At 60.6% G+C, this 57,671-nt stretch carries 47 protein-coding genes and 2 pseudogenes (2 of these 49 running past the window's edge); 38 read left to right on the top strand and 11 right to left on the bottom strand.

The genetic code is table 11. The annotated features are described in order from the left end of the window. The 3 genes from EC919_RS22645 to EC919_RS22635 all read right to left on the bottom strand — a co-directional run. Positions 1–1,187 carry the 5' portion of a sensor domain-containing diguanylate cyclase gene (locus tag EC919_RS22645; protein ID WP_133776551.1) on the bottom strand. The gene continues 382 nt to the left of window position 1, outside the view, so only the first 1,187 of its 1,569 coding nucleotides appear in the window; the start codon lies at positions 1,185–1,187; its stop codon lies off the left edge, out of view. A 256-nt stretch (positions 1,188–1,443) separates the two neighbouring features. Then, positions 1,444–1,683, bottom strand: coding sequence for a hypothetical protein (locus EC919_RS22640; RefSeq protein WP_133776550.1), 240 nt, complete (start codon positions 1,681–1,683; stop codon positions 1,444–1,446). Positions 1,684–1,732: 49 nt separating this feature from the next. Next, positions 1,733–1,996 (bottom strand): hypothetical protein, encoded by a 264-nt coding sequence (locus EC919_RS22635; RefSeq protein WP_133776549.1) that lies wholly within the window; start codon positions 1,994–1,996, stop codon positions 1,733–1,735. A gap of 144 nt (positions 1,997–2,140) precedes the next feature. On the opposite strand from EC919_RS22635, the gene EC919_RS22630 reads away from it, so the two are divergent. From EC919_RS22630 to EC919_RS22560, 15 genes are all read left to right on the top strand, one after another. After that, positions 2,141–3,277 carry a serine hydrolase domain-containing protein gene (locus EC919_RS22630; RefSeq protein ID WP_133776548.1) on the top strand — a complete coding sequence of 379 codons (1,137 nt, stop codon included), beginning with the start codon at positions 2,141–2,143 and terminating at the stop codon, positions 3,275–3,277. Positions 3,278–3,448: 171 nt separating this feature from the next. Then, on the top strand, positions 3,449–4,147 hold the full coding sequence (locus EC919_RS22625) for an HAD-IA family hydrolase (RefSeq protein WP_133776547.1): 699 nt from the start codon (positions 3,449–3,451) through the stop codon (positions 4,145–4,147). Between the two features lie 45 nt (positions 4,148–4,192). Further along, complete coding sequence (locus EC919_RS22620; RefSeq protein WP_133776546.1) at positions 4,193–5,371, top strand: MFS transporter; 1,179 nt, start codon at positions 4,193–4,195, stop codon at positions 5,369–5,371. A 153-nt stretch (positions 5,372–5,524) separates the two neighbouring features. Next, on the top strand, positions 5,525–6,634 hold the full coding sequence (locus EC919_RS22615; protein ID WP_133776545.1) for a saccharopine dehydrogenase family protein: 1,110 nt from the start codon (positions 5,525–5,527) through the stop codon (positions 6,632–6,634). After that, complete coding sequence (locus EC919_RS22610; protein WP_133776544.1) at positions 6,631–7,104, top strand: hypothetical protein; 474 nt, start codon at positions 6,631–6,633, stop codon at positions 7,102–7,104. The genes EC919_RS22615 and EC919_RS22610 overlap by 4 nt, the downstream gene beginning before the upstream one ends. 135 nt (positions 7,105–7,239) lie before the next feature. After that, on the top strand, positions 7,240–7,464 hold the full coding sequence (locus EC919_RS22605) for a hypothetical protein (RefSeq protein WP_133776543.1): 225 nt from the start codon (positions 7,240–7,242) through the stop codon (positions 7,462–7,464). Positions 7,465–7,649: 185 nt separating this feature from the next. Then, positions 7,650–8,300: a LysE family translocator gene (locus EC919_RS22600; RefSeq protein WP_133776542.1), complete on the top strand. Its 651-nt coding sequence runs from the start codon at positions 7,650–7,652 to the stop codon at positions 8,298–8,300. A 499-nt stretch (positions 8,301–8,799) separates the two neighbouring features. Next, a complete protein-coding gene (locus tag EC919_RS22595) occupies positions 8,800–9,597 on the top strand; it encodes a hypothetical protein (RefSeq protein WP_133776541.1) in 798 nt (265 codons plus the stop codon). Positions 9,598–10,354: 757 nt separating this feature from the next. Then, on the top strand, positions 10,355–11,527 hold the full coding sequence (gene wecB, locus EC919_RS22590; protein ID WP_133776540.1) for a non-hydrolyzing UDP-N-acetylglucosamine 2-epimerase: 1,173 nt from the start codon (positions 10,355–10,357) through the stop codon (positions 11,525–11,527). A 39-nt stretch (positions 11,528–11,566) separates the two neighbouring features. Beyond that, complete coding sequence (locus tag EC919_RS22585; RefSeq protein ID WP_133776539.1) at positions 11,567–13,780, top strand: cellulose biosynthesis cyclic di-GMP-binding regulatory protein BcsB; 2,214 nt, start codon at positions 11,567–11,569, stop codon at positions 13,778–13,780. A gap of 12 nt (positions 13,781–13,792) precedes the next feature. Beyond that, on the top strand, positions 13,793–15,901 hold the full coding sequence (locus EC919_RS22580) for a glycosyl transferase family protein (protein ID WP_133776538.1): 2,109 nt from the start codon (positions 13,793–13,795) through the stop codon (positions 15,899–15,901). Continuing rightward, the gene (locus tag EC919_RS22575; RefSeq protein ID WP_133776537.1) at positions 15,898–18,468 is read left to right on the top strand and encodes a bacteriophage N4 adsorption protein A; all 2,571 of its coding nucleotides are present in this window, start codon (positions 15,898–15,900) and stop codon (positions 18,466–18,468) included. Before EC919_RS22580 ends, EC919_RS22575 begins: the two co-directional genes overlap by 4 nt. 8 nt (positions 18,469–18,476) lie before the next feature. Next, positions 18,477–19,142: an alginate O-acetyltransferase AlgF gene (locus EC919_RS22570; protein ID WP_133776536.1), complete on the top strand. Its 666-nt coding sequence runs from the start codon at positions 18,477–18,479 to the stop codon at positions 19,140–19,142. Next, positions 19,139–20,128, top strand: a complete 990-nt coding sequence (locus tag EC919_RS22565; RefSeq protein ID WP_133776535.1) for an alginate O-acetyltransferase AlgX-related protein — start codon at positions 19,139–19,141, stop codon at positions 20,126–20,128. The genes EC919_RS22570 and EC919_RS22565 overlap by 4 nt, the downstream gene beginning before the upstream one ends. 77 nt (positions 20,129–20,205) lie before the next feature. Further along, positions 20,206–20,988, top strand: coding sequence for a hypothetical protein (locus EC919_RS22560; RefSeq protein WP_243842317.1), 783 nt, complete (start codon positions 20,206–20,208; stop codon positions 20,986–20,988). A gap of 32 nt (positions 20,989–21,020) precedes the next feature. On the opposite strand, the gene EC919_RS22555 is transcribed toward EC919_RS22560, so the two are convergent. Next, the gene (locus EC919_RS22555) at positions 21,021–21,791 is read right to left on the bottom strand and encodes an SDR family NAD(P)-dependent oxidoreductase (RefSeq protein ID WP_133776533.1); all 771 of its coding nucleotides are present in this window, start codon (positions 21,789–21,791) and stop codon (positions 21,021–21,023) included. A gap of 177 nt (positions 21,792–21,968) precedes the next feature. Here EC919_RS22555 and EC919_RS22550 point away from each other — a divergent pair, with 177 nt between their 5' ends. After that, positions 21,969–22,790 (top strand): SDR family oxidoreductase, encoded by an 822-nt coding sequence (locus EC919_RS22550; RefSeq protein WP_133776532.1) that lies wholly within the window; start codon positions 21,969–21,971, stop codon positions 22,788–22,790. Between the two features lie 175 nt (positions 22,791–22,965). On the opposite strand, the gene EC919_RS22545 is transcribed toward EC919_RS22550, so the two are convergent. The 4 genes from EC919_RS22545 to EC919_RS22530 form a co-directional block, all read right to left on the bottom strand. Continuing rightward, the gene (locus EC919_RS22545) at positions 22,966–23,484 is read right to left on the bottom strand and encodes a cysteine hydrolase family protein (protein WP_133776531.1); all 519 of its coding nucleotides are present in this window, start codon (positions 23,482–23,484) and stop codon (positions 22,966–22,968) included. Between the two features lie 311 nt (positions 23,485–23,795). After that, the gene (locus EC919_RS22540) at positions 23,796–24,692 is read right to left on the bottom strand and encodes a serine hydrolase domain-containing protein (RefSeq protein ID WP_133776530.1); all 897 of its coding nucleotides are present in this window, start codon (positions 24,690–24,692) and stop codon (positions 23,796–23,798) included. 13 nt (positions 24,693–24,705) lie between these two features. Further along, entirely contained in the window at positions 24,706–25,098 is a 393-nt protein-coding gene (locus tag EC919_RS22535) for a DoxX-like family protein (protein ID WP_133776529.1), read from the bottom strand. Next, positions 25,095–25,547 carry a thiol-disulfide oxidoreductase DCC family protein gene (locus EC919_RS22530; RefSeq protein ID WP_133776528.1) on the bottom strand — a complete coding sequence of 151 codons (453 nt, stop codon included), beginning with the start codon at positions 25,545–25,547 and terminating at the stop codon, positions 25,095–25,097. Before EC919_RS22530 ends, EC919_RS22535 begins: the two co-directional genes overlap by 4 nt. Positions 25,548–25,842: 295 nt before the next feature. Between EC919_RS22530 and blaOXA the strand changes: the two genes are divergently transcribed. The 10 genes from blaOXA to EC919_RS22480 all read left to right on the top strand — a co-directional run bounded on the left by blaOXA (position 25,843) and on the right by EC919_RS22480 (position 38,159). Then, a complete protein-coding gene (gene blaOXA, locus EC919_RS22525; RefSeq protein WP_432213838.1) occupies positions 25,843–26,658 on the top strand; it encodes a class D beta-lactamase in 816 nt (271 codons plus the stop codon). A 76-nt stretch (positions 26,659–26,734) separates the two neighbouring features. Then, positions 26,735–27,232: an HIT family protein gene (locus EC919_RS22520; RefSeq protein ID WP_133776526.1), complete on the top strand. Its 498-nt coding sequence runs from the start codon at positions 26,735–26,737 to the stop codon at positions 27,230–27,232. 188 nt (positions 27,233–27,420) lie between these two features. Further along, positions 27,421–28,329, top strand: a complete 909-nt coding sequence (gene glsB / locus EC919_RS22515; protein WP_133776525.1) for a glutaminase B — start codon at positions 27,421–27,423, stop codon at positions 28,327–28,329. Between the two features lie 270 nt (positions 28,330–28,599). Next, positions 28,600–32,019 carry a PAS domain S-box protein gene (locus EC919_RS22510; RefSeq protein ID WP_243842316.1) on the top strand — a complete coding sequence of 1,140 codons (3,420 nt, stop codon included), beginning with the start codon at positions 28,600–28,602 and terminating at the stop codon, positions 32,017–32,019. Positions 32,020–32,268: 249 nt separating this feature from the next. Further along, entirely contained in the window at positions 32,269–33,192 is a 924-nt protein-coding gene (locus EC919_RS22505; protein ID WP_133776523.1) for an Abi family protein, read from the top strand. A 226-nt stretch (positions 33,193–33,418) separates the two neighbouring features. After that, on the top strand, positions 33,419–34,054 hold the full coding sequence (locus EC919_RS22500; protein ID WP_133776522.1) for a CGNR zinc finger domain-containing protein: 636 nt from the start codon (positions 33,419–33,421) through the stop codon (positions 34,052–34,054). 142 nt (positions 34,055–34,196) lie between these two features. Continuing rightward, a complete protein-coding gene (locus EC919_RS22495; RefSeq protein ID WP_133776521.1) occupies positions 34,197–35,114 on the top strand; it encodes a DUF72 domain-containing protein in 918 nt (305 codons plus the stop codon). Continuing rightward, a complete protein-coding gene (locus EC919_RS22490; RefSeq protein ID WP_432213837.1) occupies positions 35,111–35,905 on the top strand; it encodes an endonuclease/exonuclease/phosphatase family protein in 795 nt (264 codons plus the stop codon). Before EC919_RS22495 ends, EC919_RS22490 begins: the two co-directional genes overlap by 4 nt. 23 nt (positions 35,906–35,928) lie before the next feature. After that, complete coding sequence (gene clsB / locus EC919_RS22485; protein WP_243842314.1) at positions 35,929–37,161, top strand: cardiolipin synthase ClsB; 1,233 nt, start codon at positions 35,929–35,931, stop codon at positions 37,159–37,161. Then, positions 37,158–38,159: a lysylphosphatidylglycerol synthase domain-containing protein gene (locus tag EC919_RS22480; protein WP_133776520.1), complete on the top strand. Its 1,002-nt coding sequence runs from the start codon at positions 37,158–37,160 to the stop codon at positions 38,157–38,159. Before clsB ends, EC919_RS22480 begins: the two co-directional genes overlap by 4 nt. Before the next feature lie 587 nt (positions 38,160–38,746). Here the strand turns inward: EC919_RS22480 and EC919_RS27950 are convergent. The 3 genes and pseudogenes from EC919_RS27950 to EC919_RS22470 form a co-directional block, all read right to left on the bottom strand. Then, a pseudogene (locus EC919_RS27950) lies at positions 38,747–39,178 on the bottom strand (methyl-accepting chemotaxis protein); the annotation flags it as partial. Positions 39,179–39,283: 105 nt separating this feature from the next. Next, positions 39,284–39,967, bottom strand: a pseudogene (locus tag EC919_RS27945) (PAS domain-containing protein); the annotation flags it as partial. Positions 39,968–40,230: 263 nt separating this feature from the next. Continuing rightward, positions 40,231–41,157, bottom strand: coding sequence for a MurR/RpiR family transcriptional regulator (locus EC919_RS22470; RefSeq protein ID WP_166650609.1), 927 nt, complete (start codon positions 41,155–41,157; stop codon positions 40,231–40,233). A 246-nt stretch (positions 41,158–41,403) separates the two neighbouring features. On the opposite strand from EC919_RS22470, the gene EC919_RS22465 reads away from it, so the two are divergent. The 12 genes from EC919_RS22465 to EC919_RS22410 all read left to right on the top strand — a co-directional run. Beyond that, entirely contained in the window at positions 41,404–43,341 is a 1,938-nt protein-coding gene (locus EC919_RS22465) for a bifunctional 5-dehydro-2-deoxygluconokinase/5-dehydro-2-deoxyphosphogluconate aldolase (protein WP_133776518.1), read from the top strand. A 60-nt stretch (positions 43,342–43,401) separates the two neighbouring features. Next, positions 43,402–44,337 (top strand): myo-inosose-2 dehydratase, encoded by a 936-nt coding sequence (gene iolE / locus EC919_RS22460; protein ID WP_133776517.1) that lies wholly within the window; start codon positions 43,402–43,404, stop codon positions 44,335–44,337. Positions 44,338–44,339: 2 nt separating this feature from the next. Next, positions 44,340–45,149 carry a 5-deoxy-glucuronate isomerase gene (gene iolB / locus EC919_RS22455; protein ID WP_133776516.1) on the top strand — a complete coding sequence of 270 codons (810 nt, stop codon included), beginning with the start codon at positions 44,340–44,342 and terminating at the stop codon, positions 45,147–45,149. Between the two features lie 26 nt (positions 45,150–45,175). Next, positions 45,176–46,675: a CoA-acylating methylmalonate-semialdehyde dehydrogenase gene (locus EC919_RS22450; protein WP_133776515.1), complete on the top strand. Its 1,500-nt coding sequence runs from the start codon at positions 45,176–45,178 to the stop codon at positions 46,673–46,675. 224 nt (positions 46,676–46,899) lie between these two features. Further along, positions 46,900–48,831, top strand: coding sequence for a 3D-(3,5/4)-trihydroxycyclohexane-1,2-dione acylhydrolase (decyclizing) (gene iolD / locus EC919_RS22445; RefSeq protein ID WP_133776514.1), 1,932 nt, complete (start codon positions 46,900–46,902; stop codon positions 48,829–48,831). Between the two features lie 138 nt (positions 48,832–48,969). Further along, positions 48,970–49,989 carry a Gfo/Idh/MocA family protein gene (locus EC919_RS22440; RefSeq protein ID WP_133776513.1) on the top strand — a complete coding sequence of 340 codons (1,020 nt, stop codon included), beginning with the start codon at positions 48,970–48,972 and terminating at the stop codon, positions 49,987–49,989. Between the two features lie 725 nt (positions 49,990–50,714). Continuing rightward, positions 50,715–51,641, top strand: coding sequence for a sugar ABC transporter substrate-binding protein (locus tag EC919_RS22435; RefSeq protein WP_133776512.1), 927 nt, complete (start codon positions 50,715–50,717; stop codon positions 51,639–51,641). A gap of 84 nt (positions 51,642–51,725) precedes the next feature. Further along, on the top strand, positions 51,726–53,288 hold the full coding sequence (locus tag EC919_RS22430) for a sugar ABC transporter ATP-binding protein (protein ID WP_133776511.1): 1,563 nt from the start codon (positions 51,726–51,728) through the stop codon (positions 53,286–53,288). Between the two features lie 95 nt (positions 53,289–53,383). After that, positions 53,384–54,406 carry an ABC transporter permease gene (locus EC919_RS22425; RefSeq protein WP_122537858.1) on the top strand — a complete coding sequence of 341 codons (1,023 nt, stop codon included), beginning with the start codon at positions 53,384–53,386 and terminating at the stop codon, positions 54,404–54,406. A 430-nt stretch (positions 54,407–54,836) separates the two neighbouring features. Then, a complete protein-coding gene (locus EC919_RS22420; protein ID WP_133776510.1) occupies positions 54,837–55,241 on the top strand; it encodes a TraR/DksA family transcriptional regulator in 405 nt (134 codons plus the stop codon). A 125-nt stretch (positions 55,242–55,366) separates the two neighbouring features. Continuing rightward, positions 55,367–57,049: a methyl-accepting chemotaxis protein gene (locus EC919_RS22415; protein ID WP_432213836.1), complete on the top strand. Its 1,683-nt coding sequence runs from the start codon at positions 55,367–55,369 to the stop codon at positions 57,047–57,049. Positions 57,050–57,336: 287 nt separating this feature from the next. After that, a protein-coding gene (locus EC919_RS22410) for a T6SS phospholipase effector Tle1-like catalytic domain-containing protein (RefSeq protein ID WP_133776508.1) crosses the window boundary here: on the top strand, positions 57,337–57,671 show its beginning. 1,129 nt of this gene lie beyond the right edge of the window; only the first 335 of its 1,464 coding nucleotides appear in the window; it begins with the start codon at positions 57,337–57,339; its stop codon lies off the right edge, out of view.

Genomic DNA, 57,671 nt, shown 5'->3' with positions numbered 1-57,671 from the left:
TCGTCCCCCTGTAGATGGCCGTAGCGGTCGTTGTATTGTTTGAACCAGTCAATATCCAGCAAAATAATGGCAATAAATGACTTGTTCCGGGTGGCACGTCCCCATTCCTGGTGCAAGGTCGCGTCGAAGCAACGGCGGTTGGCCAGATGGGTCAGGCTGTCGGTGCGGGCAATGACCTCCAGCTCGGTTCTGGCGATGTTCAGGTCGTTTTCCGCCGTGATGAGGTGCTGAATTTGCCTGTACAACAGCAAGCCCAGCAAAACCAGAGCGAAAGTGATCAGAGCGATCGAGGCCATTGACCGGTACGCATAGTCCCACCACGGCGCGAATACATGCTCGCAGGACACGCCAGCGGCGGCGACGATGGGTAATCCGGCCACACGCCGGTAGGCGTAGATCCTTTCCACTCCATCCACGACGGACTTGATCACGGCGTTACCGCTGTCGCTATAAGGCAGGTACAGCGTGAAAAGATCACCTTTGGCGACATTGGTCGTCATCAGTGCGGTGAGCGTCGGTCGCCGGGCCAGGAGGTCGCCGTTGTTCAGCGCAAGGAAAATCACGCCCTTGTCGTCCACATCCATGCGTTTGAAGAAAGTCTGGAAATAGGCAACGGGCACGGTCGCCAACGCCACACCTGCAAATGTACCGTCGTCCCCATTGATGCGTCGGCTGATCGGGATGACCATGTCCCCCGTGCTGCGACTCTCGACAATGGAGCCGATGTGGATGGACACATCGGCATTGTCGCGGTGGTAGATGAAGTACGCGCGGTCGCCGTTGTTTTTCAGCGGTGTGCCCTGGGACAACGAGCTGGCGACCCAGTTGCCTTGGGCGTCGTAGATGAACAGCCCCTGAATGCCATCCACGTTCACCACGGCCTGAGCCATCAGCTTTTCGAGTCGAACTCGCTGGTCACCATCAACCCCGTCGTGCTCCACGCGCTCCACCAGGTCGCGAAGCGTGTTATCGGCCTGCCGTAGGGTGTCCTGGGCTAGTTGTTCGGCGGCGAGAACGATATTCGACACTGAAATTTTGGCGGTGGCGATGCGCTCATTGCGCGACTGTTTCATTTGCCAGGCGGTAGCCAGGATCAACGAAAGACACACCAAAGCAATGAATCCAATCAGTGCTTTGGTCAGCGCGGACGGGGCAAGCCTGGTCGATATCAGGTACAGCGGCTTCATGGGCGCGTCATCAAATTGTCTCGTCCACGCTCTATGCAGCTATCGTACCGTTACCGGCAGGGCTGGCTAGATAGGCATCAACGTGCTCGCCAACGCTCGCAATGGTTGCTTTACCTCGTCTATCGCCAGGGCGCTTTGCGTACACCGTCAATGAGGCCATGCATTGCATCCATGCGCCGGGCTTCCTGTTATCGCGCAGGCATGCGCCATGCGCCCGACATCGGCTTTGCCGAAGGTCTTACCGTTGAGCGCGCAGTTACTTCTGCTTCATGTGCGCCAGCGCCTTGTTGGCCTGGTCGGCGCATTTCTTGAAGTCGCCCGACTCATGGGCCGCTTTGGCTTGCTGATGCTCATGGTGACCTGACGAGGTGAAGTCAGCCTCTGTCGCTGCCTTCAGCTTGTCGAGTGCTGCTTCACATTCGTGGTGATCATCCTTGGCAAACGCAGGTCCGGTGACGATGAGTGCAGCGAGTAGAGATAAAGAAAGAAAACGCATCGACAACTCCTTTCAAATACCCGCTTTCAATAAGCGGGAGTGCATGTAATTAGAGGTGTTTCTTGGCTTCCTTATCCAGATGCTTATCCGCCTTATGACGCTCATCGTCGTCATGTTTAACGCCTTTATCCACTTCGCTGGCGTCATGCTTGACGCCTTTGTCTGCTTCCTTGGCATCATGATCCAAGCCCTTGTCCAGCTCACGATTGTCGTGGCGAATCCCCTTTGCCACCTCGTCCTCGGCGAGGGCCAAAGGCACAAAGGACGCAGTCATCAGTGCAGTGATGAGCGCAGACGAAACGAGCTTGTGCATGGTAATACTCCTGAACGAACGTCGAGGTCTTCATGACCTCATCGCTGTTCAGCGTAGACAACGTTCAGCAAGATACAAAAAGTTTGGCTATGCCACCAACGGCGCGGGTGCTGCGGGTGGAACTGACTCAAGAAGACCCAGGCAATGACTTCACATTCGCATCTTCAAGCGTTCATTGATCACCTCGCCCCCGACCTGGTCCCCGGTCTGGCGCTGGCCATCGGGAACAGTCGCGGCGTGATATGGAAGGGGGCTGCCGGGTATGTCGATCTTGAGCAGGACATGCCGGCACATCCCGGCTGCATCTTTGGCGTTGGCAGCATAACCAAGGTGTTTGTGGCAGTGGTCACGTTGCAGCTGGTGGAGGAGGGGCGTATCGGTCTCGATCGCACCTTGGCTCAGTACCTCCCAGTGCCGATGCTGAAAGGCATTGCGAATGCTGCAACCGCGACTATTCGCCAGTTGCTGTCCCACTACAGCGGCATCGCGAGTTGGGAAGATGATGCCCTATGGATCCGTGACGGGAGGGGCGAGCACCTTACGCCCGGCAAACGTTGGGCTCGCTGTGAACCACTGGATTACATCCGTGACGTCGGAGCAGTGTGCGAAGCGGGTGAAGATTTTCATTACTCGAACACCAACTACACATTACTGGGTTTGCTCATTGAAGCGGTGACCTCTCAGGCCCTTGAGCAGGTACTGGCGCAGCGCATCCTCAACCCGCTCAAGATGACCTCGACCGGTTTCGAAGAGGCCGAAGGTCTCACGGTATCGGGCATTTCCAGGCGCTACCATTGGGCGACCGACAGTTTTTTGCAAACAGCTGGCATCTCACCTTCCTACCGCCACGCAGGTCCAGGCTTGCTGGACGTGTCGGCCAGCCAGTTGTCGGTCGAGTGGGCGGCAGGGGGCATCGTTTCTTCAGCCTCGGACATCGTGACATTCATGGCGGCCTTGAAGTCCGGGCGGTTGCTAGGCCCGACGATGCAACGGCAGTTTTTTGCCTGGCTCCCTGCTCAGCCCGGCAGGCAGATGGGCCTGGGCATTTTCCGCGCCTGCACCCCCTACGGGCCTGTGATCGGCCATGGAGGGAACGTACTCGGGTTCAGCGCAACCACTTGGTGGTTCGAAGACACCGACTGCGTGTTGGCTCTCCTCACAAACGTGGGTTCGATGCACGCCGGCCCCGATGCCTGGTCCGCTTCCAGAATATTCGAATCCACAACCCTGGGTCTGGAGGCGAAGGAATTCTGCAGGCTCAGCCAAGCGTGCTCCGGGTAACGTCGATGCAATCATTCGGGCCAGGTTTTGAACCACGGGCGTCATCACGCGACCTGCCAGACGCGCATTGCCGTGGAACTCTTCAAGCAACCTGACTACTGAGTTCAAGCGCGTGCCCGTACCTTCCTGATCAGCACGCGACATCATTGCGCAGCCTCGGAGAACGCCTTCATGCTTGAGCTCGATTCCCGCACCAAAGTCATTACCTTCGACTGTTACGGAACTCTGGTGCGATGGCATGACGCTGTCCGGCGAGCGGCCGCCTCAATTCTTGAGCGCCACCTGCAGGGCGATGCATCGAAGGAAAAGATCGCGGTTTTCGCGGCGCGCCTGCGTGAGATAGCGATGGAGCATCAGCAACAATCGCCTTTTCTTGAGTACGAGACGGTACTCGGTGCGAGCCTGAACCAGGCGTTGCGTGAAACCGGTCATGACGCCACGGCGGCAGACCTGGAAACGTTACTCGCGACCCTGAGGAGGATCGAGCCCCACCCTGATGTACCCGAAGCCCTTGCCCGGTTGCGCCAGCATTACCGGATTGCCGTCATCAGCAACACCTCCGATAGCCTGATTGCCGATACCATCACGGCAATCGGTACACCGATCGATTTTGTCATTACGGCCCAGCAAGCCCATGCCTACAAGCCTGATCACCCACTGTTCCACCACGCCTACGCCACGATGGGCGTCACAAAAGATGAGACGATCCATGTCGCCATGGGGCAGTTCAGTGACTTGAAGGTCTGCCAGGAACTGGGGATCCGGTGCGTCTGGATTGATCGAGAGGGCGAACCCCTCGATCCCGCGTGGAAACCTGACGCTGTATTGAAGGACCTTACCGGACTGCCGCAGTTGCTGATGCCGTCCTGACATGTCGGTTCGGCTGTCGGTTCCCAAGCGCATGAGGGGGCACACGTGTTTGTGACTGGAATCCTCTGGATAGCGTTTTTCATCATCAACTTCAACGTGGTGATGATGATTCCGCTGCTGCCTTTCATTCAGCGTGACCTGCACCTTTCTCCCAGTGAGTCCGGGTGGATATTGGCCGCTTTTCCGATCGTGGCGCTGATCAGTAATCTGGCGCTCGGCCCCCTGATCGATCGCTTTGGCAGGAAGCTGTTCATCACCGTGGGTGGGGCTGCTTGCTGCCTCACTCTGCTGCTCACCGCCGCCTCTCACAGCGCTTCGATGATCGTACTGAGCCGAGCGGCGACAGGGCTGTTCATGCCGATGATTGGCGCATCGATTTTCGCCGCCCTGGCGGACTATGTCCCCGAGGCCAAACGCGCCAGAGCGGCCGGGTATGTCACCACCGCAGCGCCGATTGCCTTTCTGTGCTCACTCTCGATGGGCGTTGTCATCGGGGGGCTGCTGTCGTGGCAAGTCACGGTCATTGGCCTGGCGGTTGTCTGCGCCGCCCTTGCGGGTCTGGCGCTTACCTTCCCGGCACCACCTTCAGCCTCGTTGTCCTCATCCAAAATTAGCCGGGCCCTGTACAAGGAGCGGTTGACGTCACTGTCGGCCAGTCCCGGAGCGCAGCCACTGATGGCGGCGTACTTTTGCTGGTCGATTGGCGTGTATGTTTTTCTGGGGCTCTATCCGAGCTGGCTGGTGCAACACGGCCTGTCATCATTCGGCGTTGATACCGTCGGCTCGGTCATCTTCATTGGCGAGGTCGGCGGGCTCTTCGGCGCGATGCTTTCCGCCAGGCTTGCCAGTCGATTCAACAATCCGTTGCGCTTATGCGCCGTCGCCTCGATGGCGATTGCGGCTGTTATCCAGGTGATCCCATGGGTCGAAGGCTCGCCGTTTACGCAAGGCACGGCCTACATGGCCTTCGCGTTCGGGCGAGACCTGATGCTGGCGCTGATACTGGGCGATGCCATGCGGCTGGTTGAAGCGTCGCGAAGAGGCAGTCTTAATTCATCGCTCAATGCGGTCTACCAAACGGGTGGGACGTTGGGTGGGCTGCTAAGTGCCTGGCTGTATGGGTTGAGCGCAGGGTATTTTGCGAATGTGTGGGTGGCGTCGTTGGCGTTCGTGGCGTCTGCGGTTTTACTGCGTGGAATCTCTGGGGCGAGGCTTCGTTCTTGAGGTTGCCAAGGGGTTGCTACAGCCATCCATAATTAGCGGACTTGCATTGGTTGACTGGACAATCCAGACAGTCAGTCGAGTAAGTTTGCTGTTGATCGAATTGCATGTTCCACCCGTATACTCTCGCCACTAAAGTGCGGCTAGGGATTGGCAATGCGTGTCATCGTCATCGGTGGTTTGGGTAATTTTGGAGCACGCATTTGCCAGCGTCTTTCACAAGTCGCAGGTTTGACAGTCATCGCAGCCAGTCGTAGACCCGGGAGCACCACGCATACGTTCGGTTCTGGCCAGACCGTTGCCACGCTGGCCCTTGATATCAACTCCCCCGATTTCCAGACAAACCTTCTTGAGGCTGCGCCCGGTTTGGTGATTCATTGCGCCGGGCCCTTTCAAAATCAAGATTATCGCGTCGCGCTGGCCTCGTGCGCTGCAGGCGCCCATTACCTTGATCTCGCAGACGGTCGAGACTTCGTCGCAAACTTCTCTGATCAGGTCGACGCCTCGGCGACAGCGGCGGGAGTCCTCGCCGTGTCGGGGGCCAGCAGTGTACCGGGGCTTTCTTCAGCCGTGGTCGATCATCTCTCCAACTCGCTTCTACGGGTGAACTCCATCAGCACTGTCATCGCTCCCGGCCAGCAGGCGGCGAGAGGCGTTGCAACGATCGGTGCGGTTTTCGGCTACGCAGGACTGGGATTTGCGCGATGGAACGGTGCGGCTTGGGGGTTGCAGTACGGCTGGCAGGATATCCGGCGCTTTACGTTTTCCGGTCTGGCTCCGCGCTGGGGAGCCGCGTGCGACGTTCCTGATCTAGCATTGTTTCCTGAGCGATATCCCGGGGTGCGCGATGTTGAGTTTCATGCTGCATTGGAGCTTCGGATTCAACATGTCGCGCTCTGGTTGGCTGCGGCGTTAAGGCGACTGGGACTACCATTGCCGATGCAGCGTTGGGCGGCGCGTCTAAACGCGATTTCCGATCTCATCCTTGACCGGTTTGGAAGCGACGTTGGTGCAATGAAGGTTCAGGTGCTTGGGAATGTTGAGGGGGGCGAGCAACGCCGTTTGACTTGGCAACTCACCGCCCCTGAAGGAAACGGTCCGGAAATCCCCTGTATGGCTGCCGTGCTCCTGGCCTGCAAGCTGGCGAGCGGAGAGCTTTCATTGACCGGTGCATTCCCGTGCATGGGGCTTCTGACGCTGGAGGACTTTGACGCTGAGTTTCGACGGTGGAATATAACCTCTTACGTTACCAGGGAGTCCCTATGACGCAGCGGCGAATCGCTCTGGTTATGCCGGCGTCTGCTGCCGACGTCTTTGAAGCCTTTCACAATCACACCGTTCGCAAGCAGTGGGACACTTTGCTGGCTCATGGAGCGGTGGAGGGCGGGGGCAGCCACCCTTACATAGGTGCGATCACGGTAAATGAGGGGCGAGGCTGGAAGCGCTTATTTGCCATGCGCACCCGCTTCGTTAATTATCGACCTGGACAGGTTGCGGCGGCGGTGTTGGTGGAGCCTGCTGGCTGTTTTCAGTGGTGGGCCGCTTCAATGCGGCATCGCGACATCGATGAAAAATCTTCGGAGTTGCTTTACACGTTTGGCGTGCAACTTCGGCCGAGGTGGTTAGGGCGTGTGCTCGATCCGCTGGTGAATAGAATTTTCGAATGGGAAACGCGCAACCGCTTCGCTGCGATGGCAGCCTATCTGCGGAGTAAGGCCGAAGAGCTGACGCTTTGAATGCAGAGGTTTATGACCGGCCTTGATCGTTCTGCCTTCGCGGTTGTGGCCTGGTAACTGCCGGGAAGCTTGCGTATTGAGGCGCGGCGCGATGCCTCGTGCTCCATAGCAGCAACTGCAAAGGGGTGGTTGTAGATGTTTGAAAAATATCCCGATCAATCCCGTGATCGCTGGCATGGCTTCTGGATAGGAACAATTGCGGTCTTGGTTTCGGGCTTTAGCTTCTGGGCAGGATGGGCTGAGTGTGGATTTATTTTTGGCGTGGTTGCCCTGCTGTTCCTACCGGCGGTGTTGATGTGTGGTCATGCGGGATTTGAGACTGCAAAAAAGGTATGGAGATTCGTGGCCTGGTTTGCTTAGCGGAACTGAAATTCTTCTTGATATCGTGGGCGCCGGTACGCCTTGGGACGATACGAGTTTCGTCCCCAGGGGGAGGTCTCCGGTCGCTTGCTGCGCATGATCAGCCATGAGATTCTGCCTTCGAAATACGCAAACGGAACTGCTGACCTTCTAGCAAGTCGGTCGCGCAAATTAAGGAGCTTTCGGTGACACTGCACCTCTGGTTTACTTTCGCATTAGCCTATCTGGCGACGACCCTCTCCCCTGGACCGAACGTACTTTTGGTCGTGCGCAATGCGTTGCGGTATGGCCCTCCTGCTATGGCCGTAACCCTGCTGGGCAATCTCAGTGCGCAGATGTTGGTCACCAGTGGAGTGGCGTTAGGGGTAGGCGCCATTCTGATCGCTATTCCCGCGGCATTTTTGGTTTTGAAAATCGCAGGAGCCGGTTATCTGATCTACCTAGGGGCGCGTCAATTATTCGCCCGCATCCCGGCGATCCAATCAGAAACAGAAGTAAAAGCCGCCTGCGCTCCACTATCGAACTGGAAAATCGGCACAGAATCGTTTCTGGTCTCAGCGAGCAACCCCAAAACGCTGATTTTTCTCTGCGCTTTCCTACCACAGTTTATTGATCACAATCGATCGGTTCTTGGGCAGTTCATCGTCATGTACCTCACCATCGCGGCGACCGTGATCATCGTTCACTCGGTTTACTGCTACGCGGCTTACCGATTCAGCAAGCGCCTTAAATCCGTCTGGTGGGTGCTAAGTTTGAAGCGCATCACAGGTGCGATCTTCATTGGTCTGGGTGTACGTCTGTTGAACACTAAAGCTCTAGGGATAAACCCGGTTTGATAGTGCTGCCAGAGGCCGGGGGGTGACTTGCGCTGCGCCCCTTACTTTATTACCCCTGCATGATCGAACTCTGCAGTGAAGCCAGGCCCAAGCCTGTCATGCGGCAACGATCAACCCGCATCCAGCTTTCACTGAATATGTGCCGTTTGCTCTCCCTCCGCGCCTTACCTTCACTTCGAACAGATGAACAAAGCCATGCGGAAAAAATCTCCACCGGTAGATGGGATATGGATCGAATTCGACGCTAGCGACTTCGCCAAAGGCCCGCTTATCGTTCGCAGTATTGCTCCCGCAGAGGGGCGCGGCGGCGACTAGCCTTCGGACCCATTTCTTTACGCGGAACCGATCTGCCCTTCAGCGCCACACAAGGGCTACCCACTCGCCACGCGCACCCCACAGCGATCGCCCCGTTACAACATCCAACACGCCTGCACCTGTGCAAGCGTTCATGAGTGGGCCTGGGGCACTGCCAACCGACCTTTCAGTTTGGAGAAAAAACGTGAAATTACCCGGAATCGGCGCCTCGTCGCCCAAGACCCCTGACATCACCCCGCATGCCTCCAAGCCGGACGGCAAACCGACGCCCGATGCTGGCAAGCCGTCTAACACCCCCACTGATTCTGGTAACGGCGGCAGCCGCGCCACCGGCAACTTCAGCAACGTGGCCCAAGGTACCGGGGCTCTGGCCAGCGGTGGTGCTGCCATCTATCGAGCTGAGCAAAGCACGCAGAATTCCCAATACGCCGCTCAGTCCCCCACGGGCGCGGTTAATTATGGCGGCCCTGCCGGCAGTGGCGCGCCGGCCGCTATGCAAAACCAGTCTCTGGCTGAGCAAAGCCCGGGGCTGGGCAACAGCGGTGAGGCCTCGAAGCCGTCTTCTCCCTTGATGCAGCTGCTCGATAAGTTGATCGGGGCGCTGTTGCAGCCGTTCGGTGGCGGGGCGAGTGCGCATTCCGCCGGCGATTCTGCCCGCAGTCAGACCAAGGATGCCCCTGTGGCCGAGAAAGGCGCTGACAAGAACGGTCTGGCTTCCGCCGCAGGCGAAGTGGGTAAGGCGCTGTGGATGGTCCCCGGTTTGAGTAACGTCATGACAGGGATCGGTGAGTCTGATGGCAGCGCTGGCGGGATGATCAAAGGCGGGGTTGAAGGCGGGGTGCATACCGCCAAAGGCGCGGCCGAAGGCCTGATCGGCGGTGGCGGCAACCCGGCAGCCATGGCGGCTGGCGCCTATGCCGGCGCCTTGTCAGAAACCAAAGCGGCACCCGAAGAGGTACGCAACGTAGCGGGCATGCTCTAAACGATTCCTGCCGCATGTTTCTTTTGGGGGGCATGCCTGGCAGGGACGAGCGTGAACCAGAACGGGTTTCAGGGTTCGTCACGGCGCAACAAATTGGCGCATCGAGATTCCAGCCGCTTTATGAAACCTGCGGGTGACTGCGCATATATTTCTCTTCTGATACACAACAGGCTTGCAACTCGAGATGTATTGTCCGACACTCTCGCCATCGGCTTCGACAATATACAGGCGCCATTAGGGTGACTATCGTAAGTGCGTTTGATTAAGTATTTCTATATCGGAAAAATCGCGCGACAACGGTATATAAGAAAAGATCCAAACGTGTAGACGAACGGCATGTGTTAATCTTCCTGCCCCCGAAAACAAAGGGCCAAACGTCCCTTAAGTTGCTCTGGAAGTCTCAACTCCCAAAAAAATTAAAACCTCTAAATGACTGTTCAAAACTTCAGAAGTTTCATGCCGAAGAATTAAACATTCATTTGGTCTATCTCTGTTTGCAGTCACCCCTATTAGTGTTAATAATCCCGACTGCTCCGGGAAGCAAGGCAATGCGCCATCTCACACGAAGTGAATATCAAGCCTCCATTCTGATTAAGTCCCCGGCCCACTAAACTCAATTCTCAGTTTGTTCAAGATGCGATGACGCCTTGAGCAGCGAGTAAGCGCGGACAAGCCGCGTGAGGAGGGCATCATCGCTCGCATTCATTCCGGGATTAAAATCCTGTCGATTTTCGGTACACGTCCGGAAGCCATCAAGATGGCTCCGTTGGTGAAAGCATTGGCTGCAGAGCCGGGTATTCACTCTCAGATCTGCATCACCGGCCAACACCAGAGCATGCTCAAGCAGGTGCTGGAGCTGTTCGATCTGAAAGCCGATTTCACGCTGGATGTGATGACGCCGCACCAGACCCTCAACTCGCTGACCGCCGCGCTGTACGGAGCGATTGATCCGGTGCTGGAAATCACCCGGCCGGACCGTGTGCTGGTGCATGGCGACACCACGTCCGCCATGGTGGCGTCGATGTGTGCCTTCCATCGCCGCATCCCCGTGGGTCATGTCGAAGCCGGCCTTCGCACCGGTGACATCTACAGCCCGTGGCCTGAAGAAATGAACCGCCGCTGTATCGATTTAAGTGCCGACCTGCTGTTCGCGCCGACCGATGAATCGCGCCGCAATCTGCTGGGCGAGCGCTTGCAAGGGCGTTCCTTCGTGACCGGCAACACGGTCATCGATGCCCTGCAGTTGACCGCTCGACGCATTGAGGAGAACGCTGAACTGCGTGCCCGACTGGATCAGCAATTCTCGTTCCTGCGGGACGACCGCAAAGTTCTGCTGGTGACCGGCCATCGTCGGGAAAACTTCGGTGACGGCTTCCTGGATATCTGCAAAGCCTTGCGTCAACTGGCCAAGCGCAGCGATATCCAGATCGTCTACCCGGTTCATTTGAATCCTAACGTCCTGGGCCCGGTGACCGAGCATTTGGGCGACCTGGCCAATGTGCACCTGATCGAGCCGCTGGATTACCTGGCGTTCGTGCGTCTGATGCAACGCTCCCACGTGATCCTTACCGATTCCGGCGGCGTGCAGGAAGAAGCACCGAGCCTCGGCAAACCGGTACTGGTCATGCGCGAGGTGACCGAACGGCCCGAAGCTGTTGCGGCGGGCACCGTACGGCTGGTCGGCACGTCACCGGACTCGATCATCAGCGGCGTCAATGCGCTGTTTGACGATGACCTGCTGTGGCGTCGCGCGTCCCAGGCGGCCAACCCCTACGGCGACGGCAAGGCCAGCTCGCGCATCGTTGATGCCTTGATGGGCCGCCCGGTCAACGACTTTGTTGTCGGCCAGCTGAACGTGCCCAGATACCTTCAGCCTGCGCAAAGCGCCCCGTCAGGGGACGACAACCGCCCGGCGTCCACCTACCAGTAATAAACGCTCGCCCCCTCTATCAGCTTGAGATCTACCTGAATGAAGTCTTCCGTTGCCACCCAAACGGGCGCGCTAAGCGCCCTTGTCTGTGGCGTGAGTCTGCTCGCGCTCATGCCAAACTTTGCCCTGGCGGCGGACAGCCCGCTCACCCAGGCGATCAACCGACTCAATGCCGATACGCAGCAACACCGGGAGATTCGTCTGAGCGATCTGGGCATCGACGCGCCCATCGTGCTCGGTTCCACGGATTCGCGCCGCGAACTGTACCTGCCGGTTCCGGCCGGTGTGCCGTTGACCGATGCATCGCTGACCTTTGATGCCAGCTACCTCAACGGGGAGGGCGGTCGCAATACGTTGCTGTTGTCCCTGGACGGTTATCCGGTGCGTGCCGAAGGGCTCAGCGAAGCGCAAGGCAACGCCGGCTCCACGCTGGGCGTGGACAAAGCCGCTCGCGACAGCGGCTCGGTACGCCTCGGCGTGGCCTGGTCGTCGGTCGTTTCGCGCGTGCTGTGTGAAGACGAACGCGCGATTGGCAACGTATTGCGCATCGAACCCGACACCCGCCTCAATTACAGCTACGACGCCAACCTGTTGCAGGACGTCGGCGCTGCCTGGACCGCACTGCCGGCCAAGCCGGGCATCATGGTCGCGCCGGGCAGCCTGGCAGTCGGCACGTACGACGCCGCCTGGCGCCTGGGCGTTGCGCTGGAACGGATCGGCAAGCAGGCGCGCATCCTGTCTTTCCCTGCCGTGCAAGACAGCGTCGACCTGAGTGCCCTGCGCATTCCGGCTGAACTGCAGAGCATTCCGGCCTTCGCCAGCCTCAACGGCAAGGGCCCGCATGCCTTGGCCAACCCGGCGGAAATCGGCGCATTGCTGATGCTCGGCCAGACCCCTGACGTGCAGGCCGACCTGGCCATCAATGACCCGCAATTGCTCAAGGCGATCAACGAATCTCTGGACGCCTTGCAAAGCCAGATTCAAGGTCTGGATGCCACAGCAGCCAGCGCGTTCACGCAATGGCGCGAGCGTCATGTGAACGCCGGTATGGCCGCCAAGGGCACGGATAACGTGCGTCTGGCATTGCTCGGCACCCGTCCCGTGCTGATGATCGCCCCTGAAGCGACCGGCAAGGCCATGGCCCTGTTCAGCAGCGCCTGGAACAAACTGGCCCGCAGTCGCACGCTGACCGTCAGCGAAGCGCAGATGCCATTGAGTGCCGACGGCCGTGTGGCCCTGACCAGTCTGGGCGGCAACCCCGGCACCATCGACGTGCTCGCCAAGTCCGACTGGAGCGCGTCGTTCCCGCTGGGCAGCGTGGCCTACGACGGTCGCCTGCCCGTCAAGGCCGTGATGGATGTGTCCGCCGCCCCTGGCGCTTCGGACACCGCGCCGGTGGCGTCAGTGTTCCTCAACGATTACCTGATCGGCGCGCAACAGTTGCTTGCCAACGGCGAAAAACAACGCATCGAAGCGCGCATCCCGAGCTACGCCCTGGGTTCCAAGAACGTCCTGCGGGTCTCGTTTCAGCGTCAGCCCGTCAGTGATCGCTGCCTGGAAACGCCGCAAGCGTTCCCGGTTTCCGTCTTGCCGACCAGCCACATCGTGCTGGACAAAATTTCCCTGGACGACGGTTTCTCCGGCATGGCCGGCCGTTACGCCGCGAACGCGCAGATCCTTGTGCCCCAAGCTTATCTGGATCACCCGGCCAGCAGCTTGCCGCAGGTGATCTCGGTGGCTGACGGTGCAGGCGTCTCGCCGCTGCGCGCTGAGCTGAAAGTCAGCAGCGATCCTAAAGCCATCGTCACCCCGGACAAAGACTTCCTGGCCTTCGAGCTGCCGCTCAAGGACAGCAAGGAATCGGTTCGCGTCGATGACCAGGGCCGCCTGCGCATCAACCACCAGGATCAGCCGCTGCTGGACCTGTCGCCGCTCAACCACCTGGCGTCATTGCAAGCGGTGGACGCCGGTGGCCAGCACGGTCTGGTCTATCGCGTCCTGGGCAGCGATGCCCCGGTATTCGCCAAACCCTTGCTGTTGACCCGCGGCGACGTGTCAATCCTGGGCGACAACGGTGTCGTGAACACCTTCGACAGCAAGGATCCGAGCGGTAGCCAGTTCATCGACAAAGAGGAGCCCAAGGGCCTGGACGCCTGGCGCACGCCTTCGCTGTTGTGGCTGATTCCCGGCGGCATCCTGTTGGTGCTTATCCTGATGTTGGCTGGCCGTAGCGCCCGTCGCAATCGCCAGTAACGGAACCCTTCGATGACGTCGCTTTATTGGCCCTACTGGCTGGCTCATTACTACAGCTTCCTGGAAGTCGCGACCATTGTGGTCGCGGTGCTGATCCTGATCTCCAGCCTGGATGATCTGTTCATTGATCTGTGGTACTGGTCTCGCCGCCTGTTCCGCAAGTTCACCGTGGACCGCAAATACCGGCCACTGACCGCCCAGCAATTGCTGGACCGGGATGAACAGCCACTGGCGATCATGGTTCCGGCCTGGCTGGAATACGACGTCATCGCGCCGATGATCGAGAACATGGTGTCGACCCTGGACTACCAGAACTACGTGGTCTTCGTCGGTACTTACATCAACGACCAGCGCACCATCGATGAGGTGGAGCGCATGCGTCGGCGGTACAAGCAGTTGCACCGCGTGGAAGTCCCCCATGCCGGGCCGACCTGCAAGGCTGACTGCCTGAACTGGGTGATTCAGGCGATTTTCCTGCATGAAAAAACCCACGGCATGACCTTCGCCGGTGTCGTATTGCACGACAGCGAGGACGTGCTGCACCCGCTGGAACTGCGCCTGTTCAACTACCTGTTGCCACGCAAGGACATGATCCAGCTGCCGGTCGTTTCCCTGGAACGCAACTGGTACGAATGGGTGGCCGGTACGTACATGGACGAGTTTGCCGAATGGCATGGCAAAGACCTGGTGGTCCGCGAAAGCATGACCGATACCGTGCCCTCGGCCGGCGTCGGTACCTGCTTCTCGCACCGGGCCCTGAGAGTGCTGGCCGGGGAAACCCAGAACCAGCCGTTCAACACCGACAGCCTCACTGAGGACTATGACGTTGGTGCACGCCTGGCCAAGGTCGGCATGAACGCCATTTTCGTACGCTTCCCGGTGGAATTTCGGGTGCTGCGCAAATCGTGGTTTCGCAGACCCTACGAATCCACCCTGAAGATGCCGCTGTGTGTGCGCGAATTCTTCCCGGACACCTTCCGCACGGCGTTCCGCCAGAAAGCGCGCTGGACCCTGGGCATCGGCCTGCAAGGCTGGGAGCAGATGGGCTGGAACGGCTCGCTGGCCAACCGTTACCTGCTGTTTCGCGACCGCAAGGGCGTGGTGACAGCGTTTGTCAGCATCCTGGCCTACGTGATTCTCGTGCAACTGGTGGCGCTGATTATCCTGCGCCAGAGCGGGCTGTGGAACGTGAGCTTTCCGACGCCGTTCGAAGCCAACGGCTGGATCAAGTACCTGTTGATTGCCAACGGCCTGGCCCTGGGCTGGCGCATCCTGCACCGCTGTTACTTCACGACGGTGCTGTATGGCTGGCAGCACGGGTTGCTGTCGCTCCCGCGCATGGTGGTGGGCAACTTCGTCAACTTCATGGCCGCCTCCCGGGCATGGCGCATGTTTCTGGTGGGCAAGGCGCTCAATCGCAAGCTGGTCTGGGACAAGACCATGCACGACTTCCCGTCCACCGACCTGGTCGCCGCCGCACCGCGCAAGCTGGGCAGCGTGTTGCTGTCCTGGCAGGCCATCAACGACACCAATCTGCAGACGGCACTGGACGAGCAACAAACCCGCCATATGCCACTGGGCCGCATTTTGCTCAGCCACGGCTGGCTGGATGACGAAACCCTGGCGGAAGCCATCGCGTTTCAGAACGATCTGCCGCGGGTGTTCGATGTGGCCCACAAAGCCAATGCATCGCTGCTGGCCGACGAGTTCGCCCTGCGCTGGCGTGTTGTGCCACTGGGGACCAACGAGGAAGGCCGTGCCCAGATCGCCGTTGCCAGCCCCCTGTCCGCCGAAGGCCTGCAACAGATCAGCGATGAGCTGGGCAGCGAGCCGGTGCAACTGATTGCCCGTGAAAGCGAGATCGTCGCGCAACTGCGCAACGTCAACGCGCTCGACGGCCAACCGGTGCCCAATGCCCGCGCGCCGATGCTGGGCGACCTGTTGATCGAAATGGGTCTGTTGGACCGCGACGTGTTCAACCGCACCATGCTTAATTACCGACCGCAGCACCACGGTCGTATCGGCGACTATCTCGTCGACAGCGGCGTGCTGCCTCGGACCACCATCGAACAGGCCGTTGCCCGTCAGCACAGTCATTACCCAACGGAGCTCCCGGCATGAACCGCCCCTTCCTGACGCTCATGGCCACGGGGCTGACCCTTTTGCCTGCGCTGGTGCATGGCGAAATTCTGCCGCTGCCGTTGACCGGTCCCGCTTACCAGGCGGCCAATGAGGCCTACAGCGCCTACGACCGCAAGGACTACGACCTGGCCATCGCCAAGGCCCAAGAAGCCTTGCGTCAGCGGGCCGATGTCACCCGTCTGAACCGGCTGATCGTGCAGGCGCAACGAGACAAGGAACAACGCGACAACCCCAAGCGCTATCCGCAACCGGCTTCGCGGCAGGCCCCCGGTTTCAGCGCGGCGGCCCAGGCATTCAAAGCCTACGATCGCGACAACTTCGGCGTCGCCGCGCAGTCCGCTCGCAAAGCCATCGCCCAGGCGCCCAAGCGCATGGACTACCGCCTGCTGCTGATCGAATCCCTGCAGCGCCAACAGCATCTGGAGGAGGCTGATCAGGCCACCACCGAAGCCCTGCGGGTTTTCCCGGATGACGACGCGTTGCTGATGCGCCGCGAAGCCATTCGCCGCCAGCTGGCTGCGCCACTGGCCATCGCCGGTTATCGCGCTCTGGAACAGGGCAACCTGCCGCTGGCCGTCGATCAAGCCCGCAAGGCGGTGGCTTGGGCACCGGAAATCGGCGCTCACCAGCAGTTGCTGATCAGCGCGCTGATCGCGACCCAGGATTACCGCGCCGCCGAACTGGCCGCCACCGGCGCGCTGGCTCAGGACGATGGCGAAACCGCGCCGTGGATTCTGCGCAGCTACGCCCTGGATCGTCAGGGCAAGACTCAGGCGGCACAGGCCGACCTTGACCGGGCCTTGTCCATCGAAGGCTTGCTGGATTCTGAAGTGCGCGAGATTCGCTTTTTCGCCGCCGACCTGGCGCTGGCCAACAACGAGCCGCAACAGGCTCTGGACCAACTGCAAAAACTGCCCGTCGACACGGGCGGTGAAGTCGCTCGCCGTCGCGCCGCCGCTCAGGTCGCGCTGCGCCAAAAGGACAATGGCCTGAAAACCGCGACGCGTTTTCCGGCCCCGGCTCTCAACTGCCAGGAAAGCGCATTCGGCCTGATCTGCGATATCTGGCCGGGCAACCAGCGTGATGGCGGCACGGACACCGCCGTGCAGGCCTACGCTGCGCTGGCCCGCAAGGACTCGGCTTCGGCCGTGGCCCTGGCCAGCGAAGCCATTCGCCGCGCGCCGCAAAACCCGGCGTATCGCAGCCTCCTGGTCAGCGCCCTGACCGACCAGAAGCGCCTGCCCGAAGCGATATCTGCGGCCAGCGATGGCCTGCAAGCCAATGGCGACGACGCCCGCCTGCTGGCCCAGCGCGGTCGGTTGCGGCAGCAGACCGGTGACGATGCCGGTGCTCGCAAGGACTTCACCCAGGCCCTGGCCCTGGGCAGCCTGCCCACTTATGAAGAGGCGAGCCTCTATGCTGCCCTCGGCCAACGTCGCACGGCACGGGAACGCTTGCAGGTCGCCCGCGACGCCGGCGAGCTGGATGGCATGAGCGACCTGCAAGTGGCTTACCTGTCGGTACAGGCCGGCGACGATGACAGCGCCCACGAGTCATTCCGCAAGGCCGACGCCGCCACGCCTCTAGCGCCGACGGCGACTCAGGACGCGGCCTACAACGCGATGCGGGTCAGTGACGACGAACACGCTGTCGGCTATTTCAAGCGAGTTATCGACGCCAAGAATAGCGGCGAACTGGACATGACCGACCAGCAGCTGTTCGACACCCGCCGCGCCGTGGCCGATGTGTCGCGCACCTGGGGCCTGACCAGCACCACCAGTTATCGTGGCAACAGTTCCAGCAGTGGCCTGAGCTCGGCACCCAGCACCGGCAACAGTAATGGCAACAGCGGCAGTAGCAGCAACGACAGCTTGCAGAACAGCACCGAACTGTCGTGGCGTCCGCTGGGTTACCGCAACGCCCGTTTCGTCGAGTTGTATGGCCGGGTCACCGACACGCTGTGGAGCAAGAACAGCGATTCGGACACCGGCCTGGATGCGCTGCAAGGCGCCTTGGGCGTGCGGGTCAAGCCGTTCACCTCGCTGAACGTCATGGCGGCCGTGGAACGTACCTTTCCCCTGGGCTCTTCCGACGTCGACGGCGACTGGCTGTTGCGCCTGGGTTATGGCTCCAGCATCGGCACCGATTTGCGGGTTGATGTCCCTAGCTGGTGGACGTCGCAGTTGTTCGCCGAGACCGGCCATTACGTCAACGACTCGCGCAATTACATCAACAGCGAATGGCAGGGTGGTCGCAGCTATGCCATTGGCGGCACCGGCTCGCGCTGGGTGACCTTCCCCCACGTGGTGGCCGCGTTCGACTACGACTCCAAGATGGACAGCGAAACCCGGTCCGACGGCAGCACCGGATACTCGTCCGGCCATGCCGCTGGCGTCGGCGTGGGCAACAACGTGCGTTACTGGTTCCGCGAGGACGCGTACAACGCGCCGCGCTCCTATGTGGATTTTTCGTTGCAATACCGAGTGAAAGTGTCTGGCGATGACCGCGCCAAGGGTGTTTTCGCTCGCCTGACTTACTCCTATTGAGGACGGATATGCACCCTCGTATGTATTGGCTGATGGGGCTCGGACTGAGCCTGGGCATGGGATCGACAGCGGCTCAGGCTGCGTCGGAAATCGCTCAACTCTACGCGCCGAAACTGCCGGAAGGCTCGGCCTGGGTGCGGGTGGTCAATCCCGCCGACGGCGCCGTGCAAGTGAGCGTGGACCGCAAGCCCGGCGTTGCCCTGTCTGCGCAGTCGGTGGTGGCCAGTCCTTATCAGGTGGTGGACGCGCGGCAACCGCTGCGCATTACGCTCAACGAGCGTGAGCTCCAGGGCCTGAACGTCCCGAAAAACGCCTTCGTCACGGTGATTCTGGGCAGAGATCCGGCGGCCGCCCCCCGGGTGGTGATCGACCCCCAGCCGCGGGGCAAAGACTTGCGCGCCGAACTCAACGTCTACAACCTCAGCGCCGGTTGTGAAAAAGCCGATATCAAGCTGGCCAACGGTTCCAGCGTGTTTAGCCAGCTGCCGCTCAACGGCCAGGCGCAGCGCACCATTAACCCGGTGCAGGCGACCCTGATTGCCAGCTGCGATCAAAGCGCCAGCCTGCCGCTCACGCTTGAGCCCTTCAAGGCCGGTGATCGTTACAGCCTGTTCCTGGTCGGCTCACGCCAGACCCCCCGCCTGATTGGCCTCGTTGACCAGACTGCCCCATGACCTTCTTAGTAAAACCTCGCCACACCCTGCGCCGCCCTCCGGCATCCGGCCTGATTGCCGGTGTGCTGCTGAGCCTGTCCGGCGCCGCGGCCCACGCTGATTCGGCAGTGATCACCGGGCAGGGCGGCTGGTTATTTCCCGCGTGGGAAAGCCTGAACAAAGTTGATAACCCCGGCATTGCGCGCGACATCGCCCTGATCAAGGACGTCCAACATCAACTTGAGCGCGAGAAAATCGCGCTGGTGGTGCTGGTGGTGCCGATGAAAGCACCGTTCTACGCCCAGAGGCTGCCCGCCGACCATCCCTTGAGCCCGGCCGTGGTGCAGCGCTACGACCGTTTGCAGGGCGAACTGGCCAAGGCCGGCCTGACGACGCTGAACATCAAGCCGATACTGCAAGCCACCGAGCAAGGCAAGCAGACGGCGTTTTACCGAGCCGACTACCACTGGACCGCCTGGAGCGCCGAAAACACCGCCGATGCCACGGCAAAACTGATCACCGGGCGCTATCGCCTGCAGGGTGAACCCGGCGGCGGTGCCGTGCTGGGGGAATGGTTCGACAAGCGCGCCTTCGGCGATCTGGCCAGCAACTTCCTCCCGTCCATCAAGCGTAAAGCCATCGGCCGAGACATTTACACCGTGCGCCATCAGGTCGAGAAAGACCTGCTGATCGACGACGCCCCGGCCCCTGTTCAGGTCATCGGCAACAGCTTCGTGCAGCCTTACCTTGGCTATACCCAGAAACTGTCGAACGCCCTGGACCGCCCGGTCACCCTGACCTGGAACCCCGGCGACGTCGGTCCCTGGGCGACACTGCTGCAATACCTGGAATCACCGGACTTTGCTCAGCACAAGCCGCAGGTGATCGTGTGGCAATTCAACGAGGGCCAGTTCCACCTAGGCCCTGATGCAGCTGCCCAATGGAACGCCAATGGCGTGACTTCGCTGAAGCAGTGGCACCAGCGCATCAACAAGGCGCTTCCTTGAAGATTCCCGACAGTACCCTCGGGCGTGCGATTCTAGGTGCTCTGCTGCTTGCAGCGACACTGGTCACAGGCACCGTCATGTTTGACGTCACCGCGCAGAAACAGCTGGACCCCGGCATCGTTGGCATTGTCTGGCAGCCCGATAACAAAACGGTTGGCATCAAGGGGCAATGGGACCAGCTCGGCGCCAAGGAATTATTGGTGCAATGGACCGTGGTCGACGATCAGGCGTTCGTGCCTGGCACAGGTCTACCCAGTGTGCCGGTCCTGCCCGATTGGGCACGTATCGCCAAAGAGCCTTGGGCTCAGGATGTGATTCTAGGCCTGGCCGGATACTTCAGCGAAAACCGCTCCCGGGACAACATCGAGCAATTGGCCGCCGTCTCGGAGCGCATCGCCAAACTGCCGACGCCGCTGCACGTGACAGGCTATTACTTCCCGGCCGAAGTCGACCCCAGCTGGACCCGCGCCAAGGAGCTGCCTGCGCTGCTGGCCAAGCTTCCGCGTCCGTTGTGGATCAGCGTCTATGACGGCGCCAACATCGGCCCGGCCGCCACGGCAGACTGGCTCAAGCAATGGCTGCCAGACGACATCGGCGTGTTCTTTCAGGACGGAGTCGGCGTCTACGCCCGCACCGCGCCGGTAGCCCGCACCTACGCCGACACCCTGCGCGAACGCCTGGGCAAGGACCGCGTGCGCATCATCGTCGAAGCCTTCCGCCCCAACTACGGCGGCGGCTTCCGCTCCGCAACGGCCGCCGAACTCAAACCGCAGCTCGCCGCCTATGACGGCTACCCGCTGTACCTGTTCGATGGCCCGCATTACGTGACACCCGCGTTGGTGAAAGCGTTGGCGAAGTAATTATTGAAGTCCCGTTTCGCGCGAGGGAGACGTCACCAGACGATGGGGGTGTCGTCCCAGGCCCAGAAGGTCCCACTGTCAGCCGGCCCATGTGCGCCGATCACCTCAAGAATGCGATCCGCCGAGAACGCCGGTTCGAACAGCTGGCCGTCAGGCACGTTCGCCTGGAAGGGCCGGGACAGCTCCGTGTCGGTTGTGCCTGGGTGGATGGCGAGGACAGTCGAAGCAGGGTTCAACCTTTTCAGTTCGATACTGGCCGTGTGCAGCAACTGGTTGAGCGCCGCCTTGCTGGCCCTGTAGCTGTACCAGCCGCCCAATCGGTTATCGCCGATAGAGCCAACCCTCGCCGAGAGCGCTGCGAAGGTAGCAGGGTGTTTGCGCAGGAGCGGAAGTAAATGTTTAAGCAGCAGGATCGGCGCAAAGGTGTTGGTCGCGAAGCTCGCCTGCAGGCTCGCAAGGGTCAGTTGCGCCAGCCCTTTTTCTGCTTTGGCACCGTCCTGATGAAGAATGCCCAGCGCACTGATGACGAGGTGCAGATGCTCGCATCCTGCAAGCGTCTCGCTCACGAGGGCTTCAAGGGATTGCTCATTGCGCGCGTCGCAGTCGACGGGTTTCAGACGGTCGCCATATTGCTCGGCAAGCGTTGCCAGCTCTGTGGCTGTGGTCGCATTTCGCGACACTGCCCACACCTGAGCCACGTCATCGCGAGCCAGCAAAGCTGCGCACAGTGCCAGGCCGATACCTCGGCTGGCTCCGAAAACCAGCGCATTAGCGTTGCTGTTCAGTTCGGGTATCAAACGCATAAGGCACCTTGAGGGCGTGGCTGAAGTACTGTTTATGACTTCGGGGCAGGTTTTGGCGTTCAGGTTTCGTGGCGTTCGATTATGGATTAGCCTGTTTGCCAACCGTGAGCATGGCACAGGACGTGGGCTCATTCTCATGGGTTCTGAACACGTTTCACCCTGGAGATATCATCATTTATGGAAAATAAACTGGGTTCCAAGACAGCGGTTGTTACCGGCGCGGCTCAAGGCATCGGTGCCGCCATTGCAAGACTCTTTGTGCAAGAAGGTTGCTTCGTGTATGTCACTGATATTAACGACGACCTGGGTAGTGCGGTTGCAAGCTCACTGGGTGGTCGCGCCTGCTTTGTACGTCTGGATGTACGGCGTGAAGAGGATTGGCAACGATTGGCCGGGCAGATCTCAAATCAAGGCCGTCGTTGGGATATCCTTGTGAATAATGCGGGCATCACCGGATTCGAGAACGGCGCTGTGCGGCATGACCCGGAACATGCACGACTGGAAGATTGGCGTTCGGTGCATCACACCAATCTCGACGGTGTATTCCTGGGGTGCAAATACGCCATTCGCTCCATGCGCCAGTCAGGCGCCGGTTCCATCGTCAACATTTCCTCTCGCTCCGGTCTGGTTGGCATTCCGGGTGCCGCAGCGTATGCGTCGTCCAAAGCTGCCGTTCGCAATCACACTAAAACGGTGGCGCTTTACTGCGCGGAACAAGGGCTGAACGTTAGATGCAACTCGATACATCCGGCGGCCATCCTTACGCCCATGTGGGAACCCATGTTAGGTAGCGATGCCGGTCGCGGAGAGCGAATGGCTGCACTGGTTCGAGACACTCCGCTGAGGCGATTCGGAATGCCTGAAGAAGTGGCCGCTCTGGCTTTGTTGCTCGCATCGGATGACGCCACGTACATCACGGGCAGTGAGTTCAACATTGATGGTGGCCTGTTGGCCGGGACGGCTGCGACTCCCGCAGTTCTGGACGACAGCGAAATCTAGGTCATTAAGATCGCGGCTGCGAAAGACAGTTTTTAGCTGATAACTGCCTATGGCGATGGGCAGCTTTCGGCTTTTAGCGGACAGCTCTGAGGGGAGGCTCCTGGCGGCTACTGGTCTGTGCCAAGGAAAGCGCCAATGCCTGATCGACCCTGGCCGGGTCGATCAGGGGAGTTAACTAGAAACTCCATTCCTCAGCTTGGACGACTCGGCAAAATGGCCCAGCTAACGTTGCATTATGGTGGGCAACGATGGTCTCTGCTTTGAGCTCTGGAGTGTCAGAGCAAGTATGTCCGTTTGCGATGAGCACAGCATCAAATCCGCAATCGCGGGCGGCGCGGCAGGTGCTGTCCACACAGTATTGAGTTTTCATGCCTGTAACAACGACGCCGTCACAGTCGCGCTCGCTTAGCAGAGTTGCCAAGTCTGTCTGAGCGAAGGCATTGGGGCGTTTCTTCTCAAAAATCACCTCGTTACCCATTAACTGTAACTCCTGGACAAGCTCGGTGAGCGGGCTACCCGGCTCAATCGGAGACCCTGCCGGACCTATATGGCGGGCAAGAAAAATGGGGGCCCCTGTTTTCCGCGCACTCCTCATGAGCCCATTCAAGGTATCGATAATCGCTGGACCTCCCCATGGTGTTTCCGGGCCGTGAACAAGCCCTACCTGCATGTCGAGAATCAGAAGTGCGTACATATGCGTTTCCTCACGTTGGTGCCAGCAAAACCGGGACAAAAAAAAGACCCGGTCCATTACTGGCGGGTCTTTAGGGATTGTGTGCTGGTTTAACTCACATAGCCTCCCACGACCCGCGCGTGGCGGTCGTGAAGGTTGTAGTGGATTCGAAACGTGGGGTATTCATGAGCCTGACCTTAACTTTGGCGGGACGGTCTGGCAAGTGAACATGCCCAGGACGTCAGTCATTTCATTTGGACTGGACTCGCCGGCCGCTTCTGGACTCAACGCATTAAACCGGCGAATAACTACAAGGCCTGGGCAATAAGGACTTAGAGGACTTGCGTCTCTTGCCGCAGGACTTGGACCAGCTGTTCAGCAGCAAAGGCTTCGACGGCGCCTTCACTGGCGTTCGCCTCAAACGCTGCGCAACACGCCGATGTGTCGCCGTCGCATACGCGGTAAACGGCAATGACGCTGCCAGGTCCGCAGCCGGTGTGTCCGCACAGGGTAAATCCGCCATCAATCGAACCCTGCATGATACCAAGGCCGTAGCCTGCAGTGACCCACGGACGCCCGGGGATCGCGCCGCCCAATGTCCGTGCTGCCAGCATTTCCTGAAGTAGGTTTGTCGGGAGAAGGTCACCGGACATGAGTCGATCAAGGAATACCGCCGCTTGCGATATCGGGCCGATCAGCAAGCCGTGATAGACCCAGGCGGGGTCATAGTTTGGAGGGCTTCCTGGATGGGTCGTGTGTAAGTCTGCTCGCGTTTTGGCGAAACGCACGTGCGACAGGCCCAGCGGGCACAGTGCCCGTTGTCTTACCGCCTCATCAAGTGTCAGATCAGTTAGCCGCTCAATAAGCCTGCCGATCAGCATGTATCCGACATTTGAATAGCGCCAATCTGTTCCGGGGCTGTATCGAAGTCGAGTGCCGTCCAGCCGGAGCATCATTTCGTCTGTTGACCAGGCTGACTCACTGTTTGAAACGGCGACGTGATACTCCGCCAGTTCGCCATAATCAGCGAGACCTGCCTCATGCCGCAGTAGCTTGCGTAACGTGAAAGGCTGATCGGGGATAGCGTTGTCCAGTCCGATCAGCCCATCACGCACTAATGAGAGGGCTGTTGCCGCCAGGACTGTTTTCGTAAAACTCCACCAGGGAACTACTGGTTCTGATCGGTCAGCCGTTTGTGGCTGACCATTTGATATGAGCAAACTGAGCATTGGCGTCCTTGGGTTATCTGCAGATCCAGGGCTCACCGCTTGTCCTCGTAGCCCACGCGATGGCACATAACGCCATTCCCGCCACATTCAATGTGACCGGATTGAACGCGTCCAGGAGCATCGAAGGTTGCATAACGGCTACATCCACCAGCAGCCCGAGCAGGGTGAGTCCGCTGAGCAGCAGCGGCCAGTTGAGCCGAGGTAGAAGAAGCAACACTGCGGCCAGCACCAGTTCTGCCACTCCCGCCGCCTGGGCCAACCAGGTTGCGTGTTCCAGTCCGTGAGCCTGCAACAGCATCTGCTCGCCCGGGCTTAATGTGATTAGCTTCGGCACCAGGCCGTGGTAAGCGAACATGAAAGCCAGGCTGCCGCGTGCCAGCCAGTGAACCTGGCGAATCCCGTTCACGAAAGTTCCTTGAGGAAGCGCCGTTGATGGTCAGGTGTTGGTAGCAGGCAAACCTCGTGTTTGCCAAACAGACGATAGCGGTTTAGTGCGACTCGGTCGTAAGCCCAGTCACGAAACCACTGTGGAAAAATACGCAGCACCCGAAACATTGGCCACGCTCCCGGCAACAGAGTTACCACTTCGAAGAATGCCTCCGAGCGCACCCAGTAATATTGGTCGCGAATGACCGCCATCGTGTCGAACGCATCCAAGGGCAACCCTGCCCAGGCCAGCAAGGCTTGACCTTCGGGCGACTGCACCGCTGCCAGTCGAACGCGGTGGTGACGGTCGTGGCGGATCAGAAACTTCGCCCAGCCGTTACACAGTTTGCAGACGCCGTCGAACAGCACCACGGTTTCACCAGGCGCCAGAAGCGGCGCCGGGGCAGGGCGGACCAATGAGACAGGCATACTGGGTTCTCTGCGGGGGGGGGGCGATGGAAGCATTGTATGGCGCGCCGTCGTAGCGTTTCCAGTCAATGCAAAGGAGTCGTCTGTGCAACCACATGCCTTCGAGTCGATTTTGATGCGCAGAGTAGAGAATTTCGCTTACCTTGTACTTGATCCGGTCAGCCATCAGCGGGCCGTCGCACACCTCTGAAAAAAGCTGAGGTTGGATAAGCGGCTCGGAGAGAGTCTGCTCGACCTGCGGAGTGATATTCCCCGCGCGGGCGAGGGTCTTGCATCACCGTCTAAAGGAATAGAATTGATGTTCATGCGACGCGTTGCGTTAGGTTTACTGATTCTTGGATTCAATATCTCGGCAGCAGTGGCCGGGACTATTTGCACGATCGTCGCTGACACGAGAAGTGGCGAGCTTCTGTATGAAGAAGGTGATTGCAGCAGTCGAGTCACCCCCGCCTCGACCTTCAAGCTCGCGATAAGCCTGATGGGCTTCGACGCAGCTTTTCTGCAAAACGAGCATTCCCCGACGTTGCCGTACCGTCCCGGCGATCCCGATTGGGGCGGAGCGGCCTGGCTGGAGCCGACAGATGCAGCCCGGTGGTTTCAGTATTCTGTGGTGTGGTTCTCCCAACGCGTGACTCATGCGCTTGGAGAGGCTACGGTCGAGCAATATGCCAAGTCATTCAATTACGGAAATACTGACCTGTCTGGTGATCCCGGAAAAAACAATGGCCTTGATCGTGCCTGGATAAGCTCTTCCTTAAAGATCTCCCCTCGTGAGCAGATCACTTTTTTGGAGAAACTGGTGAATCGTCAGCTGCCCGTGAGCCCGCATGCGTTCGATATGACGTCTCGGATTTCACAAATCGCTCAACGACCAGATGGTTGGGATGTTCACGGTAAAACAGGCACAGCATTTCCTCGGATGGCAGACGGCACAAGCGATGAAGCCCATGGATATGGCTGGTTTGTCGGTTGGGCGATCAAGGGCGAACATTCCCTGGTTTTCGCCCGTCTGGCTCAAGATGACCATGTGAAGCCCGTACCCGCAGGAAGACGAGTACGCGATGCGTTAATGGATGAGTGGCCCGAGCTGGCCAGATCGCTGGTGAAGTGATGAACGAAACGCAGCGGGTCGGACGGCATTCGGCTTTGACTGTTATTGAGCTCTCATCAGCGTACAGGGTCGTCTCATGCACATACCCACTAGCCTCGTTATCCACGAAACCACCCACTGGCTCATCAACCACCGCATCGACAGCCACCTCCCCGGCTACCTGATGCTCAGCGCAAAGCTGATGACCCACTCACTGGCAACCTTGCCCAACGAAGCCCTGGCCGAGCTCGGTGTATTGCAAGCCCAAATCCAGCAAGCCATCGACACCCACCTGCACCCCAAACGCCTCTACATTGGCCGCTTTGGCCACGACGCGGGCCATTCCATTCACTTCCATTTCATCCCGATCTATCCATGGGTCGAAGCGTTGTTCTGGAAGGACGAACGATACAGATCGCTGCAAACCTTCGGCTCGCTCCCTGACTGTTCAAACCAAACCGACGGCGCAGAACTGACCCTCTTCGTATGGCGAGAATTCTGTGAGCGTCCTGACCCACCGCTCATAGAAGGACCATCTATTGACCAAGCCATCGCGGCGCTGCGGCAAGCATTCAGCCCCGACGCCTCGATCTGATGGCAGGGCCATTTTCCAAACAAAAAGCCCCATAAGACCTGTCGGCCAACCAGCGCCTACGAATACAAAAGCGCCAACCCACCCGCACAAAAAGCAAAATCCTTACTAAAAGTGTGATCCCGCCCCTCCAGCATTCGTCATGAACCCTAACCCCTGCTGCCGTCAGGGGATCAACGCCAGGACCTTCCATGCAAACGCTGTTGAACGAGATTCTCGACGAAGTGCGTCCCTTGATCGGCCAGGGCAAGGTGGCTGATTACATTCCCGCGCTGGCCGATGTGCCGGCGCAGCAGTTGGGCATTGCCGTGTATGGCAACGATGGCACCTATTACTGCGCGGGCGACGCACTGGAGCCGTTTCCGGTGCAGAGCATTTCCAAGGTGTTCAGCCTGGTTCAGGCAATCGGCCATTCCGGTGAAGCCATCTGGGAGCGCCTGGGGCATGAGCCGTCGGGCCAGCCTTTCAATTCGCTGGTGCAGCTGGAGTTCGAGCGCGGGCGGCCGCGTAATCCCTTTATCAATGCCGGCGCACTGGTGATCTGCGACATCAATCAGTCGCGGTTCGCCGCGCCGACCTTGTCCATGCGCGATTTCGTACGGCGGCTGTCGGGCAATTCCAACGTGTTGATCGATGCCCGCGTGGCGGATTCCGAGTATCAATTTCGTGCACGCAACGCGGCGATGGCGTACCTGATGCAGTCCTTCGGTAACTTCCATAACGAGGTCGAGACCGTGTTGCGCAGTTATTTCAGTTGCTGTGCGCTGAAGATGAACTGCCTCGATCTGGCCCGGGCATTCTGTTTTCTGGCGAACAACGGCTTCTGCAAACACAGCGGTGAGCAAATCCTGACGCCGCGCCAGACCCAGCAAGTGAACTCGATCATGGCCACCAGCGGGCTGTATGACGAGGCCGGTAATTTCGCCTACCGCGTGGGGTTACCGGGCAAAAGCGGGGTAGGGGGCGGAATCGTGGCGATCGTGCCCGGGCAGTTCACCGTGTGCGTGTGGTCGCCGGAGCTGAATGCCGCCGGTAATTCGCTCGCCGGAATGGCGGCGCTGGAGTTGCTGAGTTCGCGGATTGGCTGGTCTGTTTTCTGACAGCGGGGCTACGTCGTTTGACGTCAGGTGAACTATTCAAAAGAGTAACCGGTGCACGCGTTGGTCGCTTTTCCGAAAAAGCTGAATCGAGCCGTGTCGAGGGCGAAGAGTTACCCGATACACTGCCACTTTAGCCCTGTCCAGTTCGAACCAGTCTGCGGGATATTGATGCCGTGGAGATGTCGGGAGATCCGTTTGACTACTGTTCCAGTCGACCCTAGCGGCGATGAGCGCCTGTCTCATGTTCTGAATGCCAGTGAGCGGCTGGTGATGGCGGAGTCAGTGGACGAGGTCGTCGCCGTCCTCCGCGACGTGGCGCGTACCACCGTCGGTGCGGATGGCGTTGCGGTCGTCATTCAGCATGAGGGGCGCTGTGCTTATATAGCGGAGGATGCGGTTTCTCCGCTCTGGCAGGGCCAGACCTTCCCGGCCGACCACTGTGTTTCCGGGTGGGTCATGCGTCGCGGCGAGACGATTGCGATCCGAGACGTGCGGCTCGATCCACGCATTCCTCAGGACGCCTACGCGCCGACCTTTGTGCGTAGCCTGGTCATGGCGCCCATCGGTCGACCTGTTCCGGTCGCGGCACTCGGCGCTTATTGGTCGCAGGTCCGCAGTCACGACGATGACACGGTCAAACGCCTGGAAAGTCTGGCGCGTCTGGCAACCATCGCCATCGAAAATGCGCGCCTGACCCAGGCACGCAATCGCGCGGCCGCACTCGGGGCCGCCCAGAACCGCATCCTTGAACTGGCTGTTGAAGACACACCGCTGAATGTCGCGCTGGACGCGATCGTCCGCGAGGTGGAGGCGCTGTCGCCGTCCCGTTTCCTGGGCAGCATCCTGCTACTGAACGAGGAGGGCAGTCAGCTGCAGCATTGCGCCGGACCTGGCCTGCCCCTTCCGTTTATCAACGCTGTCGAACACATCAATGTCGGCGTAGATGCAGGTGCTGGCAGCACCATGACGACCCTGAACGCGTCGGCGTCGGTTTGCGACATCGAAAACGACCCGCATTGGGCCGGACTCAGGGCGCTGGCCGTCGAACACGGTTTGCACGTCTGCGGGTCCATTCCAATCCGGTCGGCGCAGGGCGCCATGCTCGGCACGTTTGTCATGTATCACGCCGAGCGGCGCGAGCCGTTACCGGCGGATATCGAGATTGGCGATTTCGTGGTCAAAACGGTGGGACTGGTGGTACACCGTGCGCGTGCCGAGGCCGCAATCCGCAGCAGCGAGGCGCGCTACCGCCAGATCGTCGAAGGCGCAGAAGACTTCGCGATCATCACCTTCGACGCGCGGGGCAGGGTCACCGGCTGGAACATCGGCGCCCAGCGCATCGTCGGTTACCGGGCCGAGGAAGCCATGGGCCGCGAGGGCGATCTGTTCTACACCGATTCGGACCAGGCCAACCACGTGTTCCAGGGTGAGCTCCTACTTGCCATGGAGCAGGGGCGGGCCGTCAACGAACGTTGGCACGTTGATAAAAGCGGTGCGCGCTTCTGGGGTTCGGGTTTGATGATGCCGCTGGCCACGGATCAGGGCGGTTTTGTGAAAATCTTCCGTGACCGCACGGCCGATCATCAGGCGGAAGCGGCGCTGCAGGAAAGCGCGGAGCAACTGAGCTTTTTTGACGAGCTCGACAGCCGCCTTTTCACCATCCGCCGGGCCGAAGACGCGATGCTCGCCGCGACCGAGTTGCTCGGGCGCAAGCTCGACGTGTCGCGCTGCGTCTACGCGGATGTCGACGTTGACCATGACCGGTTCTGGATTCGCAGTGGCTACAACGCGTCCGGCATTCAGAGCCCGGTCGGGACTTACAGTCTCGATCTTTTCGGCCCGCGGGCGGCGGCTGACATGCGCGAAGGCCGCACGCTGATCGTGCGCGACGTCGTCGCAGAGCTCGGCCCCAGCGAAGGCCTGGAGATGTTCCGCGGGATTGGCATCGACGCGATCATCTGCTGCCCGCTGGTCAAGAATGGGCGGCTGACAGCCATGATGGCGGTTCATCAAAATGCGCCTCGCGACTGGTTGAGCGCTGAGGTCCTGCTGGTCCGGGAAGTCGTCGAGCGCTGTTGGGCGCATGTCGAGCGGGTGGGAGCCGAGATGCGCATGCGCGAGAGCGAGGAACGTCTGCGCCTTGCCGTCGAACACGCCGACATTGGTTTCTGGGACGTGGACATTGTTCACGACACGCTGATCTGGCCGCCCAGAACCAAAGCAATGTTCGGCATCCAGGCTGACGCGCCGGTCACGATTCAAGACTTTTACGACGGCTTGCACCCCGAGGACCGGGACGCCACCATCGAGGCGTTCACCGCGGCCATCGACTCCCAACGCCGCGCGCTTTATGACGTCGACTACCGCACCGTCGGCAGGGACGATGGCGTGATTCGCTGGGTGGCCGCCAAGGGGCGGGGCGTATTCGATGGCGCCGGCCGCTGCCTGCGCGTCACCGGCACGGTGGTTGAGATCACCGCCCGCAAGGACGTCGAGGAAGAGCTGCGCGAACTCAATGCCACCCTCGAAGGGCGAATTGCCAAGGCCATCGCCGAGCGGGAGGAAGTCCAGGAGGCGCTGCGTCAGAGTCAGAAGATGGAAGCCATGGGGCAACTCACCGGCGGTGTGGCCCATGACTTCAATAATCTGCTCACCCCGATCGTCGGCACCCTCGACATGCTGCAGCGTCGAGGTGTGGGCGGTGAGCGTGAACAGCGTTTGATCTCCGGCGCCGTGCAATCGGCTGATCGTGCCAGGACGCTGGTGCAGCGGCTGCTTGCCTTTGCGCGCCGTCAGCCGCTGCAGCCGGTTTCGGTCGACGTGGCGAAACTGGTGAACGGCATGGGCGATCTCGTCGCCAGCACCACAGGGCCGCAGATCCGCGTCGTCGTCGATGCTCCTCCTGATCTGCCTGCCGCCATCGCTGACCCGAACCAGCTCGAAATGGCGCTTCTGAATCTCTCGGTAAATGCGCGCGACGCCATGCTCGAAGGCGGGACGATGCGGATCTCGGCGAGCGCTGAATGGGTGTGCAATGGGCATCGCTCCAGGCTGCCGACCGGCGACTACCTTTGCCTGTCCGTTGCGGACACCGGCACTGGCATGGATGCCTCCACGCTCGCCCGGGCGGTGGAGCCGTTCTTTTCCACCAAGGGCGTCGGCAAAGGCACAGGGCTGGGGCTTTCGATGGTTCATGGCCTCGCGTCCCAGTTGAACGGCGCACTGACGATTCAGAGTTCACCGGGTCTGGGGACCAATGTCGAGCTCTGGCTGCCGCGCAGCATGAGCCTGCCGGCCGCGGCGTTGCGTACCGAAGAGGCCCCGGAGCGACGCTCCCTGCGCGGGATTGCGCTGCTCGTCGACGATGAAGAACTGGTGCGCGCCAGCACGTCGTACATGCTGGCCGATCTGGGCTACCGCGTGATCGAAGCCTCGTCGGGCGAGGAAGCCTTGCAACTGCTGGGCACCGGGCAGCACGTCGATCTGATCGTCACGGACCACCTTATGCCGGGCATCAGTGGCACCGACCTGGCCAGACGGGTCAGAATCTCACGGCCGGGGACGGCGATTCTGCTCGTCTCAGGGTATGCCGAACATGAAGGACTTGATCCGGACTTGCCGCGCCTGACCAAGCCGTTTCGCAAGAGCGAACTGGCGGCGAGTCTTGCTCAGCTTGAGGGGGCGTCTTGAGGCAGTTGTGAGCTTGAGGTGGGTGGCCGAGGCTGCGTCTTGTCGCCGGCACCGGATCACAGGACTATTTGACAAACCGGGCGGGGTGAACCAGTATTTGCGGCAATTGCGCCCAATCCTCTGGCACCGGCAAGTCCGGTTCTATGGTTGGGCCTTCTCGTATATGGGACATGGAAGTTGCGGCAACTCGCTCCACCTAAACCATTCCGGTCTTATAGCGACCTGGCCAGACTGCTGATAAGTCGCGGCATGGAGGTTGCAGATCCGCTTCGGGCTGAGCGCAAGCTTGCACAGGTGGGCTACTATCGGCTTAGTGGGTTCTGGTTTCCCGCACGAGAATTTGAGCGGGATCAGCAAGGTCAAGTTACCCTCTGCAACGCCACGCTGAAGCCTCTTCGACAAGAGGCCTTCACGGCTGGCGCCTCCTTTGATTCGGTAGTCAATCTTTATCTCTTTGACAAAAAGCTTCGCCAGTTGATGCTCGATGCAATCGAGCGGATCGAGATTCACATGCGCGCGATAGTTGCTCATGAGGTTGGATACCACGATCCGCTAGCTTATCTCGACCCGCGATTCGTCAACCCTAAGCAGACCATGAACTGGCAGGACCGGCGCGGGAGGCAGCGCAACACATGGAGCGAGTGGCAGGCCAGGCAAACGGATCAAATCAACCGCAGCCGGGAAGACTGTATCGAATGGCATCGGCAGAACCACAAAGCGATGCCTTTCTGGGTAGTGGTGGAGGCTTGGGACTTCGGGACTCTCTCCAAGTACTTTGAAATCCTGAAGGGAAGCTATCAAAACCGAATTGCAGCTCGACTGGGTATCAGCAACGCCAAGGTGCTTAAAGATTGGTTGCAGGAAATTAACACGCTGCGAAACCGTAGCGCCCACCATACCCGCATCTGGAACCAGGTCGCGTCTAATCCGTTACCAGTACTCCCCGCAGAGGCATACTTCCAAGCCCTGGCGCTAGATCAGAATGCGCTCAGCCGTCTCTACGGACTGATTTCCGTTATGTGGTTCCTGCTACGCCAGATCGGGCCAGGGTCACGGTGGCTGCAACAAGTGGGAGACATAATCGACACGAAGCCCGATTTGCCTGGCTGCCTGTTCGCATCGCTCGGCCTCCCATCCGAGCATGGGTTTCCTCGGCAATTGTTTGGTATCTGAGTCGCCACTGCAGGGGCCTGCCCGCTTGCGAAAGTAAGCACGCATCGATGCATAAAGATGGTGCATCGGTCGGCCAGGGGCCGGGTTACTCTCAGCCTATGTCTGCAGAGGTGAACGGCAACATTGAGTCGTGTTCAGCCACTCCCCCCCCACAACCGTCCGAAATTTCAGCGCCGCCGCGGTTCTCTGCCATCATTCCCTCATCGCTTCAAACTGAGGGCATGCCATGTGTATCGGAGAACTGAAGATCAACGCCATCCGTCTCGTCGGCGGGGCCGCGGTGCTGGATTATCTCAATACCTGTGACGGCCGTCGGCCGGGCACGGGGCTGCGGGAGGTCGTCGACAAGCTGAGCAACCTGGAGGACATCGTCCACTGGTTTCGCCATGCCGGGCTGATTGACGATCAGGAGCATCGGCACTTCGTCGCGCTGGTACAGCGTTCGTCCTGGCACACGGTGACCGCGTTTGGGCAGTTGATCGATTTTCGCGAAGCGCTGTATCGGCTGTTACTGCCTATGGCGCTGAACCGTAATCCTGAACCGGCCAACCTTGAGGCGTTGAATCAGGTGCTGGCCGACACCGCCGACCAGCGCCTGCTGGTGTTGACGCCAGCGGGTGTGATCTGGCGCTGGCGTGTCGGTGAAGACCTGAACTCGATGACGGCCGGGTTTATCGGTCGTCTCGCGGTGCAGGCGGCGGCGCTGCTCACCTCGTGCGATCTGACGCGTCTGCGGGCCTGTGCCACGCCTGACTGCGACTGGCTGTTTCTTGATACGTCGAAAAACGGACGCCGCCGCTGGTGTCAGATGAATGTCTGCGGGGCGCGGGAAAAGGTCAAAAGGGCAATGGCCGAGTCCTGAGCACCGGCGGTGGTACAGCCTGCGGCAATCTGCGGCATAACGCCGGCAAAAAGCCAGGGAACCTGCCACGTTCTCAAGCTTCTTATCTCTAGTTCAGAAGTGTCGCGGCAGGTGCCGCGACAGGACACGAGAGAGCGTGGGCATGGGCGACATCCGTATCGGCATTTCAGGCTGGCGTTACACGCCATGGCGCGGGGATTTCTATCCCGACGGCCTGAAGCAGAAAAGCGGGTTGAAGTTCGCCTCCAGAGCTGTGAACAGCATCGAAATCAATGGCTCGTTCTACTCGCTGCAGTCCCCTGACCTGTACGCGCGCTGGTACGAGGACACGCCCGAAGGGTTCGTGTTCAGCGTCAAGGGCCCGCGCTACATTACCCATGTCCGCCGCCTCAAAGAGATCGACGAACCCGTCGCCAACTTCTTCGCTTCCGGTATTTTCCAGCTCAAGGAAAAACTGGGGCCGATCCTCTGGCAGTTCGCGCCCAACTTCAAATTCGACGCCGAGCGCTTCGAGCATTTTCTGAAACTGTTGCCCCACGACGGTAAATCGGCGAAGGCCTGCGCCAGCAAATGCGCAGAACGGCTGCAGCAGCCGGGTTATCTGGACATTCCGGCGCGGCTGAAACTGCGTCACGCCGTCGAGATCCGCAATGAAAGCTTCCTGGTGCCGGCGTTCGTCGCGCTGCTGCGCAAGTACAAGGTCGCACTCGTGGTCGCCGACACCGCCGGCAAGTGGCCCCACGTTGAAGACCTCGCCACCGATTTCGTCTACGTGCGCCTGCATGGTGAGAAGGAACTCTACGCCAGCGGCTATACCGATGAGGCGATCAAGCACTGGGGCGATCGCATCGATGCCTGGCAGCGGGGCGCGCAACCCGAAGATGCTCAACTGATCGTGAACAAAGCCCCCCGAGCGCGGAAGTCCCGCGACGTCTACTGCTATTTCGATAACGACATCAAGGTCCGCGCGCCCTACGACGCACGCCGGTTGCTTGAGCGTTTCAAACTCACTCAAAACCTGGAAGTTGCGCCAGGCGATTTGCATGGAGCCACGTTGTGACCAGTGCCCTGATCCCCGAAGACCTCAACGGCCGACGACAAAGCGCGTCGACTTCAGTCACGCTCAACGTGCTGACCATGAACATGCACATGGGCTTCGGTTTCCTCAACAAACGCTTCATTCTGCCGGAACTGCGCGATGCGGTCCGCACGGTGTCCGCCGATATCGTCTTCCTGCAGGAAGTCCACGGCGAGCATCAGGACCACGCGCAGAATGTGAAGAACTGGCCTACTACTTCGCAGTACGAATTCCTCGCCGACAGCATGTGGAAGGATTTCGCCTACGGCCGCAATGCCGTGTATCCCCATGGCCACCACGGTAATGCGTTGCTGTCCAAATATCCGATCAGTCGCCACGAAAACCTCGACATCTCGATCCACGGCACTGAAGAACGCGGCTTGTTGCATTGCGTGCTGGACGTGCCGCATTTCGGCGAGCTGCACGCGGTGTGTGTGCACCTGGGCCTGAAAGAGGTTCATCGCCAGCAACAGCTGAAGTTGATCGCCGATCTGGTGGGGCGTTTGCCTGCCGATGCGCCGGTGATCGTGGCGGGGGACTTTAACGATTGGCGGCAGAAGGCCGATGCCGTGTTGAATCCTGCCGGGCTGCGCGAGGTCTTTGTTGAATCATTTGGTGCGCCGGCGAAAAGCTTCCCGGCGCGCTTTCCGTTGTTGCGCCTGGACCGTATTTACGTGCGCAATGCGCACATCCGGTCGCCCAGGGTGATGTCCAATCGCCCTTGGTCGCACCTTTCCGATCATGCGCCGTTGGCGGTGGAGGTAACGCTATGAGGGGTATGAGACCGATGGGCGCCATGTGCGGACTTTGGCGGGACGGCAACTCGGTGGAATTGCTGATCAATGGCGAAGACTTTTTCGCCCGGGTGTTCGACGCCATTCGTGCCGCGCGCGAAGAGGTGCTGATCGAGACCTTCATCATCTTCGAAGACCGTATCGGCGAGGGTTTGCAGCAGGCGGTGATTGCTGCCGCCAGCCGCGGCGTGCGCGTGATTATCACGGTGGACGACTACGGCACCAGCGACCTGAGCACCGCCTTCGTCAGCAAGATGATTGAAGCCGGCGTGCAGATTCAACTGTTCGACCCGCGCCCTAAACTGATGGGCATGCGCACCAACCTGTTCCGGCGCCTGCACCGCAAAGTGGTGGTGATCGACGGCGAGACCTCGTTCATGGGCGGGATCAACTACAGCGTTGACCACATGGCCGACACCGGCATCACCGCCAAGCAGGACTACGCCGTGCTGGTGCGCGGGCCGATCGTTGCGGACATCTACCGCTCGACGCTGGGCATGCTCGGCCCCGCCGTGCGCAAGACGTTCACGCCGCTCAAGCCAGTGACGCGTCAGGCCGGCAGCGCGCGGATGCTTCTTGCCGAACGCGACAACCGTCACCACACCACCGACATCGAAGAGCAATACCTGCTGGCGATGCGCAACGCGACGCAGCGCATCACCATCGCCAACGCCTACTTCTTCCCCAGCTACCGGTTCCTGCGTGAACTGCGCAATGCGGCCCGTCGCGGGGTGAAGGTGACGCTGATCCTCCAGGGCAAACCGGACATGCCGTTCGTGCGCGTGTGCTCGCGCCTGACCTACACCTGGCTGCTGCGCGAAGGCGTAATCATCCATGAATACAAGCAGCGTGCGCTGCACGGCAAAGTCGCGCTGATTGACCATGAGTGGTCAACCGTGGGCTCCAGCAACCTCGACCCGCTGAGCCTCGCGCTGAACCTGGAAGCCAACCTGTTCATTCGCGACCACGCCTTGAACCAGCGCCTGCACGAACACCTGCGCGACCTCGCCGTGGCCCACAGCAAACAGGTCAACCTCAAAGGTCTGGCGAAAGGGCAGTGGTGGCGTGCGCCGATGATCTTCCTCAGCTTCCACTTCCTGCGGCACTTCCCGGCGATTGCCGGCCTGTTCCCGGTACACGGCCCACGCCTGAAACCCCTGCGCGCACCGGACACCGTACCGGAGGCCGCCGCGCTTAAAAACGAGCTGCCGGCCGATCAGGAGAAATCCCTATGACCGGCGTCTCCCAAGCTTCCACCCACGAGCAGAAACCGGCCGACTCGGGCAAGCATCGTCCGTGGCTGACGTGGGCCAAGCGCGCATTTACGCTGTTCTTCTTCATCGCTGTGCCGGTATTGCTTTTCACCCTGATGAAAAACCTCGACTGGAACGAGGTGATGCACGCGCTGGAGTCCTACAAGCTCAGCACCCTGGCGCTGGGTTTCGTCATCGCTGCGGGCAGTTATCTGACGTATTGCTGCTTTGACGTCCTGGCCCGGCGCTACACCGAACACAAACTGGCGGTGAAACAGATCATCCCGGTGACGTTTGTTTGCTACGCCTTCAACCTGAACCTGAGTTCCTGGGTGGGCGGCATCGCGCTTCGTTATCGCCTGTATTCGCGGCTGGGCCTGGACGTGCCGACCATCACACGCATCCTTAGCCTGAGCCTGATCACCAACTGGCTGGGTTACATGTTGCTGGCTGGTTTCGTGTTCGCCGGGGACTTCGTTGACCTGCCCGACGGCTGGAAGATTGGCGACACCACGCTGCAACTGATCGGCTTTGTCCTGCTGGCGGTCTGCCTGTCGTACTTCCTGGCCTGCCGCTTCTCGAAAAAACGCACCTGGACCGTTCGCAAGCAACAGTTTGTCCTGCCTTCGCTCAACCAGGCGATGCGTCAGGCTTTGCTGGGCGCGCTGAACTGGGGACTGATGGCGCTGCTGATCTACGTCCTGCTGCCGGAAAAAGCCTTCTACCCGGCGGTGCTCGGAATTCTGCTGATCAGCAGCATCGCGGGCGTCATCGCCCACATCCCTGCCGGGCTCGGCGTTCTCGAAACCGTCTTTATTACCCTCATGCAACATCAGTTCAGCAAAGGTCAACTGCTGGCCGCGCTGATTGGCTATCGGGTGATCTACTTCCTCATCCCGCTGATGATTGCGCTGGTGGTCTACGTCGTATTGGAAAAGCGCGCGAAGGCCATGCGGAGCAGGAATGAAGGGACTTTGTAGGCGAGGAGATGGATTAGATGGGGCAGGCAGGGGACAGATTAATTCACGGTGAAGCGTTGTAAATAAATCAGCCCCTTCAACACCTGAAATTGCCAGCGCCTGAACCGGCCTCTTCCCGGCTAAAGCCAGTCCTACAAGAGCATCGCGTGCACTCAGTGGCATCTGCGTCGGGTGACGCGGAGCGTCACGGGATGCATACCCACGCGGAGCGTGGGAACGATCTAACGCGTACAGGACGTAGGACCGGCTTTAGCCGGGAAGCCGTTGCCGTTGCCGTTGCTTTTGATCTTCGTACACAAAAAGTCCAGACGACACCAATCGCGACTTGGGTGCAGGCTGAACGCAGGTCTCGCGCAGTGGGCCGAGCCGCATGGATGCGGCGAGAGCGCCGTCAGGACATGGATGTCCGTTCGGCGCGTGCCCACGGAGCGAGACCGGAGTGAAGGAACCCTGACGAAGGAAGGGCCCAACCGAGAGCAGGCACTTTTGCTTACTTTTGGTGCTTTTCAAAAGTAAGTCGCCGAAGGCGAAACAGTCTGCCCCCAGGCAGACGCCCTTGATCTTGATCCAGATCTTGACGTTAAAGATCAATCCCGCCCAGCGAACATCCTCACAGCATCCACCGCATCATTCGTCCCCGAACTGATCTGCACGATCGCAGCCCCCGCCTGATCTGCCAGATCCACACCCTTCACCGCCGTATTCCGCGTATTGTCCATACTCACAATCGCCTGACGCGTTTCGGTCTGAATCACCTGGATCATCTCCGAAATCTCCTGCGTCGACCGACTCGTACGCCCCGCCAGTTGCCGAACCTCATCGGCCACCACCGCAAAGCCACGGCCCTGATCCCCGGCCCGGGCCGCCTCGATCGCCGCGTTCAGTGCCAGCAAATTCGTCTGATCCGCAATACTGCGAATCGTATTCACGATCGCCGTGATCTGCTCCGACCGCTCACCCAACTGGCCAATGATCCGCGACGAATCATCAATATTCTGCGAAATCTGACGCATCTCGCTGGCCGCCTGCTGAATCACCTGCGTGCCTTGCTCGGCGTATTTCTGCGTCTGCACCGAAATGTGATACGCCTGGGCAGCGCTGTGGGAATCCGCCTCGTGCTTCTGGATACGCGCGGTCACGTCTGACGCAAACTTCACCACCTTCCACAGCTTGCCGCTGGCGTCATACACCGGGTTATAAGACGCTTCCAGCCAAAGGGTCTGGCCCTGCTTGCCTACGCGCTTGAACTGATCGCTGAAAAATTCGCCCTTGTTCAGCCGACGCCAGAAATCCTGATACTCGGCGCTGTTGGTGAACTCAGGCGGGCAGAGCATCCTGTGGCTTTTGCCCAACAGCTCTTGCCGGCTGTAGCCCAGCAAGCGCAACAGGTTGTCGTTGGCGGCGATGATCGTGCCGTCCAGATCAAACTCGATCACCGCCATGGCGCGGTCGATGGCCTGCAATTTATTGCGCGTTTCGCTCTCGGCCTGAAGCTTGGCGGTCACGTCCATCGCGTACTTGACCACCCGGATGACCTTGCCGTCCGAGTCCCTGACCGGGTTGTAACTGGCCTCCAGCCAAACGGTGCTGCCATCGCCCGCGACCCGCTGGAACGTCGAAGACACGAACTCACCGTTACGCAGGCGCGACCACAGCTGCGCATACTCCGGGCTGCGCCCATGCTCCGGCGTGCAGAACATGCGGTGATCCTTGCCGATGACCTGTTCGGGCCGGTAGCGCATGGTTTTGAAGAAGTTGTCGTTTGCCTTGAGCACCACCCCGTTCAGATCGAACTCGATGCTGGCCATCGAGCGGTTGATCGCCTCCAGCAGACTGGCCTGATGGGCGACGGTCAGTTGCAGGTCCTGGATGATCTTATTTTTGGACGAGTCGAAAAACATAATGGCGGCTCACGCAGGTGGAAAAGGGGTGGTCCAGATCCATGACCTCGTGAGCGAGAAGCAGCTCAGATGCGTAGTCCGTTTGCAGTGCAGATGATCATTACGTAGGTGATGTTAAAAAGCTATGTCAACGTTGTACGGCTCGTCGGGTTTGTACAAGGTTGTCAGTTTCAGTCGTCGAAGCCGGCCTGTTCGGAGATCTCGTCCACCTTCAGCTCCAGGCGATAGGCCACGGCGATAAATAGCGCCTGACAGAGACACAACGTGGCGCTGAGCGAACGAAACGCGAACGAGCTGCCTTCGTTGACCAGCAGCACGGCATGGGCGCGTTTGGCCAGCGGCGACAGGTTGCTGTCAGTAATGATCAACGTCTTGGCCTGATGATGCTGAGCGATGCGCAGGCAGTGCTGGGTTTCCTTGCCATAGGGCGTGAAGCTGATGGCGATCACCAGATCATTGGCGCGCACGCTGCGCATCTGCTCGCGGTAACTGCCGCCCAGGCCGGAAATCAGGTGGATGCGCTTGTTGGTGTGCTGCAGGTTGTAGACCAGATAGTCGGCGACGGCGAACGAGCGACGCACCCCGACCACGTAGATATTGTCGGCGTTGACCACCAGGTCCACAGCCTTCTCGAACGCCTCGTCGTCCAGTTCCAGCGCCAGCCGCTCCAGCCCCGACAGCGTGGCGTTGACGCATTCTCGGGCCAGGTCACCGGCGCTGGCTTTCTGCGATTTGTTGGCGATCATGCTGCGAATGCGTTGCTGGTAGTTCTGCACCGGCGTGGCTTTGTGGGTGTACGCCTCGCGAAACAGCGCCTGCATTTCGCTGAACCCGCTGAAACCGAAGCGCTGGGAGAACCGCACAATGGCTGATGGATGCACCTCGCATTCCCGGGCGATGTCGCTGATGCGGTCGACCATGATCCGGTCGCTCTGCTGGCTCATGTAGCTGGCGATGCGCTTGAGCTGGCGCGGCAGGCTCTCGTATTCGGCCGTGATCAGCTTGAGCAGGGCATCGGCGGTCTCCGGCGCGGCTGTGACGGCCGTCAAACCATCGTTTCCGGTGTCGGGAGAGCCTGGCTGATCGAGGCTGGGCATACGTGCGAATCCTTTGGCGGGTTGTGGCGTGGCAGAGGGTCTGGGTGCTCAGGCGGCCAGTTTTGCAGGCTGTGACCCGCAATGCAAAGTGGAATAAATATTCCACCTGAAAATAATTTAGAAAAATTCATTGATCAAGGCCCGGCGCCGTTCTAGTCTGCATCCACGAACTCGCTCGCAAGCATTGCGTTTGCGGGCAAGGGCATCAGCAATCAAACCCATAACAATAAAAGAAGAGGGGCCGGCATGGGCCAGACTCGTTTTGCCACTGGGCGTCAGCTGGACGTGATTTGTCTCGGGCGCCTGGGCGTCGATCTCTACGCGCAGCAGATCGGTGCGCGCCTGGAGGACGTCAGCAGTTTCGCCAAATACCTCGGCGGCTCCTCCGCCAATATCGCTTTCGGCACCGCACGGCTGGGCGTGAAGTCAGCCATGCTGACCCGCGTTGGCGACGACCACATGGGCCGTTTTCTGGTCGAATCCCTGGCGCGTGAGGGCTGCGACGTCAGCGGCATCAAAGTCGACGCCGAACGCCTGACCGCCATGGTCCTGCTCGGCATCAAGGACCGCGAAACCTTTCCCCTGGTGTTCTACCGCGAGAACTGCGCCGACATGGCGCTGCAACCGGACGACATTGATGAAGCACAGATCGCCTCAAGCAAAGCGCTTCTGATCACCGGCACGCATTTCTCCACCGATCAGGTGTTCCGCGCCAGCAGTCAGGCGCTGGACTTCGCTGAAAAACACAACGTCAAACGCGTCCTCGACATCGATTACCGCCCGGTGCTCTGGGGCCTGGCCGGCAAGGCTGATGGCGAGACGCGGTTTGTTGCCAACGACACCGTCAGCCAGCATGTGCAGCGCGTCCTGCCGCGCTTCGACCTGATCGTCGGCACCGAAGAAGAATTCCTCATCGCCGGCGGCTCGACCGATCTGCTCAGCGCCCTTCGCCGGGTCCGCGAACTCAGTGCCGCGACCCTGGTGGTGAAGCTCGGCCCCCAAGGCTGCACGGTGATTCACGGGGCGATTCCGGCGAAACTTGAAGACGGCGCGATATACCCCGGCGTGCGCGTGGAAGTGCTGAATGTGCTGGGCGCAGGCGATGCGTTCATGTCCGGCTTCCTCAAGGGCTGGCTCAACGACGAGAGCGACGAGCGCTGCTGCCAGCTGGCCAATGCCTGCGGCGGTCTGGTGGTGTCGCGGCATGCCTGTGCGCCGGCCATGCCAACGCTGGTCGAGCTGGAATATCTGTTCAATAGCCCGGTGCCGATTACCCGACCCGATCAGGACACGATGCTGCAACGCCTGCACCGGGTCAGCGTGCCCCGTCGCGAATGGCAGCCGCTGTTCATCTTCGCCTTCGATCATCGCGGGCAACTGGTGGAGCTGGCGCAAAAGGCCGGGCGCGATCCGGCCTGCATCGGCCCGCTCAAGCAGTTGTTCGTTCAAGCGGTCGCGCGGGTCGAGGCCGATTTGCACGCGCGCGGCATCGCAGCCGATGTCGGTGTGCTGGCGGATCAGCGCTTCGGTCAGGATTCACTGAATGCCGCCAGCGGGCGCGGCTGGTGGGTGGCCCGTCCGGTGGAAGTGCAGGGCTCGCGCCCGCTGGCGTTCGAGCATGGGCGCTCGGTGGGCAGTACCCTGCAAAGCTGGCCTCAGGAACAGATCATCAAGTGCCTGGTGCAATACCACCCGGACGACGAGCCGATGCTGCGCCTTGAACAGGAAGCGCAATTGCTGGGCCTGTATCAAGCGGCGCTGGCCAGCGGGCACGAACTGCTGCTGGAGGTTATTCCGCCCAAGGATCATCCTTCGCCCCATCCGGACGTTATCTACCGTTCCCTCAAGCGCCTCTACAACCTTGGCATTTACCCGGCCTGGTGGAAAATCGAGTCGCAGCCCGCCGAGGTCTGGGAACAGCTCGACGCGCTGATCCACGAGCGCGATCCGTACTGCCGGGGCGTGGTCTTGCTGGGGCTGAACGCGCCCGCCGAAACCCTGGCGGCCGGCTTTCGTCAGGCGGCGAAAAGCACCACCTGCCGCGGTTTTGCCGTGGGCCGCACGATCTTTCACGAGCCCAGCCGAGCGTGGCTGGAGGGCGAAATCGATGACGCGGACCTGATCACTCGGGTGCAGAGCAACTTCGGTTTCCTGATCGAATCCTGGCGCGACGCCCGGGCCTGAAGCCAGAACCCGAGGCCTGTGTGTTCAGTTGAACGAGATAACAACAATAAAGGTGCAGCCATGCCCGCTTCTGCAATCCAAATTGGCATCAACCCGATTTCCTGGAGCAACGACGACCTCCCGGCCCTCGGCGGCGAAACGCCCCTGAGCACTGCGCTCAGTGAGGGCAAGGAGATCGGCTACGAAGGCTTCGAGCTCAACGGCAAATTCCCGAAAGACGCCCAAGGCGTGGCCGATGTGTTGCGCCCGTATGACCTGGCGCTGGTGTCGGGCTGGTATTCCGGGCGACTTGCCAGCCGTTCGGCGGCCGAGGAAATCGACGCCATCGCCAGCCACGTCGAACTGCTCAAGCACAACGGCGCCAAGGTCCTGGTCTACGGCGAAGTCGCCGACTCGATTCAGGGCCAGCGCATCCGACTGGTCGAGCGGCCGCGCTTCCACAGCGCTGATGCCTGGCAAACCTACGCCGACAAACTCACTGAGCTGGCCCGGTTCACGCTGTCCCAAGGCGTGCGTCTGGCCTATCACCACCACATGGGCGCGTACGTGGAATCGCCGGAGGACATCGACACGCTGATGGCCCTGACCGGCGACGAGGTCGGCCTGCTGTTCGATTCCGGGCACTGCTACATGGGCGGCGGAGAACCGCTGCAGGTGCTGAGTAAACACATCGATCGCGTCTGCCATGTGCATTTCAAGGACGTGCGCAAACCGGTGGCGCAACTGGCGCGCAACAACTTGTGGAGCTTTCCGGACTGCATCGTCAATGGCACCTTCACCGTGCCCGGCGATGGCGACATCGATTTCGCCGCGCTGCTGGAGGTGTTGATGCAGGCCGCTTACCAAGGCTGGCTGGTGGTCGAGGCGGAACAGGACCCGGCCGTCGCGCCGAGCTATGCCTACGCGAAAAAGGGCTTCGACACGCTGCGCACGTTGCTGGCCGCCGCGCAACGGCCGCACCAGCCCCAACAACCGCCTGAACAGAGGAGCCTGTGAACATGAATCTTTTGGTCAAGAGCAAGGCCGAAGGGCGCGATGTAGTCGCGCTGGCCGACGGCGTGCTGACGTACGTCGGATTCTCCGCCCACCGGTTGAGTGTCGGCGAACGTCTGCCGGTGAGTGCGGGTGACAAGGAAATCTGTCTGGTGCTGCTCAGTGGCCGCATCAGCGTCACCGGCCAGGCGCCGGGGCATGGCAGTTTCAACTGGGAAAACCTCGGCGATCGGCAGTCCGTGTTCGAGGACAAATCGCCCTTCGCCGTGTACCTGCCGCCGGGCAGTCAGGCCGAAATCACGGCGTTGAGCGCGGTGCAGATTGCCGTGTGCGCCGCGCCGGGCGATGCGTCCAAAGACTTGCCCGCGCGGGTGATCAACCCGGATACGATGAAACGCAGCGTGCGCGGCCGGGCGGCCAACACCCGTTACGTCTGCGACATCCTCCCCGATTCTGAACCCGCGCATTCGTTGCTGGTGGTGGAAGTGCGCACGCCCTCGGGCCACTCGTCCAGCTACCCGCCCCACAAGCACGACACAGATGATTTGCCGCACCAGAGCTTTCTCGAAGAAACCTATTACCATCAGGTCAACCCGCCCCAGGGCTATGTGTTCCAGCGCGTGTACACCGACGATCGCAGCATCGATCAGGCCATGGCCGTGGAGAACAACGATCTGGTCACGGTGCCCAAGGGGTATCACCCGGTCACCGTGCCATACGGCTATGAGTCCTACTATTTGAATGTGATGGCCGGCCCGAAACGCGCCTGGCAATTTCACAATGATCCGCAGCACAGTTGGCTGCTCGACCTGTAATTCCCCACTTATTGAAGGAGCCTGCAATGAGCACTGCCCCGATCATCGGCCACTACATCAACGGCCAGATTCACGACAGCGCCAAGCGTTTCAGTGACGTGTTCAATCCGGCCACCGGCGCTGTGCAGGCCCGGGTGGCGCTGGCGGAACTGAAGACCGTCGATGAAGCCGTTGTCGCTGCCCAGGCGGCATTTCCCGCCTGGGCGGATCAGTCGTCCCTGCGGCGTGCGCGGGTGATGTTCAAGTTCAAGGAATTGCTCGACCAGCACCATGACGAGCTGGCGGCCATCATCTGCCGCGAGCACGGCAAGGTATTTTCCGATGCCAAGGGCGAAGTGGTCCGTGGCATCGAGATCGTCGAGTTCGCCTGCGGCGCGCCGAGCCTGTTGAAAAGCGACTACAGCGACAACATCGGTGGCGGCATCGACAACTGGAACCTGCGCCAGCCGCTGGGGGTTTGCGCGGGCGTCACGCCGTTTAACTTCCCGGTGATGGTGCCGCTGTGGATGATCCCCATGGCGCTGGTCACCGGCAACTGCTTCATCCTCAAACCGTCCGAGCGCGACCCGTCGGCGAGCCTGCTCATGGCGCAGCTGTTGAAACAGGCGGGCCTGCCGGATGGCGTGTTCAACGTGGTGCAGGGCGACAAGGTGGCCGTGGACGCGTTGTTGCAGCACAAGGGCATCGAGGCGATATCGTTTGTCGGCTCCACGCCCATCGCCGAATACATTCATCAGCAGGGCACTGCCCACGGCAAACGCGTGCAGGCGCTCGGCGGTGCGAAAAATCACATGATCGTCATGCCCGATGCCGACCTGGATCAGGCCGCCGACGCATTGATCGGCGCGGCCTACGGTTCGGCCGGCGAGCGCTGCATGGCGATTTCCATCGCCGTGGTGGTGGGCGACGTGGGCCAGAAACTCATCGACAAGCTGCTGCCGCGCATCGATGGGCTCAAGGTCGGCAACGGCATGAACGCCGATTCGGACATGGGCCCGCTGGTGACGGCGGTGCACAAGGCCAAGGTCGAGGGCTACATCGCCCAGGGCGTGCAGGAAGGCGCGAAGCTGATCGTCGACGGGCGCAACTTCAGCGTGCCGGGAGCAGAACAGGGCTTCTTCGTCGGCGCCACGTTGTTCGATGACGTGACGCCGGAGATGACTATCTATAAGGAGGAGATTTTCGGTCCGGTGCTGGGCATCGTTCACGTGCCTGATTTTGCCTCGGCGGTGGAGCTGATCAACGCCCACGAATTCGGCAACGGCGTATCGTGTTTTACCAGCGACGGCGGCATCGCCCGGGCCTTTGCGCGCAACATCAAGGTCGGCATGGTGGGCATCAACGTGCCGATCCCGGTGCCGATGGCCTGGCACTCGTTCGGCGGCTGGAAGCGGTCGCTGTTCGGCGATCACCATGCCTACGGCGAAGAAGGCCTGCGCTTTTACAGCCGCTACAAAAGCGTCATGCAGCGCTGGCCGGACAGCATCGCCAAGGGCGCGGAATTCAGCATGCCGACGGCGAAGTAACGAGCGCCGAACGCCGATATTCGTTTGGGGCTTTACGGACACGCTGAAGGGTTCGCTTTGTAGGAGCCGGCTTGCTGGCGAACGCGGTTGATCAGCGCCAAATGTGTTGACTGCCCCACCGCATTCGCCAGCAAGCCGGGTCCCACAGATCGCGTGACGAGCCCGCTGACAGCGGAGTCAGCACAGCGGGGCTTCATCACCTCAAATAACAACAAGGTGCAAGCATGACCACGACTCGATTGACCATGGCCCAGGCCCTGGTGAAGTTTCTCGATAACCAGTACGTCGAAGTCGACGGCGTGCAGAGCAAGTTCGTCGCCGGCGTGTTCACCATTTTTGGTCACGGCAACGTGCTGGGCCTGGGCCAGGCGCTGGAGCAGGACAGCGGCGAGCTCATCGTCCACCAAGGCCGCAACGAACAAGGCATGTGCCACGCCGCCATGGGTTTTGCCAAGCAACACCTGCGGCGCAAAGTCTACGCCTGTAGCTCATCGGTCGGCCCCGGCGCCGCCAACATGATCACCGCCGCGGCCACCGCATCGGCCAACCGCATTCCGCTGCTGTTGCTGCCCGGCGATGTCTACGCCAGTCGCCAGCCCGATCCGGTGCTGCAACAGATCGAACAGTTCCACGACCTCAGCATCAGCACCAACGACGCCTTCAAGGCCGTGAGCAAATACTGGGACCGCATCAACCGCCCCGAACAGCTGATGAGCGCGGCCTTGAACGCCATGCGCGTGCTCACCGACCCTGCCGAAACCGGCGCCGTCACCCTGGCGCTGCCCCAGGACGTGCAGGCCGAAGCCTACGATTACCCCGATTCCTTCCTGCAAAAACGCGTGCACCGCATCGACCGACGTCCGCCCACCAAAGCCATGCTCGATGACGCCGTGGCGCTGCTCAAAGGCAAACGCAAACCGCTGCTGATCTGTGGCGGTGGCGTGCGCTATTCCGGCGCGGCCGCCGAGTTGCAGGCGTTCGCCGAGCGCTTCGGCATTCCGTTCAGCGAAACACAGGCGGGCAAGAGCGCCATCGTTTCCGCCCATTCGCTGAACATGGGCGGCATCGGCGAGACCGGCACCCTGGCGGCCAATACCCTGGCCCGGGAAGCTGACCTGATTATCGGCGTCGGCACCCGTTACAGCGACTTCACCACCGGCTCGAAGTCCCTCTTTCAAAACCCCGACGTGCAGTTCCTTAACCTCAACGTCGGTGCATTCGACGTGCAGAAACTCGATGGCGTGCAGGTGCTGGCCGATGCGCGTCTGGCGTTGCAGTTGCTGGCGGATCAGTTGGGCGACTACCGCGCGCAATGGGGCGATCAGCCGCGAGAGGCGAGGGCTGCCCTAGACGCGGAAGTGGACCGGTTGTACGCCGTGGAATACCAGACCGAGGATTTCGAGCCGGAAGTCAGCGGCCATCTTGACCCTCAGGTGCTGCGGGATTTCATCGAGATGACCGGGTCGTGCCTGACCCAGAGCCGGGTGCTGGGCGTGCTCAATCAGCAATTGCCGGCGGACGCGGTCATCGTCGCGGCGGCTGGCAGTCTGCCCGGCGATTTGCAGCGGGCCTGGCGCAGCACCAGTGTTGACAGTTATCACGTCGAGTACGGCTATTCGTGCATGGGCTATGAGGTCAACGCCGCGCTGGGCGTGAAAATGGCGGCGCCGGAGCGTGAGGTGTACGCGCTGGTCGGCGACGGTTCCTACATGATGCTGCACTCGGAGCTGGCCACGTCGATTCAGGAACGGCGCAAGATCAACGTGGTGCTACTGGACAACATGGCCTTCGGTTGCATCAACAATTTGCAGATGGGCAACGGCATGGGCAGTTTCGGCACCGAGTTCCGTTATCGCAATGCCGAGACCGGGCAGCTGGATGGCGACCTCGTGCCGGTGGATTTCGCGATGAGTGCGGCGGCTTATGGCTGCAAGACGTACAAGGTCAGCAACGCTCAGGAGCTGGAAGCGGCACTGGCCGACGCGCGCAGGCAGACCGTTTCGACGCTGATCGACATCAAGGTGCTGCCGAAAACCATGATTCACGGTTACCTGTCGTGGTGGCGGGTGGGCGTGGCGCAGGTGTCGACCACGGGCACGACCGCCGAGGCGTATGAGCGGCAAAAAACGGCGTTGGCCAAGGCCCGTCAGTATTGAGGAAGCACCCTCTCTGTAGGAGCCGGCTTGCTGGCGAATGCGTTGGTTCAGTCAACATCTTTGCAGCTGATCCACCGCGTTCGCCAGCAAGCCGGCTCCTACAAGGGATCGTGTACAGCCGCGAAAATGGAGAGAACTATGAAAATCGGACTCATCGGCTACGGCAAGGGCGGGCGCTACTTTCACGCGCCGCTGATTGCCAGCCAGCCCGGCGTGACGTTTGCCGGCGTGGTCACCCGTTCGCCGGAACGCCGTCAGGACCTGCGCAACGATTACCCCAAGGTCCCGGCCTTCGACAGCCTGGCCGATCTGGTCGCCGCCGGTGTCGATGCGGTGGTGATCTCGACGCCGCTGGCCTCCCGGCGTGCCTTGATTCTTGAAGCCATCGAACTGGGCGTGCCTGTGGTCAGCGACAAACCGTTCGCGCCGGATGCCCAGGCGGCCCAGGAACTGGTGGACGCTGCCGAACGCCGCGGCGTGCTCTTGGGCGTGTACCAGAACCGCCGCTGGGACTCGGATTTTCTCACCGTGCGCAAGCTGATCGATCAGGGCGTTTTGGGCGACATCAGCCGCTTCGAGTCCCGGGTCGAGCGCTACTCGCCCTCGTCTGTTGGCAAGGAAAGTGGCGGCGGCATTCTCCGCGATCTCGGCAGCCATCTGGTGGATCAGGCGTTGCTGCTGTTCGGGCCGGTTAAGCGGGTGTACGCCGAGCTAGAGTTCGCGACGCCGGAGAAAAAGGTCGATCACGGCTTCTTTATGTCGCTGACCCATGACAGCGGCGTGGTTTCGCACTTGTGGGGCAACTGCCTGCAAAACGCTCAAGGCCCGAGATTTCGGGTCAACGGTTCACAGGGCTGCTATACCGTGGAGGGCCTCGACGGTCAGGAAGCCGCCGCACTGGCCGGGTTATCCCCCCGATCCGAAGGCGAACACTGGGGCGTGGAGGAACATCGCCGCTGGGGCTGGTTCGAGCAGGGCGAACACCGCGAGCGGGTCCCGTCAGAGCGCGGCTGCTGGACCGAATTTTACCGGCAGTGGCAGGAGGCGGTGATGAATCAGGGGCGCAATCCCGTGGATGCGAACGATGCGGTGACCTCGGCCAGCGTGCTGGATGCCGCGAGGATCAGCGCAATGGAGGGCAGGGTGGTAGCGATCTAGCAGACGCCCACGATGAAGATCAAACTGGCTCACAAACCCCAATCCGTAGGAGCCGCCTTGATGGCGAACGCGGTGGGTCTGCACCAGAAATGGAGATGACACCCCCCGACCCGTAGGAGCCGGCTTGCTGGCGAACCCACGGTGTACTGGCACCCGAAACGGTTAATGACACACCGCGTTCGCCAGCAAGCCGGCTCCTACAACGGTTTGCATACACCCCCGATAACTGAGCTTCTGACGACCAAACATCAAAATAGAAATTAATTCTAAAAGCTGTTGAAGTAGAAATTATTTTCCAATAGAGTCATTTCCAGGTTGCCGACGATCGCCGTCAGCGCCTGGTGTCGGGTCTCCCGGCAGCAGGCCGAACGAGCGACACAAAAACAAGAAAGCCAATCGCAGACAGGTACCGCCGATGAACATCTTCAGATCAGCCGCCAAGGCTTGCCGTCCCTTCTTACTCGCGCTTCCCGCCATTCCCCGTGCTGTTTCCCGCGCAGCTTCCCGCAGATTGATCAACGCTGCCCCCGCCTTTGAATCCGCCCTTGAAACCATCGCTCACGTGCTCTGCGTCGAACGCCGCGGCGTTGTGGTGTGCGGGGCATCGGGCGGGTCGGTCGCGCATCTTTCAGACACGGCGCCAACGGCTCCGCGCTAAGCGTCAGCACCTCCAGCCGTCGTCAGCTCTGCCATTACAACAACAAGAATCTGGAGAAAGACCGTTCATGAATACCCCACTCCGTTTCACCTCACTCGCCCTGGCCCTGATGCTCAGCAGCGGCGCCACCCTGGCGGCCGACCTGAAGATCGGCGTGTCCATGTCGCAGTTCGATGACACCTACCTGACCTACATGCGCGAGGACATGGACAAGAAAGTCAAAGCCATGGGCGGCGTCGATCTGCAGTTCGTCGATGGCCGCAATGACGTGAACAAACAGCTCGACCAGGTGCAGGAGCTGATCGGCAAGAAAGTCGATGCGCTCATCGTCAACCCGGTCGACACCGAAGCGACCAACCGCATCACCAAGATGGCCACGGCCGCCGGCATCCCGCTGGTTTACGTCAACCGCCGCCCGGACGATCCGAAACTGCCCGCAGGCGTTGCTTCCGTGACCTCGGACGACAAAGAAGCCGGGCGCATGCAGATGGAATACCTGGCCAAGAAGATGGACGGCAAAGGCAACGTCGTCATCTTGCTCGGTGAGCTGGCCAACAACTCGACCCGCGACCGCACGGCGGGCGTGAAAGAAGTTCTGAAAAACTACCCCAACATCAAAGTCACCCAGGAGCAAACCGGCGCCTGGCAGCGTCAGCGCGGCATGGACGTCACCAATGACTGGCTAACCCAGGGCGGTGACTTCAAAGCGGTCATCTCCAACAACGACGAAATGGCCATCGGCGCCGCCATGGCGCTGAAGCAGGCGGGCAAGAAAGGTGAGGTGTTTGTGGCCGGCGTCGACGGCACGCCGGACGGCCTGAGCGCGGTCAAGAAAGGCGACCTCTCGGTCTCGGTGTTCCAGGACGCCAAGGGGCAGGGCGAGGGCGCCATCGATGCGGCCGTGAAACTGGCGAAGAAGGAAACGCTGGCCGAACAGGCCATCGTGATCCCCTTCAAGCTGATCACGCCGGACAACGTCAACACCTTCAAATAACCGCTGACCTCACACCGACTGACACCCGGCAGAGCACCGCACGTCGTGCCTCTGCCGACCCTGTCACCCGAGGAGCCTGTGACCATGTTCGCTTCCGCAACCGCTTCGGCTTCAACGAACCCTCCCGTCTCCGGGACGGCGAACGACGCCGAGCACCCTTATCTGCTGGAAATCACCAACATCAGCAAGGGCTTCCCCGGGGTAGTGGCGCTGGACAACGTGCAACTGCGCGTGCGGCCCGGCAGCGTGCTGGCGCTGATGGGCGAGAACGGCGCGGGCAAGTCCACGCTGATGAAAATCATCGCGGGCATCTACCAGCCCGACACCGGCGAAATCCGCCTGCGTGGCAAGCCAGTGGTGTTCCAGTCGCCGCTGGCGGCGCTGCAATCGGGCATCGCCATGATCCATCAGGAACTCAACCTGATGCCGCACATGAGCATCGCCGAAAACATCTGGATCGGCCGCGAGCAGCTCAACGGCCTGCACATGGTCGACCACCGCGCGATGCACCGCTGCACGGCGGAACTGCTCGAACGCCTGCGCATCAACCTCGATCCGGAAGAACAGGTCGGCAACCTGAGCATCGCCGAACGGCAGATGGTCGAGATCGCCAAGGCTGTTTCCTATGATTCCGACGTGCTGATCATGGACGAGCCGACCTCCGCCATCACCGAGACGGAGGTGGCCCACCTGTTTTCGATCATTGCCGACCTGCGCGCTCAGGGTAAGGGCATCATCTACATCACCCACAAGATGAACGAAGTGTTCGCCATCGCCGATGAAGTGGCGGTGTTCCGCGACGGCGCCTACATCGGCCTGCAGCGCGCCGACAGCATGAACGGCGACAGCCTGATCTCCATGATGGTCGGCCGTGAACTGACACAGCTGTTTCCCGAACGCGATCAGCCAGTCGGCAAGTTGCTGCTGTCGGTGCGCGACCTGGCTCTGGACGGCGTCTTCGAAGGCGTGTCGTTCGACCTGCACGCAGGCGAAGTGCTGGGCATTGCCGGGCTGATGGGTTCGGGACGCACCAACGTTGCTGAAACCATCTTCGGCATCACCCCGAGCACGCGCGGGGAAATTTTCCTCGACGGCACGCCGATCCGCGTCAGCGACCCGCACTTCGCCATCGAGAAGGGCTTTGCGTTGCTCACCGAGGATCGCAAGCTCAGCGGCCTGTTTCCCTGCCTGTCGGTGCTGGAAAACATGGAGATGGCGGTGCTGCCCCATTACGTCGGCAACGGTTTTGTCCACCAGAAAGCCCTGCGCGTGCTGTGCGAAGACATGTGCAAAAAGCTGCGGGTGAAGACGCCGTCCCTTGAGCAGTGCATCGACACGCTGTCCGGCGGCAATCAGCAGAAAGCGCTGCTGGCGCGCTGGTTGATGACCAACCCGCGGGTGCTGATTCTCGATGAGCCCACCCGCGGCATCGACGTTGGCGCCAAGGCCGAGATCTATCGGCTGATTTCCCTGCTCGCCAGCGAAGGCATGGCAGTGATTATGATTTCGTCCGAGCTGCCGGAAGTGCTGGGCATGAGCGACCGGGTCATGGTGATGCACGAAGGCGAAATGATGGGCACCCTTGACCGCGCCGAAGCCACCCAGGAACGGGTCATGCACCTGGCTTCCGGAAACCCTGTTCACTGAGTCGCGGTTGACTGACGCTCCGATTCGAGCCCTGCGCCACGCCCCAGTCGCAATGCCCCAGTCGGGTCTAAAAAGAACAAGAGGCACACATGAAGATGAACGCGATCCTGGAAAACAAACCCGCGCTGGCGCCTCGCAAGCACAAGCGCCGGCTGCCCACCGAACTGAGCATCTTTCTGGTGCTGATTGGCATTGGCCTGATTTTCGAGCTATTCGGCTGGATCGTCCGCGATCAGAGCTTTCTGATGAACTCCCAGCGGCTGGTGCTGATGATTCTCCAGGTGTCGATCATCGGCCTGCTGGCCATCGGTGTGACGCAAGTCATCATTACTACCGGCATTGACTTGTCGTCAGGCTCGGTGCTGGCGTTGTCGGCGATGATTGCCGCCAGTCTGGCGCAATCCTCTGACTACACCCGCGCAGTATTTCCGTCGCTGACCGACCTGCCGGTGTGGGCGCCGGTCATCGCCGGACTTGGGGTGGGCCTGCTTGCCGGGGCGATCAACGGCAGCATCATCGCCATCACCGGGATCCCGCCGTTCATCGCCACCTTGGGCATGATGGTGTCCGCCCGAGGTCTGGCGCGCTATTACACCGGCGGCCAGCCGGTGAGCATGCTGAATGATTCCTACACTGCGATCGGCCAGGGCGCGATGCCAGTCATCATCTTTCTGGTGGTCGCGGTGATCTTTCACATCGCCTTGCGTTACACCAAATATGGCAAGTACACCTACGCCATTGGCGGCAACATGCAGGCGGCGCGCACGTCGGGGATCAACGTCAAGCGTCATCTGATCATCGTCTACAGCATCGCCGGTCTGCTGGCCGGGCTGGCAGGCGTCGTCGCCTCGGCGCGAGCGGCCACCGGGCAGGCCGGCATGGGCGTTTCCTACGAGCTGGACGCCATCGCGGCCGCCGTGATTGGCGGCACCAGCCTGGCCGGTGGCGTCGGGCGGATCACCGGCACGGTCATCGGCGCGCTGATTCTCGGCGTCATGGCCAGCGGCTTTACCTTCGTCGGCGTCGATGCCTACGTGCAGGACATCATCAAGGGCCTGATCATCGTCGTCGCCGTGGTCATCGATCAGTACCGCAACAAGCGCAAGCTCAAGCGCTGAGTCGAGCAGGCGTTAAAACAAAGGGCCTGTTCGCAGGCCCTTTTGCGTTTCCATCGGTTTGAACCGATCACGCCACGGCCGGTCAGACACCCTCTGCGACTCAACACATCACTGTAGGAGCGCGCTTGCCCGCGAAGAGCGTTCACGCGGTGTTTTCGGATACACCGCGGCGTTATTATCGCGGGCGAGCGCGCTATTACCGTTCGCCGATGACCTTGTAACCCCGGGCGCGACCCAGTGCCACCGGGTATTCAGGCCCTTGTTGGACGAATCCTGATCAATTATGTTGCCGAGTACCGAACCCGGCCTTAGACTGCCGCCCCTCGTAAATTGAGTGCCAAGCGGCGCTTCGAGACTACGGCGCGTTTAATGCCAGGTTGAGGCGCACCTTTGAGATCGCCTTAATGCACGTTTTTTTATAGAGAAATCAATGACCAAGGAAAAGTTGCTGGCGATGCCGGCCGATGACTACATGAACGCCGAGCAGCACGCGTTCTTCGTCGACCTGTTGCAAGCCATGAAAGTCGAAATCCACGAGCGCATCGAGCAGAGCCGTATCGCGATCGAGAGCCTGGACACCCCGGCTGACCCCGCCGACGCCGCTTCCGTGGAAGAAGAGCGCCACTGGCTGGTAAACGTGATTGACCGCGACCAACGCATGCTGCCGCAGCTGGAAATGGCCCTGAGCCGCATCGCTGACGACACCTTTGGCTGGTGCGAAGACAGCGGCGAGCCGATTGGCCTCAAGCGCCTGCTGATCAGCCCGACCACCAAGTACTGCATCGAAGCTCAAGAGCGTCACGAGCAGATCGACCGCCACCAGCGTCAGGCGTGATTCCTCGGGTTTGACCGCCCGCAATGGGTGGTCGAACCGTTCCCTCGTGCTCGGCTAACGCATTTCACCAGTAACACCCCCTTCACCGCACATTCCGACCGACTACCACCAATGACGCATGGCGCATGGCCGCTATTTGGGCGTTTAATGCTTTCACAATAATGAAAGCAGGGCAGGTCCCGGACATGGATGCGAAAGATCGTCACGTAGCAACACCCTCCCACCCGGCGCACGCGCCTGCCGGCGGGAAGGCGGCCATCGGTTCGCGCTGGCTGACGCCTGCACTGCAAAGCCTTGGTCTATGTCTGCTGTTCGCGGCGATGGCCTGGGGCAATGTGTCCGTCTACGTGTGCCTGCCCGTCGCGTTATTGATCCTGTGGTTACCGCCGCTGTTCGCGGGCCGAACGCCGGTGGCAGCAGCAGAGACGGGTGAAGACAATCTGACGCGCCTGACCCGGGATCTGTCGCGCAGCACCAGTCACAACGCGCTGTCTGCCGCCGCCGTGGCGTTTTCCGTCAGGCAACTGGCGGGCAAGCTGCAGTCCCAGGTCAACGCCGCCGAGCAGATCGTCAGCAGCGCCGACGTGATGATTGCCACCGAGCGCGCCACCTCGACCCTGAGCCAGCAAGCGCTGACCGCCGCCAGCCAGGCGCGGGAGAGCAGTGGCGCCGGGCTCAACGTGCTCAACGCCTCCATCGGCCTGATGCACCAACTCAGCGAGCGGGCCGACAGCAGCCGCGAACTCATCGAAGCCCTCAGCCAGCGCAGCGAAGACATCCAGCGTGTCACCGCGGTGATCCAGTCCATCGCCAGCCAGACCAATCTGCTCGCCCTCAACGCTGCCATTGAGGCCGCGCGCGCCGGCGAACACGGCCGTGGCTTTGCCGTGGTGGCCGATGAAGTGCGCGGGCTGGCCGGGCGTACGGCGACGGCGACCAGTGAAGTCGGGGAGATGGTCGTTGATATTCAGCAGCGCACCCGTCAGGTGGTCGAGCAGATTCGGCAGTTGTCGGGTGACCTGAGTGGCGGCGTCGCTCAGGTCGAATCCACCGGTCAGCAGTTGGCGAGCATCGCTCAGCTGGCGGTTGGGGTAGAGCAGCAGGTCGGTGAAATCGCGCGGGGCGCCCAGACCAATCAGGAGCAATTGAGCAGCCTGTTCGTTGCCGTCGAACAAATGCGCAGCGATCTTGCCATCAGCGATGACCAGACCCGGCGCCTGGCGCAGTCGGCGCTGCAGATGGAAGAACAGGCAGAAACCATCAGCGAACGCCTCGCTCAAGTGGGGCTTGATGACTACCATCAGCGCATTTACGACCTCGCCCGGGAAGGCGCCAGCCAGATTGCCGCGAAGTTCGAGCAGGACATCGATCAGGGCCGGGTCAGCCTGACCGATCTGTTCGACCGCACCTATCAGCCCATCGCCAATACTTCGCCGGCCAAATACCAGACGCGCTTCGACCGCTACACCGATCAGACGCTGCCGGCCATTCAGGAACCGCTGCTGACCCGGCATGAGGGGCTGGTGTTCGCCATCGCTTGCACACAGCAAGGTTACGTGCCGACCCACAATCAGGTGTTCAGCCGGCCTTTGACGGGCGATACAGCGGTCGACGCGGTGAATAACCGCACCAAGCGCAAGTTCGACGACCGCACCGGCATTCGCTGCGGCAGTCACCAGCAGCCGGTGTTGTTGCAGACCTACACCCGCGACACCGGCGAACTGATGCACGATCTTTCCGTACCCATTATGGTCAAGGGGCGGCATTGGGGCGGGCTGCGTCTGGGTTATAGGCCGGAGAAAAGCTGAGGGTCAAGCTTCAAGCTTCAAGCTTCAAGTGAAGAGCAGTGAGCAGTGATCGGGCGTCTTGTGGCTTGCCGCTTGAAGCTTGCAGCTTGCAGCTCGCAGCTCTTCGCGGAGCGTTAGTTGTGCGACCTGGGCCCTTTAATTATTTAACCGTCCGATAATGAAGTAGGACGCGTCTGAAGTGCAGTTCCATCGGTTGACGGAACGTTAACTGCGATCATCCTGTGAGTATATGTCCGAATATGTGAATGCCTGTTCGGGGCTCATGTCAGTACTCACGGATGAATCAAATGACAAAGAAAACTATCAGTCACGCGTCGGCCGATTCCCGCTCCGACGCTCAGGAAGTCACCGTTCGCTTCGGTGTGTTCTTCGACGGGACCGGTAATAACCGGATAAACAGCCAGATAGGCGCCGACTGCCGGGCCATGGCGGAGGTTTACGGCGGCGTGCATACAAAAGAATGTGGCGGCCGACACACTGACCCCGGCAGCAGTTACAGCAACAGCCTCACCAATATCGCGAAACTGGCCGGTTTATATAAGCAACAGCGCAAGGCAATCGTTAACGCAGACGGCTTGTATGTGTACGGCGCGGTGTATGTTAGTGGCGTTGGCACGACATC

This window comes from Pseudomonas graminis (assembly GCF_004364335.1).
GTDB classification, from domain to species: Bacteria; Pseudomonadota; Gammaproteobacteria; order Pseudomonadales; family Pseudomonadaceae; genus Aquipseudomonas; species Aquipseudomonas graminis_D.
This window is presented reverse-complemented; position numbering and strand designations above follow the sequence as displayed.

Bases quoted from the DNA above. Each gene is read 5' to 3' on its own strand.
- EC919_RS22500 (WP_133776522.1), top strand. From the start codon at position 33,419: ATGTGTATCGGAGAACTGAAGATCAACGCCATCCGTCTCGTCGGCGGG.
- EC919_RS22585 (WP_133776539.1), top strand. From the start codon at position 11,567: ATGAAGTCTTCCGTTGCCACCCAAACGGGCGCGCTAAGCGCCCTTGTC.
- EC919_RS22495 (WP_133776521.1), top strand. From the start codon at position 34,197: ATGGGCGACATCCGTATCGGCATTTCAGGCTGGCGTTACACGCCATGG.
- EC919_RS22420 (WP_133776510.1), top strand. From the start codon at position 54,837: ATGACCAAGGAAAAGTTGCTGGCGATGCCGGCCGATGACTACATGAAC.
- EC919_RS22570 (WP_133776536.1), top strand. From the start codon at position 18,477: ATGCACCCTCGTATGTATTGGCTGATGGGGCTCGGACTGAGCCTGGGC.
- EC919_RS22440 (WP_133776513.1), top strand. From the start codon at position 48,970: ATGAAAATCGGACTCATCGGCTACGGCAAGGGCGGGCGCTACTTTCAC.
- EC919_RS22560 (WP_243842317.1), top strand. From the start codon at position 20,206: ATGTTTGACGTCACCGCGCAGAAACAGCTGGACCCCGGCATCGTTGGC.
- EC919_RS22465 (WP_133776518.1), top strand. From the start codon at position 41,404: ATGGGCCAGACTCGTTTTGCCACTGGGCGTCAGCTGGACGTGATTTGT.
- EC919_RS22450 (WP_133776515.1), top strand. From the start codon at position 45,176: ATGAGCACTGCCCCGATCATCGGCCACTACATCAACGGCCAGATTCAC.
- iolD (WP_133776514.1), top strand. From the start codon at position 46,900: ATGACCACGACTCGATTGACCATGGCCCAGGCCCTGGTGAAGTTTCTC.
- iolB (WP_133776516.1), top strand. From the start codon at position 44,340: ATGAATCTTTTGGTCAAGAGCAAGGCCGAAGGGCGCGATGTAGTCGCG.
- EC919_RS22625 (WP_133776547.1), top strand. From the start codon at position 3,449: ATGCTTGAGCTCGATTCCCGCACCAAAGTCATTACCTTCGACTGTTAC.
- EC919_RS22550 (WP_133776532.1), top strand. From the start codon at position 21,969: ATGGAAAATAAACTGGGTTCCAAGACAGCGGTTGTTACCGGCGCGGCT.
- glsB (WP_133776525.1), top strand. From the start codon at position 27,421: ATGCAAACGCTGTTGAACGAGATTCTCGACGAAGTGCGTCCCTTGATC.
- EC919_RS22555 (WP_133776533.1), bottom strand. From the start codon at position 21,791: ATGCGTTTGATACCCGAACTGAACAGCAACGCTAATGCGCTGGTTTTC.
- EC919_RS22615 (WP_133776545.1), top strand. From the start codon at position 5,525: ATGCGTGTCATCGTCATCGGTGGTTTGGGTAATTTTGGAGCACGCATT.
- EC919_RS22415 (WP_432213836.1), top strand. From the start codon at position 55,367: ATGGCCGCTATTTGGGCGTTTAATGCTTTCACAATAATGAAAGCAGGG.
- EC919_RS22480 (WP_133776520.1), top strand. From the start codon at position 37,158: ATGACCGGCGTCTCCCAAGCTTCCACCCACGAGCAGAAACCGGCCGAC.
- EC919_RS22575 (WP_133776537.1), top strand. From the start codon at position 15,898: ATGAACCGCCCCTTCCTGACGCTCATGGCCACGGGGCTGACCCTTTTG.
- EC919_RS22580 (WP_133776538.1), top strand. From the start codon at position 13,793: ATGACGTCGCTTTATTGGCCCTACTGGCTGGCTCATTACTACAGCTTC.
- EC919_RS22630 (WP_133776548.1), top strand. From the start codon at position 2,141: ATGACTTCACATTCGCATCTTCAAGCGTTCATTGATCACCTCGCCCCC.
- clsB (WP_243842314.1), top strand. From the start codon at position 35,929: ATGTGCGGACTTTGGCGGGACGGCAACTCGGTGGAATTGCTGATCAAT.
- EC919_RS22640 (WP_133776550.1), bottom strand. From the start codon at position 1,683: ATGCGTTTTCTTTCTTTATCTCTACTCGCTGCACTCATCGTCACCGGA.
- EC919_RS22510 (WP_243842316.1), top strand. From the start codon at position 28,600: ATGGCGGAGTCAGTGGACGAGGTCGTCGCCGTCCTCCGCGACGTGGCG.
- EC919_RS22605 (WP_133776543.1), top strand. From the start codon at position 7,240: ATGTTTGAAAAATATCCCGATCAATCCCGTGATCGCTGGCATGGCTTC.
- EC919_RS22520 (WP_133776526.1), top strand. From the start codon at position 26,735: ATGCACATACCCACTAGCCTCGTTATCCACGAAACCACCCACTGGCTC.
- EC919_RS22530 (WP_133776528.1), bottom strand. From the start codon at position 25,547: ATGCCTGTCTCATTGGTCCGCCCTGCCCCGGCGCCGCTTCTGGCGCCT.
- EC919_RS22545 (WP_133776531.1), bottom strand. From the start codon at position 23,484: ATGTACGCACTTCTGATTCTCGACATGCAGGTAGGGCTTGTTCACGGC.
- EC919_RS22540 (WP_133776530.1), bottom strand. From the start codon at position 24,692: ATGCTCAGTTTGCTCATATCAAATGGTCAGCCACAAACGGCTGACCGA.
- EC919_RS22430 (WP_133776511.1), top strand. From the start codon at position 51,726: ATGTTCGCTTCCGCAACCGCTTCGGCTTCAACGAACCCTCCCGTCTCC.
- EC919_RS22635 (WP_133776549.1), bottom strand. From the start codon at position 1,996: ATGCACAAGCTCGTTTCGTCTGCGCTCATCACTGCACTGATGACTGCG.
- wecB (WP_133776540.1), top strand. From the start codon at position 10,355: ATGGCTCCGTTGGTGAAAGCATTGGCTGCAGAGCCGGGTATTCACTCT.
- EC919_RS22505 (WP_133776523.1), top strand. From the start codon at position 32,269: ATGGAGGTTGCAGATCCGCTTCGGGCTGAGCGCAAGCTTGCACAGGTG.
- iolE (WP_133776517.1), top strand. From the start codon at position 43,402: ATGCCCGCTTCTGCAATCCAAATTGGCATCAACCCGATTTCCTGGAGC.
- EC919_RS22610 (WP_133776544.1), top strand. From the start codon at position 6,631: ATGACGCAGCGGCGAATCGCTCTGGTTATGCCGGCGTCTGCTGCCGAC.
- EC919_RS22565 (WP_133776535.1), top strand. From the start codon at position 19,139: ATGACCTTCTTAGTAAAACCTCGCCACACCCTGCGCCGCCCTCCGGCA.
- EC919_RS22435 (WP_133776512.1), top strand. From the start codon at position 50,715: ATGAATACCCCACTCCGTTTCACCTCACTCGCCCTGGCCCTGATGCTC.
- EC919_RS22470 (WP_166650609.1), bottom strand. From the start codon at position 41,157: ATGCCCAGCCTCGATCAGCCAGGCTCTCCCGACACCGGAAACGATGGT.
- EC919_RS22425 (WP_122537858.1), top strand. From the start codon at position 53,384: ATGAACGCGATCCTGGAAAACAAACCCGCGCTGGCGCCTCGCAAGCAC.